At 69.9% G+C, this 55443-nt stretch carries 52 protein-coding genes (2 of these 52 running past the window's edge); 29 read left to right on the top strand and 23 right to left on the bottom strand.

The genetic code is table 11. The features are described from left to right. Positions 1-1600, bottom strand: the 5' portion of a protein-coding gene (locus DJ019_RS07570) for an alkaline phosphatase D family protein (RefSeq protein ID WP_111275521.1). The gene continues 50 nt to the left of window position 1, outside the view; 1600 of the gene's 1650 nt are visible here — the first part of the coding sequence; it begins with the start codon at positions 1598-1600; its stop codon lies off the left edge, out of view. 64 nt (positions 1601-1664) lie between these two features. Here DJ019_RS07570 and DJ019_RS07565 point away from each other — a divergent pair, with 64 nt between their 5' ends. Further along, positions 1665-1982, top strand: a complete 318-nt coding sequence (locus DJ019_RS07565; protein ID WP_111275360.1) for a ferritin family protein — start codon at positions 1665-1667, stop codon at positions 1980-1982. Further along, positions 1972-2934, top strand: a complete 963-nt coding sequence (locus DJ019_RS07560; protein ID WP_111275359.1) for an RluA family pseudouridine synthase — start codon at positions 1972-1974, stop codon at positions 2932-2934. Before DJ019_RS07565 ends, DJ019_RS07560 begins: the two co-directional genes overlap by 11 nt. A gap of 3 nt (positions 2935-2937) precedes the next feature. On the opposite strand, the gene DJ019_RS07555 is transcribed toward DJ019_RS07560, so the two are convergent. Further along, positions 2938-3432, bottom strand: a complete 495-nt coding sequence (locus DJ019_RS07555; RefSeq protein ID WP_111275358.1) for a VOC family protein — start codon at positions 3430-3432, stop codon at positions 2938-2940. Positions 3433-3778: 346 nt separating this feature from the next. Here DJ019_RS07555 and rpoH point away from each other — a divergent pair, with 346 nt between their 5' ends. The 3 genes from rpoH to DJ019_RS07540 all read left to right on the top strand — a co-directional run bounded on the left by rpoH (position 3779) and on the right by DJ019_RS07540 (position 6859). Next, positions 3779-4666, top strand: coding sequence for an RNA polymerase sigma factor RpoH (rpoH, locus tag DJ019_RS07550; protein WP_111275357.1), 888 nt, complete (start codon positions 3779-3781; stop codon positions 4664-4666). A gap of 262 nt (positions 4667-4928) precedes the next feature. Then, positions 4929-5315 (top strand): toxin-antitoxin system TumE family protein, encoded by a 387-nt coding sequence (locus tag DJ019_RS07545; RefSeq protein WP_111275356.1) that lies wholly within the window; start codon positions 4929-4931, stop codon positions 5313-5315. After that, positions 5312-6859 (top strand): HVO_A0114 family putative DNA-binding protein, encoded by a 1548-nt coding sequence (locus tag DJ019_RS07540; RefSeq protein WP_165843924.1) that lies wholly within the window; start codon positions 5312-5314, stop codon positions 6857-6859. The genes DJ019_RS07545 and DJ019_RS07540 overlap by 4 nt, the downstream gene beginning before the upstream one ends. 61 nt (positions 6860-6920) lie before the next feature. On the opposite strand, the gene DJ019_RS07535 is transcribed toward DJ019_RS07540, so the two are convergent. From DJ019_RS07535 to DJ019_RS20910, 3 genes are all read right to left on the bottom strand, one after another. Beyond that, entirely contained in the window at positions 6921-7862 is a 942-nt protein-coding gene (locus DJ019_RS07535) for a restriction endonuclease (protein WP_240606394.1), read from the bottom strand. 200 nt (positions 7863-8062) lie between these two features. After that, entirely contained in the window at positions 8063-8218 is a 156-nt protein-coding gene (locus tag DJ019_RS20915; RefSeq protein WP_165843923.1) for a hypothetical protein, read from the bottom strand. Positions 8219-8362: 144 nt separating this feature from the next. Further along, the gene (locus tag DJ019_RS20910; RefSeq protein WP_276309985.1) at positions 8363-8845 is read right to left on the bottom strand and encodes an SOS response-associated peptidase family protein; all 483 of its coding nucleotides are present in this window, start codon (positions 8843-8845) and stop codon (positions 8363-8365) included. 73 nt (positions 8846-8918) lie between these two features. Here DJ019_RS20910 and DJ019_RS07525 point away from each other — a divergent pair, with 73 nt between their 5' ends. After that, positions 8919-9614 (top strand): BLUF domain-containing protein, encoded by a 696-nt coding sequence (locus DJ019_RS07525; RefSeq protein ID WP_111275353.1) that lies wholly within the window; start codon positions 8919-8921, stop codon positions 9612-9614. A 41-nt stretch (positions 9615-9655) separates the two neighbouring features. Here the strand turns inward: DJ019_RS07525 and DJ019_RS07520 are convergent, their stop codons facing one another. Next, positions 9656-10189 (bottom strand): carboxymuconolactone decarboxylase family protein, encoded by a 534-nt coding sequence (locus DJ019_RS07520; protein WP_165843921.1) that lies wholly within the window; start codon positions 10187-10189, stop codon positions 9656-9658. 146 nt (positions 10190-10335) lie between these two features. Here DJ019_RS07520 and DJ019_RS07515 point away from each other — a divergent pair, with 146 nt between their 5' ends. Continuing rightward, complete coding sequence (locus tag DJ019_RS07515; RefSeq protein ID WP_111275351.1) at positions 10336-11100, top strand: EthD domain-containing protein; 765 nt, start codon at positions 10336-10338, stop codon at positions 11098-11100. Positions 11101-11109: 9 nt separating this feature from the next. Here the strand turns inward: DJ019_RS07515 and DJ019_RS07510 are convergent, their stop codons facing one another. From DJ019_RS07510 to DJ019_RS07500, 3 genes are all read right to left on the bottom strand, one after another. Beyond that, the gene (locus DJ019_RS07510; RefSeq protein ID WP_133255260.1) at positions 11110-11325 is read right to left on the bottom strand and encodes a hypothetical protein; all 216 of its coding nucleotides are present in this window, start codon (positions 11323-11325) and stop codon (positions 11110-11112) included. A gap of 63 nt (positions 11326-11388) precedes the next feature. Next, positions 11389-11580 (bottom strand): hypothetical protein, encoded by a 192-nt coding sequence (locus DJ019_RS07505; RefSeq protein WP_111275349.1) that lies wholly within the window; start codon positions 11578-11580, stop codon positions 11389-11391. Positions 11581-11639: 59 nt separating this feature from the next. Continuing rightward, on the bottom strand, positions 11640-12524 hold the full coding sequence (locus DJ019_RS07500; RefSeq protein ID WP_165843920.1) for a LysR family transcriptional regulator: 885 nt from the start codon (positions 12522-12524) through the stop codon (positions 11640-11642). 92 nt (positions 12525-12616) lie between these two features. Here DJ019_RS07500 and DJ019_RS07495 point away from each other — a divergent pair, with 92 nt between their 5' ends. After that, positions 12617-13279, top strand: a complete 663-nt coding sequence (locus DJ019_RS07495; protein ID WP_111275347.1) for a glutathione S-transferase family protein — start codon at positions 12617-12619, stop codon at positions 13277-13279. 98 nt (positions 13280-13377) lie between these two features. After that, on the top strand, positions 13378-14097 hold the full coding sequence (locus DJ019_RS07490) for a PEPxxWA-CTERM sorting domain-containing protein (protein ID WP_111275346.1): 720 nt from the start codon (positions 13378-13380) through the stop codon (positions 14095-14097). Here DJ019_RS07490 and DJ019_RS07485 read toward each other — a convergent pair. Both DJ019_RS07485 and DJ019_RS07480 read right to left on the bottom strand, forming a co-directional pair. Further along, positions 14094-14750 carry a PEPxxWA-CTERM sorting domain-containing protein gene (locus tag DJ019_RS07485; RefSeq protein ID WP_111275345.1) on the bottom strand — a complete coding sequence of 219 codons (657 nt, stop codon included), beginning with the start codon at positions 14748-14750 and terminating at the stop codon, positions 14094-14096. The genes DJ019_RS07490 and DJ019_RS07485 overlap by 4 nt on opposite strands. Before the next feature lie 14 nt (positions 14751-14764). Then, the gene (locus DJ019_RS07480; protein WP_111275344.1) at positions 14765-15844 is read right to left on the bottom strand and encodes a S41 family peptidase; all 1080 of its coding nucleotides are present in this window, start codon (positions 15842-15844) and stop codon (positions 14765-14767) included. Positions 15845-16038: 194 nt separating this feature from the next. Here DJ019_RS07480 and DJ019_RS07475 point away from each other — a divergent pair, with 194 nt between their 5' ends. Continuing rightward, entirely contained in the window at positions 16039-17163 is a 1125-nt protein-coding gene (locus DJ019_RS07475) for a sensor histidine kinase (RefSeq protein WP_165843919.1), read from the top strand. Beyond that, positions 17160-17912 (top strand): LytR/AlgR family response regulator transcription factor, encoded by a 753-nt coding sequence (locus DJ019_RS07470; protein ID WP_111275342.1) that lies wholly within the window; start codon positions 17160-17162, stop codon positions 17910-17912. Before DJ019_RS07475 ends, DJ019_RS07470 begins: the two co-directional genes overlap by 4 nt. 22 nt (positions 17913-17934) lie before the next feature. On the opposite strand, the gene DJ019_RS07465 is transcribed toward DJ019_RS07470, so the two are convergent. Then, a complete protein-coding gene (locus tag DJ019_RS07465) occupies positions 17935-18126 on the bottom strand; it encodes a hypothetical protein (protein WP_111275341.1) in 192 nt (63 codons plus the stop codon). An 80-nt stretch (positions 18127-18206) separates the two neighbouring features. After that, positions 18207-20018, bottom strand: coding sequence for a hypothetical protein (locus tag DJ019_RS07460; protein ID WP_111275340.1), 1812 nt, complete (start codon positions 20016-20018; stop codon positions 18207-18209). Positions 20019-20191: 173 nt separating this feature from the next. On the opposite strand from DJ019_RS07460, the gene DJ019_RS07455 reads away from it, so the two are divergent. From DJ019_RS07455 to DJ019_RS07440, 4 genes are all read left to right on the top strand, one after another. Next, the gene (locus DJ019_RS07455) at positions 20192-20599 is read left to right on the top strand and encodes a DUF3597 domain-containing protein (protein ID WP_111275339.1); all 408 of its coding nucleotides are present in this window, start codon (positions 20192-20194) and stop codon (positions 20597-20599) included. Between the two features lie 498 nt (positions 20600-21097). Then, positions 21098-22702 carry a winged helix-turn-helix domain-containing tetratricopeptide repeat protein gene (locus tag DJ019_RS07450; protein ID WP_111275338.1) on the top strand — a complete coding sequence of 535 codons (1605 nt, stop codon included), beginning with the start codon at positions 21098-21100 and terminating at the stop codon, positions 22700-22702. A gap of 47 nt (positions 22703-22749) precedes the next feature. Next, complete coding sequence (locus DJ019_RS07445) at positions 22750-24954, top strand: NAD(P)-binding protein (RefSeq protein ID WP_165843918.1); 2205 nt, start codon at positions 22750-22752, stop codon at positions 24952-24954. An 81-nt stretch (positions 24955-25035) separates the two neighbouring features. Continuing rightward, positions 25036-25266, top strand: coding sequence for a hypothetical protein (locus DJ019_RS07440; protein ID WP_133255259.1), 231 nt, complete (start codon positions 25036-25038; stop codon positions 25264-25266). A gap of 222 nt (positions 25267-25488) precedes the next feature. Here DJ019_RS07440 and DJ019_RS07435 read toward each other — a convergent pair whose 3' ends face one another. After that, positions 25489-27297: a patatin-like phospholipase family protein gene (locus tag DJ019_RS07435; protein WP_111275335.1), complete on the bottom strand. Its 1809-nt coding sequence runs from the start codon at positions 27295-27297 to the stop codon at positions 25489-25491. A 68-nt stretch (positions 27298-27365) separates the two neighbouring features. Between DJ019_RS07435 and DJ019_RS07430 the strand changes: the two genes are divergently transcribed. Further along, the gene (locus DJ019_RS07430) at positions 27366-28211 is read left to right on the top strand and encodes an enoyl-CoA hydratase-related protein (protein WP_111275334.1); all 846 of its coding nucleotides are present in this window, start codon (positions 27366-27368) and stop codon (positions 28209-28211) included. 14 nt (positions 28212-28225) lie between these two features. Continuing rightward, positions 28226-28636 carry a DUF1489 family protein gene (locus tag DJ019_RS07425; protein WP_111275333.1) on the top strand — a complete coding sequence of 137 codons (411 nt, stop codon included), beginning with the start codon at positions 28226-28228 and terminating at the stop codon, positions 28634-28636. A gap of 1 nt (position 28637) precedes the next feature. Here DJ019_RS07425 and panC read toward each other — a convergent pair whose 3' ends face one another. After that, positions 28638-29492, bottom strand: coding sequence for a pantoate--beta-alanine ligase (gene panC, locus DJ019_RS07420; RefSeq protein ID WP_111275332.1), 855 nt, complete (start codon positions 29490-29492; stop codon positions 28638-28640). Positions 29493-29632: 140 nt separating this feature from the next. On the opposite strand from panC, the gene DJ019_RS07415 reads away from it, so the two are divergent. Beyond that, entirely contained in the window at positions 29633-30466 is an 834-nt protein-coding gene (locus tag DJ019_RS07415) for a division plane positioning ATPase MipZ (RefSeq protein ID WP_111275331.1), read from the top strand. Between the two features lie 4 nt (positions 30467-30470). Continuing rightward, positions 30471-30896 carry a J domain-containing protein gene (locus tag DJ019_RS07410; RefSeq protein WP_111275330.1) on the top strand — a complete coding sequence of 142 codons (426 nt, stop codon included), beginning with the start codon at positions 30471-30473 and terminating at the stop codon, positions 30894-30896. Between the two features lie 3 nt (positions 30897-30899). On the opposite strand, the gene DJ019_RS07405 is transcribed toward DJ019_RS07410, so the two are convergent. Beyond that, positions 30900-32207, bottom strand: coding sequence for a D-alanyl-D-alanine carboxypeptidase (locus tag DJ019_RS07405; RefSeq protein WP_111275329.1), 1308 nt, complete (start codon positions 32205-32207; stop codon positions 30900-30902). A 273-nt stretch (positions 32208-32480) separates the two neighbouring features. Here DJ019_RS07405 and DJ019_RS07400 point away from each other — a divergent pair, with 273 nt between their 5' ends. The 6 genes from DJ019_RS07400 to DJ019_RS07375 all read left to right on the top strand — a co-directional run bounded on the left by DJ019_RS07400 (position 32481) and on the right by DJ019_RS07375 (position 39010). Then, complete coding sequence (locus DJ019_RS07400; protein WP_111275328.1) at positions 32481-32915, top strand: phasin family protein; 435 nt, start codon at positions 32481-32483, stop codon at positions 32913-32915. A 195-nt stretch (positions 32916-33110) separates the two neighbouring features. Next, positions 33111-33572: a RidA family protein gene (locus tag DJ019_RS07395; RefSeq protein WP_111275327.1), complete on the top strand. Its 462-nt coding sequence runs from the start codon at positions 33111-33113 to the stop codon at positions 33570-33572. Further along, positions 33569-34333: a glycerophosphodiester phosphodiesterase gene (locus DJ019_RS07390; protein WP_111275326.1), complete on the top strand. Its 765-nt coding sequence runs from the start codon at positions 33569-33571 to the stop codon at positions 34331-34333. Before DJ019_RS07395 ends, DJ019_RS07390 begins: the two co-directional genes overlap by 4 nt. After that, the gene (locus DJ019_RS07385) at positions 34330-35490 is read left to right on the top strand and encodes a GNAT family N-acetyltransferase (RefSeq protein ID WP_111275325.1); all 1161 of its coding nucleotides are present in this window, start codon (positions 34330-34332) and stop codon (positions 35488-35490) included. The genes DJ019_RS07390 and DJ019_RS07385 overlap by 4 nt, the downstream gene beginning before the upstream one ends. Before the next feature lie 128 nt (positions 35491-35618). Beyond that, the gene (locus DJ019_RS07380; RefSeq protein ID WP_111275324.1) at positions 35619-37940 is read left to right on the top strand and encodes a TonB-dependent receptor; all 2322 of its coding nucleotides are present in this window, start codon (positions 35619-35621) and stop codon (positions 37938-37940) included. A gap of 2 nt (positions 37941-37942) precedes the next feature. Next, positions 37943-39010 carry an alkaline phosphatase family protein gene (locus DJ019_RS07375; protein WP_111275323.1) on the top strand — a complete coding sequence of 356 codons (1068 nt, stop codon included), beginning with the start codon at positions 37943-37945 and terminating at the stop codon, positions 39008-39010. 8 nt (positions 39011-39018) lie between these two features. On the opposite strand, the gene DJ019_RS07370 is transcribed toward DJ019_RS07375, so the two are convergent. Next, positions 39019-39837, bottom strand: coding sequence for a response regulator (locus DJ019_RS07370; RefSeq protein ID WP_240606393.1), 819 nt, complete (start codon positions 39835-39837; stop codon positions 39019-39021). A gap of 138 nt (positions 39838-39975) precedes the next feature. Further along, positions 39976-41262, bottom strand: a complete 1287-nt coding sequence (locus tag DJ019_RS07365; protein WP_111275322.1) for an adenylosuccinate synthase — start codon at positions 41260-41262, stop codon at positions 39976-39978. Between the two features lie 100 nt (positions 41263-41362). On the opposite strand from DJ019_RS07365, the gene DJ019_RS07360 reads away from it, so the two are divergent. Both DJ019_RS07360 and DJ019_RS07355 read left to right on the top strand, forming a co-directional pair. Beyond that, positions 41363-41824, top strand: coding sequence for a VOC family protein (locus tag DJ019_RS07360; protein WP_240606392.1), 462 nt, complete (start codon positions 41363-41365; stop codon positions 41822-41824). Next, positions 41821-42810: a threonine ammonia-lyase gene (locus tag DJ019_RS07355; protein WP_111275321.1), complete on the top strand. Its 990-nt coding sequence runs from the start codon at positions 41821-41823 to the stop codon at positions 42808-42810. Before DJ019_RS07360 ends, DJ019_RS07355 begins: the two co-directional genes overlap by 4 nt. Position 42811: 1 nt before the next feature. Here the strand turns inward: DJ019_RS07355 and DJ019_RS07350 are convergent, their stop codons facing one another. The 5 genes from DJ019_RS07350 to DJ019_RS07330 all read right to left on the bottom strand — a co-directional run bounded on the left by DJ019_RS07350 (position 42812) and on the right by DJ019_RS07330 (position 52799). After that, the gene (locus DJ019_RS07350; protein ID WP_111275320.1) at positions 42812-44344 is read right to left on the bottom strand and encodes a tetratricopeptide repeat protein; all 1533 of its coding nucleotides are present in this window, start codon (positions 44342-44344) and stop codon (positions 42812-42814) included. 70 nt (positions 44345-44414) lie between these two features. After that, positions 44415-47078, bottom strand: coding sequence for a response regulator (locus tag DJ019_RS07345; RefSeq protein WP_111275319.1), 2664 nt, complete (start codon positions 47076-47078; stop codon positions 44415-44417). An 86-nt stretch (positions 47079-47164) separates the two neighbouring features. Beyond that, positions 47165-50287 (bottom strand): efflux RND transporter permease subunit, encoded by a 3123-nt coding sequence (locus DJ019_RS07340; RefSeq protein ID WP_111275318.1) that lies wholly within the window; start codon positions 50285-50287, stop codon positions 47165-47167. Continuing rightward, positions 50284-51372, bottom strand: a complete 1089-nt coding sequence (locus DJ019_RS07335; protein ID WP_240606391.1) for an efflux RND transporter periplasmic adaptor subunit — start codon at positions 51370-51372, stop codon at positions 50284-50286. Before DJ019_RS07335 ends, DJ019_RS07340 begins: the two co-directional genes overlap by 4 nt. 8 nt (positions 51373-51380) lie before the next feature. Beyond that, positions 51381-52799 (bottom strand): efflux transporter outer membrane subunit, encoded by a 1419-nt coding sequence (locus DJ019_RS07330; RefSeq protein WP_111275316.1) that lies wholly within the window; start codon positions 52797-52799, stop codon positions 51381-51383. Positions 52800-52981: 182 nt separating this feature from the next. On the opposite strand from DJ019_RS07330, the gene DJ019_RS07325 reads away from it, so the two are divergent. Both DJ019_RS07325 and DJ019_RS07320 read left to right on the top strand, forming a co-directional pair. After that, positions 52982-53755 carry a TetR/AcrR family transcriptional regulator gene (locus tag DJ019_RS07325; protein WP_111275315.1) on the top strand — a complete coding sequence of 258 codons (774 nt, stop codon included), beginning with the start codon at positions 52982-52984 and terminating at the stop codon, positions 53753-53755. Positions 53756-53812: 57 nt separating this feature from the next. Next, positions 53813-55443 carry the 5' portion of a M28 family metallopeptidase gene (locus tag DJ019_RS07320; RefSeq protein ID WP_111275314.1) on the top strand. The gene runs 22 nt beyond the window's last position, so 1631 of the gene's 1653 nt are visible here — the first part of the coding sequence; it begins with the start codon at positions 53813-53815; its stop codon lies off the right edge, out of view.

Genomic DNA, 55443 nt, shown 5'->3' with positions numbered 1-55443 from the left:
AGCTCTTCACCACCTTCGTCGTGAAGGCCTTCGAGGTGATGGTCGACACCGTCACCATGTCGGCCTTCGCCACATCGCGGGTCAGTGTCAGCAGGACGTAGCCCTTCGAGACCTGGTCGTTGAACACGACTTCCTTGTTCGCCTTGGCGATCAGGTCGCCCGCGTTGATGCCGGGCGCGATCTCTCCGGCGCCGGGGCTGGTGATGCCCGTCGTGCCGAACTCGCACGCGACCCGGCGCCCGTCGGCGTCGTGCAGTTCGTTGGCCCAGAACGAGTGGCTGTCGCCGCTGACCACCACCGGCCGCGCACCGGCCTGCTTCACCATCGCATAGAGCCGCTCACGGTCGGCCGGATAGCCGTCCCACATGTCGAGCCCGACCGGCAGGCCGAGGGCCACACCGGCCTCGTAGCGCTGGATGCGCCGGCGACTGGAGGCCGGGATCGTCGCGTACTGCTCGGGCGTCAGCTCCTTGCGCGGATCGGGCGGCATCACGCGCGCCATGACCACCTGGTTGCCCAGCACCTGCCAGGCGTGCCCCGCCTTCACCGACCGCGAAAGCTCCTCGCCGATCCAGGCTTCCTGCCGGGGCCCCATCATGCGGCGGGCCGGGTCGGCCAGCTTGGCCTTGAGCGCGGTCAGGTCCCGCTTGCCGTCCACCTCGGGGGCGTCCTCGGCCAGGGAGACCTGTTTGTCGCGGGCGCCCAGCCGGGTCTCGATCATGATCAGCGAGGCGAGGTCGCCGAAGTGGAAGCTGCGGGCCGCGGCCTCGGCCAGGCCCACGCCGGCCGCCGGTTCGCGGATCGGCATCCACTCGTAATAGGCCTTCAGCGCCCGGGCCTTGCGCGCGTCCCAGTCGCCTTCCGTGGCGGGCTGGTGGTTCTCGGCCCCGTGCAGGAAGCTGTCGTTGGCCGTCTCGTGGTCGTCCCAGGCCACGATCCACGGCGCCTTGGCGTGCGCGGCCTGGAGCTGGGGGTCGGACTTGTACTGGGCGTGACGCCGCCGATAGTCCTCGAGGCTCACGATCTCGCGGTTCGGATCGTGCGGTCGCTCCGCCGCGACCGGAGAGTCCATGCCGTACGAGCCGGGGCCACCATACTCATAGATGTAGTCGCCCAGGTGCAGCACCACGTCCACGCGGGGCAGGTCGGCGATGGCCTGGTAGGCGTTGAAGTAGCCGTTCGGATAGAGGCTGCACGAGGCCACCGCCATCACCACGTCCTTGACCGAGCCGGATGGCAGGGTCCGGGTCCGCCCCATCGGCGACTTCACGCCGCCGGCCTCGAACTCGAAGGTATAGGCGCGGCCGGCGTCCAGGCCGTCCACGTCCACCTTCACCGTGTAGTCCCGGTCGGGCCCGGTCACGCCGGCTCCGCGCTTCGCGCCCCCCGCCCGGCGGTCGACCGGATTGAGCGTCCAGGTGAAGGGAATGTCGGCGCCCGGCCGCTCCGGTGTGATGCGCGTCCACAGCACCACCCGCTCCTGGGTCGGGTCGCCCGAGGCGACGCCGTGCTGGAAGCTCACCTTCGGCGACTGAGCCACGGCCGGCGTCGCCGCGCCCATGCCCAGCAGCGCCAGCGCCCTGCGGCGATCGATCTTCATGGCCATTCCCCCTGCCTCGCCCCAGTGTATTAGTCGCATGCGTATCACAGGAGCATGACGGTCGATGTCGAAGGAAGGGCTACACGTCCCGAGAGAAAAATTGTCAAATGCAACTTTATTGAGGCATTATGCCATCACCTCCCTGATCGAGGAGATGGAGGCGGTCGACTGGTATCGGCAGCGGGCGGACGACTGCGACGATCCGGAGCTGAAGGCGATCCTGCTGCACAACGCGCGCGAGGAGCTGGAGCACGCGGCGATGGTGCTGGAGTGGCTACGGCGGAACGACCCCGAGACCGACGAGCAGCTCCGCGAGTACCTGTTCAAGGACGGCTCGATCACCGGGCACGAGGAAGGCGCCAGCGAGAAGCATGGGCTCTGAGGCGGTCGTCGAGATCGCGGGGGACGAGGCCGGCGGCCGGGTCGACAAGACCCTGGCCGAGCGGCTGCCCGACCTCAGCCGGGCGCGGATCCAGGCGCTGATCGCCGAGGGCCGGGTCAGCCGCGACGGCGTCCCGGTCAGCGACGGCTCGGCCAAGGCCGCCCCGGGCGCCTACCGCATCGACGTGCCCCCCGCCGCGGCAGCCGAACCCCAGCCCGAGGACATTCCCCTCACGGTGCTGTTCGAGGACGCGCACCTGATCGTCCTCGACAAGCCGCCCGGCATGGCCATGCACCCGGCGCCCGGCAGCGAGGCCGGCACCCTGGTCAACGCCCTGCTGCATCACTGCGGAGACAGCCTCTCGGGCATCGGCGGGGTGGCGCGGCCGGGCATCGTCCACCGCATCGACAAGGACACCTCGGGCGTCGTGGTGGTCGCCAAGACCGACGCCGCCCACCAGGGCCTGGCCGCCCTGTTCGAGGCGCACGACATCGACCGCGAATACGTGGCCTTCACACGCGGCGCCCCGCGCCCGGACAAGGGGACCATCGAGGGCGCCATCGCCCGCTCGACCCACGACCGCAAGAAGATGGCGATGGTGAAGAGCGGCGGCCGCCACGCGGTGACCCACTACCGCGTCCAGCGCACCTTCGGCCCGCAGGAGAAACCGCTGGCCGCCCGCGTCGCCTGCCGCCTGGAGACCGGCCGCACGCACCAGATCCGCGTCCACCTGGCCAGCAAGGGCACGCCCTGCCTGGGCGATCCGACCTACGGCTCCGGCCCGCCCGCCCCCGCGGTTCGCGAGGCCATCGAAACGGCTCAGCTTCGCCGCCAGGCCCTGCACGCCGCCGTGCTGGGCTTCCGCCACCCGATCACCGGCGAGCAGGTCCGTTGCGAGAGCGCGCTTCCCCCCGACATGGCCGCGCTGGAGGCCCTGCTGGCGCGGCTCTAGCGCTCACCCCGCCGCCGCCGCGGCCGCCTCCAGGGCCGCGATGTCCAGCTTGACCATCTGCATCATCGCCGCCGCCACGCGGCCGGCCTTGGCCTTGTCCTCGCTGGTCATCAGTTCGCCCAGCTGCTTCGGCACGACCTGCCAGGAGAGGCCGAAGCGGTCCTTGAGCCAGCCGCACTGGCTCTCCACGCCCCCGTCCGCCAGCAGGGCGTCCCAGTAGCGGTCGAGCTCGCCTTGCGTCTCCACCTCGATCTCGAACGATATGGCCTCGCTGAAGGTGAACTGCGGCCCGCCGTTCAGGCCGCGGAACCGCTGGCCGTCCAACTCGAAGACGACGGTCAGCACCTCGCCCGCCCGGTCGCCGGGCAGGTTCTCGGGGTAGCGGGAGACGTCGGTGACGCGCGAGTTCGGGAAGATCGCGCAGTAGAATTCCGCCGCCGCCAGGGCCTCGCGGTCGAACCAGAGGCACGGGGTGATCTTGGAGTTGAGCTTGGGCATCGAAGGGCTCCTTCGCCAGGGGCTGTCCCCCAAGGACGCAGGCGCGCCGGCCGTTCCGACACGGCCCCGCCACACCCCCGGCCCATACAGTTTCGCTAACAGCCCGCGTGAGAAAGCATGCCTTGTTCTCGCCATTCCGGGGGCATAGAAATCCCCACTAAGGAAGTCGGACATTTTCATCAGGCCGCCTCTCCCTGCGACCTAGCGTCACCGCAACCCGATACCTATCTGAGGGTTTGGAGGGGACGAACGTCGAAGCGCGCCCGGTCGGAAGACCAGTCGGTCGGAAGACCACGGCATGAAGCGCGGCGGCCCGATGAACGTCCAGTTTGAGAGGGGATAGTCCATGGCCGCGAATTCGCTTGCCGTCATGTCGCCGGAAGGCGGCCTCAGCCGGTACCTGTCGGAGATCCGCAAGTTCCCGATGCTGGCGAAGGACCAGGAGTTCATGCTCGCCAAGCGCTGGCAGGAGCATGAGGACCCGGAAGCCGCCCACCAGCTCGTCACCAGCCACCTGCGGCTCGTGGCCAAGATCGCCATGGGCTATCGCGGCTACGGCCTGCCGATCGGCGAGGTGATCTCCGAGGGCAACGTCGGCCTGATGCAGGCCGTGAAGAAGTTCGACCCGGACAAGGGCTTCCGCCTGGCGACCTACGCCATGTGGTGGATTCGCGCCTCGATCCAGGAATACATCCTGCGCAGCTGGTCGCTCGTGAAGATGGGCACCACCGCGGCGCAGAAGAAGCTGTTCTTCAACCTGCGGAAGGCCAAGAGCGAGATCGAGGCCCTGCAGGAGGGCGACCTGCGCCCCGACCAGGTGAGCCAGATCGCCACCAAGCTGGGCGTGCTGGACGAGGAAGTGGTCAGCATGAACCGCCGGCTCGCCGGCGGCGACGCCAGCCTGAACTCGCCGATGCGCGCCGACTCGGAAAGCGAGTGGCAGGACTGGCTGGTCGACACGGACACGCCCTCCCAGGAGAGCGTGGTCGCCGAGACCCAGGAGAAGAACCTGCGCATGAGCCTGCTGGAAGCGGCCATGACGGAACTGACCGACCGCGAGCGCCACATCCTCACCGAGCGGCGCCTGAAGGACGAGCCCACCACCCTGGAGGACCTCGCCAGCGAATACGGCGTCAGCCGCGAACGCGTGCGCCAGATCGAGGTCCGCGCTTTCGAAAAGCTGCAGAAGTCCATGAAGGCGGCGGCGGCGGAGCGGAACCTCGTCGACGCCTAGCGGGTCGGCTGAGATCGGAGACTAACGGAACGGCCGGGGCGGGAGCTCCGGCCGTTTGGGTTTGGGGGTGTGGGTGCGGGGTGGGAGAAACCGTACGCAAGTGGCCTGCCCGCCCATCAGCCACTTCTGCGGCGCAGAAGCACATCTTCTGTCTTATACCGGCACCTGCGTTCAGCCGCGCCACACGCTATCAGCAACGGAAGGTTGACCGCACATCGATTTTGGCGTTTTCACCACTCATCCATATCATTGGGTGATATGTGTGGACTTAACGGACCACGATCTTCAGACGCTGCTCGACTTCGCGGAGCAGTCGCCCTGGCGACTGCCGAACGGCGATCGCGTTGTGGTTCAGGTGAGGATTTTGGACAAGACCGACCGGCGCCCCCACGGGCTCAAGTACCGTCTCGTCGTTCAAGACGCTGACGGTGAGCGACTATTCGGTTTCGACAACTCGCATGAATATGACGGCTCACCAGACGATGCGCCCTTCGACCACGAGCATGAGTTCGGACGCATACACAAGCGCATTGCATACAATTTCACTTCGGCCAGCGGCTTGGTCGCAGACTTCTTCGACCGCTGTAAGGCCTATTGCGACATGAAACGGATCGAGTTCGCCCTCGACCCATGGAGGTCAGAAGGATGACTAAGATCTCCGGTGATAATCTTCGTGCAAGCTTGCTCAACAGGCTCGCCGGACCACGCGCCATGAACCGGGAGGCGGAGCGCATCGAGGTGTTGGCCGGCGCGCGGACCCGTGAACTCCTTGTCGCGATTGCTCAGTTTCGGCCGCGCTCGATCAGCGAGCTCTCCGCGATCGTCGAGCGTCATCAGCCGAACGTCAGCCGCGGCTTGAACGCACTCGTCCGGACTGGGCTCGTGACGCTCGAAGCAGACGGTCGCGCGAGTGTTCCAACGCCCACGGAGGACGGCTTGCGCAAGGCCGCCGAGCTGGCGGAGTCGGTCGATCTCTCCGACTTTGCGCCGCCGGAAGAAAACGAGGACGATAAGGTGACTCGCCTTCTCAAGATCGAGACATCGACGCGGCCAGGGGACTTACAGACCGATGCTGTGTTGGGTCGATTGGTGCTGTTCGGTCAACATCGAAGCGATGAGGGGGTCGATCTCAACGAGCTCTCAGTACGCCTACTCAAGAACTGGTGGCGGATATTCTGCCGATACGATGATCCGTTCCGCCTTTGCACCTTAACCATCCGGGCGAACGAAGAGACTAGGGCGGGCCCGCTACTTTTAAAGGCGCTGGGCTCGCATATGCAGCTCTATGTCCGTCGCTCGGAATCCATCGACCCGGCCGACAATCTATTTTCGACGGATCTCTCCGAGCGCTCAGCAGAAGAAATCCTGTTGGATCGCGTGGTTCGGCCGGTTGCCGCGTATCTGGAGCGGGGGCGTCGGTTCGATCGTCCAATTCATTCGCTTCTGTCGCGGTTGGAAGACGTCATGAGTTCGAAGCGCGAGCGGGCTTTTGCGCGGACGGCCGGCGGGCTCGGCCTATCGCTCCACGACATGTCCGATGCGTGTGCCGACGCCATCACGCGATTGATCGATGCGCTGCCCGACGAAAGTGCACGACTTGAGTTTGCATCTTCGACCCTACCCGAGGCGTTCGAGGAAAACCTTGCTTGGGCCCATGGAGAACTTAAGGCGCGGCAAGAGACGAATCGCTTTGACGGCCTTCGGGGATGGAAGACCCGGTTGAAGGTGCGGCGGGAGTGGGGGTGGCCAGCCGGCAAGGCCCGAGCCGAAGAATTGCGCCGGCTCCTCAAGCTCGGGGACGACCAAGCTATCGGCGGTGTCGAAGGTCTCTGCCGGCGCTTCGGCGCAGAAGACTTCACGGCTAGCGCAATGAGCGATGATCCCCTACGCGGCTACCGCGGGCGCAAGAACGAAGCCCCCGTTATGGTGGTTCGAGAGAGTGGGCACGCGGGCACCGCCTTCCTGCTGGCGCGCGCGATTGGGGATTACCTCGCTTACGACGACCGCGAAGCGCCGATCTCTGAACTCTTCACTGATCGCCAAGCGATGGGGAGGGCGTTCGCCGCTGAACTACTCGCTCCGGCCGAGGGCGTCATAAACATGATCCAGGAAGGGCAGACTCAAATGGCGGTAGCTCGCCACTATGGCGTCGATCTTCCGGTGGTACGTCACCAATACTCCAACCACGTATGACGGTCGACGGGGCCGGCATCCAACTGAGGATTGAGGCAAGGCATTCTGAAGGACGCCGCCCTTAGAGTTCCGCCAATTCCACATCGCGGATTGTGACCTCTTCGACCGTGCGCACTTCGACGCCGATCCGGAGATCTTTGAGGATCTCGCAAAGACCTACTCCGTCGATGAGATCGATCGCCGGCGCACCATCCCTAACCGCTTCACGCCGGGCCTCCGCGGTGAATGTGCCGGTGGTGATGATGAGCCCCTTGTCTGCACGCCCAACCATCGCGCCTCGGAAATCGCGGACTACACTGGGCCCGACCGATCCCGAGTATCGCTTACACTGGAACAGAACCTGGAAAGATAGAAGATTCATCCTCAATACTCCGGTGCCGTCAATGCCACCATCTCCGGATCGCCCCGTGACTTCGACCTTGGAGAACCCTTTTTCGCGAAGCATTCGCTGGCTAAGGCGCTCAAAGGCCGCGGGAGGTAGGTTCTTGAGTTTCGCCAGTAGTTCCTCGATCCAAGTCAGTGACTCGTCGAGAGCCTGGGCAAGTTCAGCTGCTTCGTGGCGTGCAAAATCTGCGACAGAGCTATTGTTCTTGCCTGCTTTCCGCGCTGCGTGGCCTGCTTGGTGAACCTGTTTGGGAATATCCAAGACCTCAGGCTTTGAGACCGCGGCACCTCTCGGTGTCAGGCGCCACACACCTCGCTCACTGTTCTCTAAGACGCCGCCCTTCTTGAGATAGGTCCTCGCCCACGCCATTCTATAGTCGACCTCGGACCGGCCAGTCTCGCCGTGCTCAGTGTTCCGCTGTTCTTCCGAGAGATGCATCGCCGTCGCGACATCGTCGACCATTTCCTCGATTGTCATAGAGCCGCCGTGAATTCTCAGCCGCTCGACAATGGGCCACAGGTAAGCATTGTAAGTCGGTACTTCAGGATTTCTGGCCACCTGCGCCCCCACAAAGTCCACCGCTCCCGATAGCGTGCGGCGGCTGCGCGCGGTGATCAACTCCTCCGCTCAAAATGGACTCTGCCACATGACCGCCGCGCCGCTAGGCCGACACCATACCGGGGCCTATCTGGCCCTCTCCGCACTCGCCCGTGTGCCAGGGGAGGTAGAGGGTCTGACGGGCCTGGATCAGGTTCGGGTTGGGGCGAGGGCGCGGGAAACGCGATCTCGAGCGCCCGTGGAGGATCAATGTCCGAGAGCTAGATCATGGCTTCCACGGCCCATCCGTCGGCTTCGTCGCCGGACGGTTGCGAGGGCCTGTTCGCCTGGTACCGGATCCAGGCGGCGGCGATGTCGTCGTTGGGGACGCGCGACCAGTCGTCCATCCAGTCGGCATCGTGGTCGGGCGGAGGCATGGCCGCAGGGTGAGCCCGTGCGGGTTAAGCGGCGGTAGTCGACGGGAGCCGCTGGAAGAGCGCAGTGCGGGCCACCGCCCCCTCCACCGCTTCGCGGTCCCCCTCCCCCGTGAACGGGGGAGGTTTCTTCGAGGCCCCAGCAGCCTACCCCACCGCCACCGCCTCCGGCGGATCGGCCACCAGCGTCCCCGCCGGCGGCGCCTTCAGCACCTCGCGATAGTCCGCGCGCGGGTCGAGCCAGGTGTGGGCGGCGGGGCGGTCGAGGATGACCGGCTGGCGGTTGTGGAAGGGGTGGAGGTCGTCGCCGGGGGCGGTGTCGATCATCACCATGGTGTAGCTCTGGGTGTGCTCGCCCTCGTGCGCGTGGTCGGCCCAGAGGCCGGCGATGAAGAGCGGGGCGCCGTCGGCGCGGGCGATGGTGTGGCGGGTCTTCTTTCCCGTGGGGCCGGTCCATTCGCAGATGGCGCTGGCCGGCACGAGGCAGCGGCGGGACGTCGCGGAACGACAGCTTGGCGTGCATCTCCTCGGAGCCGCAGGTGTTGGTGGGGAGCGTCCACGCCTTGGCCTGGCCCTTGTGGAAGAAGGGCGCCACGCCCCAGCGGCCGACGTCGATGGCCTCTGAAACATACGAAGCCGAAATTCGGCGGCCATATTGCGCGTACACGATGAGGGCGGAGGCGCGGTGGGGGCGGGCGTCGGCATGGGAAACGACAGGGCCAGGATTGTCAGCGGCGAGATCGTGCGGGCCGGCCGCGCCCTGGTGCGCATGAGCCGCGAGGAGGTCGCGGCCGCGGCGGGCGTGAGCCTCGAGACGATCAAGCGCCTGGAGAAGGCCAGGGGTCCCGTCCGGGCGCACCCCGACACGATCGCGCAGATCATCGCCGCGTTCGCCGAAAGGGGCGTGTCGCTGCGCTATGACGACGACTGCTCGGAGCTGATCGCCTTTCACGGCGACACGGCCATCGGCGGAAGGCCGGCCGATGGTGGCGAGCCCGACGCCGCCGATCTGCACCGCCTGGTCTATATCAGCGAGGCCGACACGCCGGCCGGCGAGATCGACGATCTGCTGGAAACCGTCCGCCAGCAGGCGGCGCGGCGGAACCCTCGGCTGGGGGTGACGGGGGCGCTCTGGTTCCAGGACGGGTGCTTCCTGCAGGCGCTGGAAGGGCCGAGGTCCAGCCTGGAGGCGCTGTACGGGATCATCGCGCTCGATGCGCGGCACCGCCGGCCGCTCCTCTTGGAGCACGCGACGGTGGCGCAGCGGACGTTTCCGCAGTGGATGCTGTGCCGGCGTCACCAGGCGGACGGCCTGATCGGCGTCCCGACGCTGTCGCCCGCCATCGCCCCTGGCGCGGCGCTGGCCCTGCTGCACAGCCTGGTGGACCAGCGGCCCTAGACGGAGGCGCTGTGGTTGAGATGAGACGGGGCGTAAGGCCCCTAGATCGGACAGCTCGCCACCTCGAGCTGGAGCATCGCCAGCACGCGGCCGAAGCCGATGTACTGGCCGGCCATCATGGCGAGCTCCAGGAACTCGGCGTCGGTGAAGTGGCGGCGCATGGCGGCTACGTCGTCGTCGCCGATGTTGTGGTGGTCGACGGCCATCTTCTCCGCGAAGTGGATGGCGGCGCGCTCGCGCGGGGTGAAGCCGGCGTTGTCGGCGTCGTCGACGCCCGAGGCGGCCTCGTCCTCACCCACCACGGCCGGGGCCATGCGCACGGTCTTGCAGAGCACGCAGCCGTTGAGGGTGGCGATGCGCAGGCGGACCAGCTCCTTCAGGCGCGCGTCGAGCACGCCGGCCTCGCCCGTGTGCCAGGGGTAGTAGAAGGCCTGGTAGGCCTGGACCAGGTCCGGGTTGGGGGCGAAGGCGCGGGCGAAGTGGCGGCCCAGCCAGTTCTCCTCGGGCGTCGCGTCGTGGATGGCCTTCAGGTAGGGCGGCAGGGCCTCGGGCTCGACGAGGGGCATGCGGGACATGGCGGCTTCCTCCGGTGATCGTGCTTGGGTCTTCCGGGCCATCCTGCACCCGAAACGGCGTGCCCCTGCGTCAGCGAAGTGTCGGTTTTCCTTGACCTACCCGGCGTGCGGTCGCCGCATTGGCGGGGCTGCACGGAGGGTTTGCGATGATCAAGCTGGTGTACGTCATTGTCCGGCGCGAGGGCCTGTCGGCGGGGGAGTTCCGCGACTACTGGCTGACCCGGCACGGCCCGCTGGTGGCGGCGCAGGCGGGGGCGCTGCGCCTCAGGAAGTACGTCCAGAGCCATCCGTTCGACGATCCCGCGAGCGAGGCGATGCGCGCGGTGCGGGGCATGCGCGGCCCGGCGGACGGGGTGACCGAGGTCTGGTGGGACTCGCTGGAGGATTTCCAGGCCGCCTATGCGACGCCGCAGGGCCAGGCGGCCGGGCGGGTGCTGGCCGAGGACGAGGCCAAGTTCATCGACTTCGAAAGGTCGGCCGTCTTCCTCACCGAGGAGCACCTGATCTTCGACCACACGGGCGGCAAGGGGCCGGGGCCGGAGGCGGTGAAGGCGACCTACCTGCTCACCCGGCGCGACGGCCTGACCCAGGCCGAGTGCCACGAGACCTGGCTGCACGACCACGGCCCGCTGGTGGCGAGCTTCGCCGCGCCGCTGAAGATGGCCAAGTACGTCCAGAGCCACGCCATCGCGCCCGAGGTGAACGCCGGGATGCAGGCGGGCCGGGGATATGAGCCGCCGCTGGACGGGATCACCGAGGTCTGGGTGAACACGCTGGAGGATCTGGCCGGCGGCGAGGGCGCAGCCGAGGCGGCCGCCGCACTGGTCGAGGACGAGCGGCGCTTCGTGCAGATGGACCGCTCGCGCCTGTTCCTCACCCGCGAGCACGTGATCTTCGACCACACGCGTTGAGCGGCGGCCTCAGCCGATCGAGTCGTCCTCGGCGGATTCGCCGGGCGAGGCCCCGGCCGGCGCCTGGCGGGCCGTCTGACGCTCGTCCGCCTCGGGGCTCAGGGCCTGGCGTTCGGGAGAGCCGGGCTCGGGGGCGTGCGGATTCGGATGTGCCGGCCGCGGCGCATGGGGTGCGGCGCTCGCCGGCGGCTCGACCTCCACGGCCCTGCGGTTCTGTTCGCCCATGGCGAGGTCCTCCTGCATTCGCTGGAGGAAGGCGGGAGGGGCGCTGGGGGTTCCGGCGGGCGCCTAGACGGGGTCGAGGCGGTGGGGCCCGCTGAGCCGGCGCTCGGTCGCGGACCAGAGGTCCAGGCTCGGCGTCTGGCCGGGGCGCAGGGCGAGGGCCTGGCTGTGGGCGTCCTCGCGGTGCTCGGCTTCGATCCACGCGGCCCAGGTGACCGTGCCGGAAGCGTCCTGGAGATAGGCTCGGAAAGTTTGCATCGCCTGATGTAGGGCCTGCGGCCGCCGGGCGCCAGCGCGACGGATGGCCTCGCCGGTGCTCAGGCGCGGCGGCGGGCGGCCTCGAAGGCGGCGGCGAAGTCGAGGAAGGCGCGGACTCGCGGGACGTGACGCATCCGCTCGTGCACCACCAGCCAGTCCTCCACCTCGATCCCCGGCAGCTCGACGCAGGCGCTCAGCCCGGGCTCGCGCCGGAAGTAGGCGGCGGGCAGCACGGCCAGCCCCAGGCCGTGGCGGGCGTTGGCGATCATGTTGAGCGGCGAAGAGGTGCGGTAGTCGATCCGCGCGCCCGGCACGATCCCCAGGATGATCCGCTCCAACACGGCGAAGGGGCCGCTGTCGCCGCCGATGAAGACGTGGCCGTTCAGGTCCTCGACCGAGGCCGGCCGGCCGTGGCGGGCGTAGTAGTCCTCGCTGCCATAGACCCCGAGGGGCGAAGGACCCAGGCGACGGGCGAAGACCCCCGCCTCGGTGGGCCGGGCGCCGCCGCGGATGGCCACGTCGGCCTCGCCGGCGGCCAGGTCCAGCCGGTCGTCGGTGACGATCACCTCCACCTGCACCTGGGGATACTGGGCGCGGAACTCGCGCAGCGCCGGCGCCAGACCGTAGTTGGCGATGATCTCGTTCGTGGTCACGCGCAGCACGCCCGAGACGCGGCGGCCCTCGGCCCGGGCGGCCACTTCCAGCGCCGCGGCGGCGGCCTCCACGGCCTCGAGCCGCGGCAGCAGCAGGAGGCCCTGGTCGGTGATGCGCAGGCCGGTCTGGCTGCGCTCGAACAGCGTGACGCCGAGGGCGGTCTCCAGGGCGGCGATGCGCCGGCCGACGGTGGGTTGGCTCACCTTCAGCGCCTGCGCGGCCGTCAGCGCGCTGCCGGTGCGGGCGGCGGCGAGGGCGAAGCGGACGTCGTTCCAGTCGAGCGGGGACATGTTCAACATTTCTGTAGAACGCAAGGTCACGCTTGTCGATTGAGCGCGCTGCAACCGGGGCGTATCCCAGCGTCGGCTGAAGGACGACCGACGTGAAGCTCTACTACGACCCTCTCTCCACCACCTCCCGCCCCGTGATGCTGTTCCTGGCCGAGCATGACCTGGCGGTCGAGATGGAGGCCCTGGACATCATGTCGGGCGAGACGCGGTCGCCGGCGTTTGCGGCGCTGAACCCGAACCTCACCGTGCCGGTGCTGGACGACGACGGCTTCGTGCTGACCGAGAGCTCGGCCATCCTGAAGTACCTGGCCGACCTCGCCGGCTCGCCGGCCTACCCGACCGACCTGCGCGCCAGGGCCCGCGTGAACTCGGCCATGGACTGGTTCAACACCAACTTCTCCAAGGATCTCAACGGCGACTACGTCTATCCGCGCCTGCTGCCCGAGTTCATGCCGCCACACCTGCTCGCCCCGGAGGTGACGGAGCGCGCGCTGGAGCGCGCCGGCCACTGGTTGGGCGTGCTGGACGGCCACATGCTGCGGGACCGCTACGTCTGCGGACCGGAGATCACCATCGCCGACTACTTCGGCGCCGCGCAGACGGGTCTGTCCCAGGCCGTCGACTTCGACCTCTCGCCCTGGCCCAGGGTGAAGGCCTGGCTGGAGCGGATGCAGGCCCGCCCCGCCTGGGGCGAGGTGCACGCCGCCTTCTACGGCCTCGTCGCCTCGCGCCGGCAGCTCAGCAAGGCCGGCTGACCCCACCCAGACCCACAAGCCCGCCCTCCCCCGCGCCGTCACCGGCGCGGCTCGACGGCGCGCGCCCTCGATTTCCCAACCGCAAAGGACTCCCCGCCATGCGAAACCTGATGCTTTCCTTCGCCACGCTCGCAGTGTTGGCCGCCACCCCGGCAGCCGCCACGGTGCTGACGTTCGACATCGACAACACCAAGCCGAACAACAGCCTGGCCATGAGCCAGGCCTACGGCGACCGGGTGACCGCCACGGTCCAGAACGGCGCGACCTACGGCGTCGGCGCCGAGGGTTTCACCCCCAACGTCCTGGCCAGCTATTCCGGCGGCACGGCCGGCTCGCTGATCCGCTGGACGACCAACTACGGCGACCTTGTCAACGTGCTGGAGAACGAGGTCGACGGGGCCAGCGTGCTCGAGGTGACCCTCACCGCCGACGCCGGCTACCAGGTGAACCTGTTCGGCTTCGACCTCGGCGGCTGGCCGCAGTCCGACTACACCCTGCCGGGCCTGCAGGTGATCGACGGGGCCTCCAACGTGCTGTTCTCCCAGACCAACGTCCTGGTCCAGGGCAACGGCGTCGGGCCCCGCCACACCACGATCGATTTCGGCGCCGGCCTCAGCGGCCAGTCGCTGACGCTGCGGCTGAACCTCGCGGGGCTCAACAACAACAGCGACAACATCGGCCTCGACAACGTCCGCTTCGGCCAGTCCGGCAGCCCGGTGGGCGGCGTGCCCGAACCCTCGGCGTGGGCGCTGATGATCGCGGGCTTCGTCGGCGCCGGCGTGGCGTTGCGGCGCCGGCGGCTGGCGTCCGCCCTCTAGATTGCGACCGCTCGGCGGCGGCGGAGCATCATGCCTGCGCTCATGAATCCCGTGATCATGATCGCCCAGGTAGAGGGCTCCGGCGCCGCCGAGACCGTCTTGGCCGTGCCGGTGGCCACGAGGTTGTCGAAGGTCGTGCCGGTGCGGGTGATGCTGTGGTCGCTCGCGAAGCGCAGGCGCAGGTTGACGACCTTGCCCGCGAAGGGCGTCAGGTCGTAGGTCGCCCGGCCCGCGGCCATGCCGGTCACACCGGGCGACAGCAGCTTCTCAACGAAGCGGTTGTGGACATTGGGCGAGGCGATGAGCGGCGACGTGAAGTTGAACGCCTGGCCCTCAATCGCGCCCAGGAGGTTCCAGCCGTCCCAGCCGTACTCGGTGTTGGTGTTGTAGTCGAAGGCGATCAGGGCGTCCGTCACGCCGGTGAGGTCCAGCTTCAGGTCGTAGTGCGACTGCTCGTTGTTCCCGTGATAGCCGTTGACGTGGCCCATGCGCCCGCCACCCACGGCGAAATTGCCGAAGAGCTGCTCATCGGCGCCCAGGCCGGCGCTGAACTCCTGCTGGAACAGCGTCACGACCGCGGCCTGGGCGGGCGCGGCGGCCACGGCCACGGCGGCGATAGCGCCGAGGGCCAGGGTCTTGGCGTTGAGAGTCATGGGGAGTGCTCCTTTCAGGGACTGACGGCCGGCGGGGAGGCCGGGCCGGCGTTGGATTGGGCAAGCCGCTCCAGGGCGACGGCCAGCGCGTCGTCGGCAGGGACGGCGATGTCGGGCGCCACGCCACGGCCCTCCCAGCCGAGGCCGGTGTCGGGGTCGTAGGTGCGTCCGATGGGAACGAAGGCCGAGAAGCCGTGCGGCAGGTCGACCATGCCGCCGAACCGGCCGGCGCCGGTGGTGGTCTCGCCGACGATCACGGCCCGGCGCGTCCGCTTCAGTCCGAGGACCAGGTGCTCCGCCGCCGAGGCGGTCCGCCGTGAGGTGAGCACGTAGACCGCCGCGTCGCGCAGCCGCGCCTCGGCGGCGTCGGGCTGCACGATGTGGTCGCGGCGGACGATCCCTTCCGGCGCAGACTGGCGCACCATGGTTGGGGCGACCGAGATCGGGACGTCGCCCTCGGCGTCGGCGCGCGTGTCCATCCGCAGCAGCGTTGCCGGTTTGGCGTAGAAGAGCGGCAGGATGGCGTCCATCGTGTCCTGCCCCCCGCCGCGATGCGGCCGCAGGTCGAGGACTACGGCCCGCGCGTCGGCGTGGGCCAGCAGGAAGGCGCGCGCGGCGGCGCCCGTCTCGGGTCCTTGCGGGAACTCGTTGAACCGGAGGTAGGCGACATCGCCGATCATCCGCGCCTCCTCCAGGCCCGGTGGGCCGCTGGCGCGGGTGCTGGCCGGCAGGTCGGCCGCCGCCGCGCGGCTGGAGCGAACCCCCGCGGGCGTCAGCCGCAGGTGGCCGTCGGGCGCCACCGCTTGGAGGTCGGCGGTGACGGCGCGGCCGAACTCGGCCCTGTCGGTGATCGCTGCATAGGCGTTGCGAGCGGCCTGCTCGCGCAGCCTGGCGGCGTAGCGGCGTCCGGCGTCGGCATCTGCGAAGCGGCGCGCCAGGATGCCTGCCAGGCGCTCCAGCACTTCGCGCTGTTCGGTGGGCGAGAGGGCCGTCCGGGCGGCGGACGGCGCCGCCTCCGGCGCGGCGGGAACGCCCGCGACGGGCGTTGCCGCCGCGGCGAGCGCAAGGACGAGGGGCGGAAGGAGGAGGGGCATCGCAACTACCGGGGATGAGGGGCCGCCCTGATCCCCCCTCGGCGGCGTCACGTCGCGGCGTTTGCGACCGAACGACGGTGAGTCGACCGATCGACGGCCCTGCGACGAAGCGGCGACGAAGCCAGGCGTCAGCCCGCCGCGGCCACGCTATGCTGCAGGTCGCTCCCCGCCCCGGAAGCCGCCCGGATATCCTGTTGCCTCACACGTTCTCGACGCCCGACAGGGCCGCATGGCCTCCGCCGCCGGCTGTACTGCGGCTGACGGCGGGCCTCTGGGCGCTGGGCGCCGTCGCCATGGTCGCGAGCGGCGTCGCCACCCGCTTCGAACCCTTGCCGGTGAATGGGCTGCGCGCCGTCCTCATGGCGTTCGCCGGCGTGGCCCTCAGCTTCGGCCTCTGGCGCATCGCGACCCTGCCGGTGCGTCCACGCTGGGCCATTCTCGCCCTCGTCCTGGGCCTGGTGGCGGCGACGGCGGCGCATACGTGGCTGGACCTGCGGACCGACGCTCTGCTGCTCGACTGGCTCGCCCCCGGCCCGAGCGTGCGCCGGATCGTTTCGGACAGCGCCCTGCGCATCGCGGTGATGGCGCTGATCGCCGAGAGTCACATCGTGATCTTCGCGAGCCTCTATGCGGTCTTCGGGATGGGGGCGACGATCCTGCGGTCGGCCGCCGAGACCCGCGAACGCGAGGCCCAGCTCGCGGCCGCCCGAACCCTGGCCGTGAGCGCCCAGCTCGCCATGCTGCGACACCAGCTCAATCCCCACTTCATCTTCAACACGCTGAACGCCATCGGCTCGCTCGTCGCCATGCGCCGCAACGACGACGCCGAGACGATGATCGACCGGCTGTCGGACTTCCTGCGCGCCTCGCTCGGCGCGGACGCACATCCCCTGGCGACGCTCGACGGCGAACTCAACACCCTCCAGAACTACCTCGACATCGAGGCCGTCCGCTTCGGGACGCGCCTGCGGGTGGTCTATGATCTGGAGCCCGGGCTGGGGGCGGCGCTGATCCCCAGCTTCCTCCTGCAGCCGCTCGTGGAGAACGCCATCAAGCACGCCGTATCCCCGGCCCTGGTGCCCGTGGACGTCCGCCTGTCCGCCCGGCGAGACGGCGACGATCTCGTGGTGGGTGTCGCCGACAGCGGCGCGGGCCATGTCGCCGCCCCCGCGCCCGGGACGGGCACCGGCCTGCGAAACGTGCGCGAACGGCTGGCCCTGCTCTATGGTGACAGGGCGCGCCTGGAGGCTGGCCCCTGCGGCGACGGCTTCCTGGCCGAGGTCCGCATGCCGCTCCAGTGGTCCGAGGGGCGCCCATGAGCCCCGTGCCGCTCCGGGTCGTCATCGCCGACGACGAGCCGCTGGCGCTCGAGCGTCTGGCGCTGGCGTTCCGCGACATCGACGACGCCGAGGTCGTCGGGGCCGCGACCAACGGCCTCGAAGCGCTGGAGATGATCACCGCCCTGCGGCCGGACCTGGCGGTGCTCGACATCCAGATGCCGGGGCGTACGGGTCTCGGCGTGGCAGGCGCCCTCTCGCCCCATGACCGGCCCGAGATCGTCTTCCTCACCGCCTTCGACGGCCACGCCGTGGACGCCTTCGACGTCGAGGCCGCCGACTATGTGTTGAAGCCCCTGCGCCTCGAGCGACTGCGCCAGGCAGTCGAACGCGCCCGGCGGCGACGGCACGGCGGCGCGGCGCGCGAGACCGCGCCCGAGACCCATTCCGACGGGTCCGGCGAGGGTTTCTGGGTGCAGGGCCGCAGCGGGCTGGTGCGGGTGGACCTGAGCCAGATCTCCTGGATCGAGGCGGCGAAGGACTATGCGATCCTGCACACGGCCAGCCGTTCGCACATCCTGCGGGCCACCATGGCGTCCATCGCTGAACAGTTTCCGCCGCCGGCGCTGCTTCGCGTGCATCGTTCGGCCATGGTCCGCCCGGCAGTCGTCCAGGCCCTGCGGACCTCCGGAGCCGGTGGTCAGGTGCTGATCCTTGTGGACGGCACGGCCGTGCCTGTCGGTCCGAGCTACCAGCGGCGGGCCCGCGCCTGGCTCGCCCGCGCGCCGTGAGACCGGGGCCGACGGGTCAGGCTCAGACCGGGTCGAGGTGGTAGGCGCCGCTGAGCCTGCGCTCGGTCGCGGACCAAAGGTCCAGCGTCGGGGTCTGGCCCTGGCACATGGCCTGGGCGATGCCCTGGGCGTCGTCGCGGTGGGCCGCTTCGATCCACGCCGCCCACGTGATCGTGCCGGACGCGTCCTGGATATAGGCTCGGAAAGTTTGCATCGCCTGATGTAGGCCCCGCGGCGGCCAATAGCCAGCACGGGCGATGCGCCGGGCCGCGGCGGATCCGCCCGCTCCGCCAATCAAATCGGATTGCGATGTCTGCGGCTGAGCAGGAACGCGCCGATGAGGCCCGCCACGAGGGCGCCTGCCCCCGCGCCCAGCCAGGTCGCGAGCGCGCGGGCCTCCAGCAGCCAGGCCACGGCCGCGAACAGCGCCAGCCAGGGGACCAGCAGGACGAGCACGAAGTAGGGTGTGCGCGATCCCGTGGGCTCACCAGGGTGCAGATAGGCGCTGGCGTAGTCGTAAGGCCCCTTGCCCGCGGCCTCCTCCAGCGCCTTGAACGAGGCCTTCCGGTGGAAGATCACCTGGAACAGGTCCCCGATCACCCGGGCGTTGTCGAAGTAGCCGGCGTGCGAGGCGCCGGGCGCGGGGAAGCGGAAGCTGGCCACGTGCACATTGTCGATCCGCTGGCGCTTGGGCGCGGCGGCGGTGGGCGACTGCAGGGCGCCGCTGATGATGTCGCCCTCGTCCCAGTAGTTGATCCAGTGGATGTGGGGGTGGCGATTGTCGCTGAACGGCGCGTCGCCGATGTCGCCGCGCAAGGTTTCGACCACCCGCTTGTAGCGGTGGAAGGCCGAGGCGTAGCTCTCGAAGAAGTACTCGATCTTGTCGATCGGGCTGCCCAGGGTGATGAAGTGCTCGATCTTGCCCAGGGGCACGGGGCCGCCCATGACGTCGGTCGGGTTGAAGGCGCGGTTGCGGCGGGTGAGCGCCAGCAGGGCGTCGTGCGCGATGCTGGTTCCCAGACTGTGGGCCACGATGACAACGCGCTCGCAATCAGGGTCGCACAGCACGTGGGTCAGGGTCTCGAGGGCGTTGTCGATGACCTTCTGACGCGCCACGTGCTTGAGGTCGGTCTCCTCGTAGGTGGCCCAGGCCTCGACGTCGCCCAGGTAGTCGGTGACCAACTTGCCCAGGCCCAGCAGGCTGGCGAGCGAGACCGCCAGGGTCGCGGCGGTCCTCCAGTCGACCTTCAGCGGCACGTCCGCCGTCTGGAGCAGACTGGTGAGCAGGGGGATGCGGGCCAGGCCCTGCAGCGCCCAGACCAGGCCCAGGACGACGCCGGCCGCCGAGAGGACCAGGGCCAGCGCCATGGTGGTGAGGACGAACGCGTTGCGGAGTTCCTCGCGCACGTAGAGAGCCCGCCAGGCGCGGGCCAGCGTCTCGCGTCGCCTGGCCGTCTCGGGATGGCCCTCGGACTCGCGGGCGACGAAGGCCAGGAAGTCCTTGAAGGTCCCGCCGGGATAGTCGCGCAGGGCCTCGGGCCCCTCGAAGTCGTTGTAGAGTCCGATCAGCCCGTCGAAGTCCCGGGCCTCGACGCCCGGCGGCGGCGGGCGGCCGCCATCGAACAGGGCCGCCAGCGCGGCGCGGCGCAGGCGCTGACGCTCGCGCCAGGGCGCCGGCAGCGTATGCCACGGCCTCAGCGGCTGGCGGAACACCCACTGGATGACCCGGCGCACGGAGTCGGTCTGGGCCATGATCGGCGCCCAGTAGATCTCGTAGAAGCGGACGGAACGGGCGTTCTCGAACTTCGGGCCGGTCGAGAACACGGTGCGGATGTAGGCGATGATCCCGCTGGCGGGGTTCGGCCGCAGCGGCTCGACCCGAGGCCTGATCTTGCTCAGCATGCCGATCGAATTGCCCTTGGCGTGCTGGCGCTGGAGATACTGGTCCAGGCGGTCGACCAGGCGGCTCGTCTCCTCGTAGCGGCGCTGGCTGCCGATCCCGTGGACGTAGATCACGCTGGTGAAGGGCGCTCGCGCCTCCGGACCGGCGTCGGCCTTGGGCCTGCCGGCCTCGGGTTCGATGGCTTGGTCCTGGACTTCAGGCATGTGGCGCCCCTGAGGCTGCGGACACGCTACCCGACTTCCGCGAGAATTGAACCCAAGTTCTACTCAGGCGACTCCTCCCGCAACCTGCGGGCCGAGGCGGCGATCATGGGCGTCTGGTCTGGGGAACCTTGCGAGGACGGCGCGGTTCCGGGCTGTGGATCAAGGAGCTTCCCATGGGACTGTTCACAGCCATTCGAGACAAGATCTTCGGTCACGCCCGGACGAGCGCGCCCCCCTCCGCCGCGCAGGCGACCCCGGCTCCTGCGCCCGCTCTCCCGACCGCTACTCCGGCGCCGGCTAGCCCGGCCGCGCCGGCGGAGCCGGTGGATGTCGAGGCCGTCCTGGTGGCCATGGCCGAGCTGCAGGGCGGCGACGGCGGGAACTGGCGGACCTCCATCGTCGACCTCCTCAAGCTGCTGCACATGGACTCGAGCCTGGCGGCGCGGACGGAACTGGCCGACGAGTTGGGCGTCCACGCGGGGCCCGCCGGCTCCGCCGAGCAGAACATCGCGCTGCACAAGGCGGTGATGCGCAAGCTGGCCGAGAACGGCGGCCGCGTCCCGGACAGCTTCTACGCCTGAAGCGCTGGCGACCCGCCGGACGACCGGACAAAAAAAGCCCCCGATCCGGCCAGATCGGGGGCTTGAGAGTAGGCCGCGGCTCAAGGGCTTCCGCAGGCCTGGGCGCCGGGTGGGCGGGCCGACCCGCGCTCCCCCCCAGGAGCCTGGATCGGCCGGACCGGACGGGCGAACCCATCCGGCGACACCCGGCGGAGGTTTCGGCGCCTTGCCCATCGAGGCGAGGCGACACCCGAAAGGACGCCGCCCCCAGCGCCGCGCACCAGCGGGAACGGGGCGGCGAGATCGGGGCCTGACCGTGGGCCAACTGTCGGGTCCGCCCACGGCCGGGAAACGGTCGAAACCCAGGCGCACAAGACCAGCCACGCCGTCGAATCGACAGGCCCTCGATCCGATCTTTCCCCGAGCAATCTCCGATCTTTGCGACGCTAACGATTGTGCTAAGTCGATAGAGGGGGGTGGCACGGCGACAACGGCGCGCGCGCCTACGGGAACGGGACCTTGAGTTCGATTCAGCTGGCCCACGAGGCCGCTTTCGCCTTGGGCGCGCTCGATGTGCGACCGCCGACGCTGGAAGTGGTCTCGCCGCATGGACGGGAAGTGCTGCAGCCGCGCGTGATGCAGGTGCTGGTGGCGCTGGCCCACGCGGACGGCGCCGTCGTGAGCCGCGACGACCTCATCGCTCGCTGCTGGGGCGGCCGGGTGGTGGGCGAAGACGCGATCACGCTGGTGATGATGAAGCTGCGCAAGCTGGCGGCGCGGCACGACGACCCATTTGCGGTGGAGACGGTGCCGCGCGTCGGCTATCGTCTTGCAACCTCGACGATGAACGCCATTCCTGACAAGCCTGCGTTGAAGACGCCTTCGCCGGGAGCGCGGCCCCGGCTCGTGGTGCTGGAATTCACTCATCCGCCGGGCGACGACGACCAGGCCTGGTTCGCCGAGGCGCTGGCCGACGAGCTGACCGCGGGCCTGTCCAAGTCGCCGCTGCTGTCGGTGATGCCCCGCCAGTCGCTGCTCACCTCAGACGTGGTGGGCCATGGCCCGGCCGCCATCTGCGAGCGGCTCGGCGCGGACTATGTGCTGGACGGCAAGGTGCGCAGCCTGGGCGGCAAGGTGCGGGTGTCGGTGGACCTGATCCACGGCGCCGATGAGACCAGCGCCTGGTCGGCCCGGTACGACCGCCCCGTGGACGACCTGTTCTCCATCCTCGGCGAAATCACCACCGCGATCATCGGGACGGTGGAGCCGGCGGTGCTGGAGCGCGAGGAGACGCGGGCGCTGCAGACGCCAGAGCACAGCCTGGAATTCTGGCGCCTGTTCGTGCGCGGCCGGCGGCACTTCTGGCGATCCACTCCCGATGACGTCCGCCAGGCCGAAGCCCTTCTGGAACAGGCTTTGAAACTGGAACCGGACGATGTCTCGGCCCTGGCGATCCTGGCGCACTGCAAGCTGTTCGACGTGTGGGTGGGATCGGCCCAGAATCCCGGCGGGGCGATCGCCGAGGCGCACCGTATCGCCATGCGCGCCGTCTCGGCGGGCGGGTCGGACGCCTTCGCGCACTACACCCTGGGCGTCGTGCTCTCGCTGATGGGCCGGCCGGCGGAGGCCAAGGCCGAGCAGAGACGCGCACTCGAGCTGAACCCCTATCTCGCGGCCGCCCTGGGGGAGCTTGGCCGGCTGCTGGCGTTCGACGGACAGGCCGAGGAGGCCATCGCCTATTCCGACCGCGCCATTTCGGCGAGCCCCAACGATCCCCACGCCTGGCTCTGGTTCCGCAGCAAGGCGTTGGCCCGGTTCATCGCCGGCGACTACGAAGGCGCGGCGCGGGACGCCGCCGACGCCTGCGCCCGGGGACCGAACCGCTTTCCGCTGCACTTCCTGCTCGCCGCATGCCACGCGGCGGGCGACCGGATGGACGAGGCGCGGCGGGCCCTGGAGGACGGCGAGCGGCTGGCGCGATCGCGCGGGGGCGTCGGATCGGCCCCGCCGGGTGGAAGCGCCTATACGCTGGACGCCTTCGCCACCGGGCACCCCTTCACGCGCAAGGCCAACCTGGACCTTATCGTTAAGGCTCTGCAAAAGTCTGGCTGGCACCCTTCCTAGGATGACAACCTAGGCGAGACCGGGGCGAACACCCCGGTATGGGGAAAATGTCCGACGCGACGGCGCCGAAGAAAGTCACCATCCTTGGCGGCGGGATGGGGGGTCTGGTCACCGCGTACTATCTGTCGAACCAGCCCGACTGGCAGAAGCACTACGACATCACCCTCTACCAGCTCGGCTGGCGACTGGGCGGCAAGTGCGCCTCCTCGCGCGGCCCGAACGCGCGCATCGAGGAGCACGGCATCCACGGCTTCATGGGCAGCTACTTCAACGCCCTGCCGATGATGTCGGAGCTCTACGCCGAGCTGGGCCGCCGACCGGACCAGCCCATGGCGACGTTCGAGGAGGCGTTCCTGCCCTCGAACCTGACGATGCTTTGGGAGTGGGACAACGGAGCGCTGAAGCCCTGGCCGGTGCGCACGCCGAGCAATGCCATCCCGCCCACCGACGGGTCCTACTACAAGGGCGTCGGCACGGCGATCGAAGCGATCCTCGAGGAGATCGCCAAGATGCTGACCACGGCCCAGGGTGTCCCGGGCCTGGTGGGTGATGGCCTCAAGCTGTTCATCGACAACGCCCGCAAGAGCCTGGCGACACCCCTCACCGAAGGTCCGGAACATCCGCTGGTGGCCGAGATCCAGGGGGCCCGCAAGCTGATCGCCGGCGCGGTCAAGGCGTTCGCGGCCGCCGCGCCCGGCATGGCCAGCAAGGCCGACGACCTGCGCCGGGCGCTGCTGACCCTCGATTTCTACGCCACGCTCATCATTGGGACGCTGGTCGACAATGTGGCCGCCAACGGCTTCGACGGCCTGGACCAGGAGAACTGGAGCGACTGGCTCACCCGTCACGGCATCCACCCGGCCACCCTGGCCTCGCCCATCGTCATGGTGACGGTCAACATCTGCTACCAGAGCCCCAATGGCGACACGAGCCGGGCCGCGCGGATGGGCGCCGGCTGCTACCTCGACTGGACCCTGCGCTCCTGCGCCTACATGGGCTCGCTGATCTGGAGCTTCGGTTCGGGCACGGGCGAGACGGTGGTCGCGCCGATGTACGAGGTGCTGAAGCGCCGCGGCGTGAAGTTCGAGTTCTTCCACAAGGTCGACGCGCTGCGCCCGACCCACGGCGACCGGCGGCGCATCGGGTCGGTCGAGATGACCGTGCAGGCGACGCTGAAGGACCCGGAGGCCGGCTACCGGCCGCTGATCGACGTGAAGGGCCTGCCCTCCTGGCCGAAGACGCCGCTGTACGATCAGCTCCGCGAAGGCGAGTACCTGCGGGCGACCGGCATCGACCTGGAATCGTATTGGAACGGCTGGCCTGACGCGAGCCATCCCCATCTGAAGACGCCGAAGGTGCTGCACGCCGGGGTCGACTACGACGAGCTGGTGTTCGCGATCTCACTGGGCGCGATCCCCTACCTCTGCAAGGACCTGATCGCGGAGGACGCGGCCTGGCGCGGGATGGTCGACCACCTGCCGGCCCTGACCACCCAGGCGATGCAGGTGTGGCTGTCGCGCGACCTCTACGAGCTGGGCTGGGCCGAACCGTTGAACCCGGCCAAGAACGAGCTGGCGCTCAGCGGCACCTACTTCTGCCCGCCGAACGGCAACGCCAACTTCCCCGACCTGCTGAAATGGGAGGACTGGCCGGCCGACAACATGCCCAAGGCGCTCTGGTACTTCTGTGGCCTGATGCCGGACTACGAGCCGCCGCCGCCGTTCACCGACACCGACTACCCGCGCCGGCAGAGCGAGCGGGTGAAGGCCCAGTGCATCCAGTATCTGCAGTCGTCGATCGGCACGATGCTGCCGAAGGCGACGGTGCGGGCCAACAACGGGCTCGGCGATCCCATGGGCCTGGACTTCGACCTCCTGGTGGACACCCGGGACGGCGGCGCTCAGGGGGTGCTGCGGTTCGACAGCCAGTTCTGGCGGGCTAACATCGATCCCACCGAGCGCTATGTCTCCTCCCCGCCAGGCAGCGTGGACTACCGGCTCGAGGCCTGGGGCTCGGGATATGAGAACCTGACCCTGGCTGGCGACTGGATCTACACGGGGATCAACGTCGGCAGCTTCGAGGGCGCGACGATGGGCGGGAAGCTGGCCTCCTACGCGATCAGCGCCTATCCCGCCCTGGACACTGTCATCGGCTATCCGACGGTCCCGCGGCCGCCCGGCGTCTCGGGGCGCGACCACGTTCCGCCGCCGCACCTGGACGGGGAGGTCCCGCCACTGCGCCTGGTGGGGTAGCCCTCCCTGCTTGAGCGGAGTCAAGGCGCCCGCCGCAGCCGAAGCGCAGAGATGGGGCGTTTAATGCAGGAGCCGAACGAGATGAGCGACCCTGTCCCGCCCCGCTCGCTGCTGCCGGGCCTGATCCTGACGCTCATCGGGGCCGGACTGTCGGCGCTGGTCCTGGCGGCGAACACCGGCGGCCCGCCAGAACTGGAGAAGCTGGCCTGGAGCCTGGGCCTGGCCGCGGGCCCGCTGGTGCTGGGCGTCGGCCAGGTGCTGCTGCTGACGGGCCTGTGGCTGCTGTGGCGCGCACGCAAGGGATCGAAATAGCGAAAGGCCGCCCCATTGCTGGAGCGGCCTTTCCATAGTCGGACCGCTGCGCGGTTCGCGACCTGCCTTAAGGCTTAGGCGCGGACCCCGTTCACGGAGGTCCAGGTCACGGTCACCGCTGGGCGGTTGAAACTATGAGACACTGGGTCACCTCCTTTCAGTTGTTGAAGACAGACCGAATATGGGACGGGTCGCGCGCTCGCGCAAACGCCGCGCGCAGCTTCATTCCGCCGCAGCGTGCGCCGAGCCCATGAATGGCGTCAGCGAGGCGCCCTCCGCCTCCCGCTCGCGCAGCGACATCCGCCGGCGCAGCGCAGGTATCGGCCGACTGAGCTTGTCCACCACCGCCAGGGTGGCGCGGTATCCGGCCTCGACGGCCTGGTCGTAGGCCTCCCAGTCGCGAATTTCGATCCGGGAGACATCGGGCTGAACCAGCACGTCGGTCGCTTCCCGCGCCGCCGCCAGGTCGCGCCCCGTGGACACCGTCGCCGTGCGCATCAGCAGCGAGACGATCGGCGGGCCGAGCCGCCACTGGCCCGAGCGGATCCACCGCCAGACCGACGACGGGCGGGCGACGTCGCTGGCCGTGATGCTCCGCGCGGTCGTCACGTCGACGCCGATGATCGGGCCGCTGTGGCCCGCGCGCATGATGTCGGCCGGGAAGTTCTTCATCACGGCCCCGTCGACCAGCACGTTCTGGCCGTCGGTGGCGGGCGGCATGACGCCGGGCAGCGAGATCGACGCCCGGAGCGCCTGGCGCAGCAGGCCGCGGCGATGAAGCTGGTAGGCGCCCGTGGTCAGGTTCGACGACAGGCAGAAGAACGGCAGCCAGAGGTCGGCGATCTGGGTCTCGCCGAAGTGGGTCGCCAGGCGCTCGCCAACCTTGACCCCGTGGGTCATGGCCAGCAGCGGCAGCGCGATGTCGTCCAGGGGGCTGGAGGTGACGAAGGCCTGGCGCAGACGCATGTCCATCTCGGCCTCGTCCCAGCCCATGGCCACGCCGGCGGCGACGATGGCGCCCATGGACGATCCGCCCACGTAGTCGATCGGCACGCCGCGCTCGCGCAGGGCCTTGATGGCGCCGACGTGCGCGTAGGCCCGGGCGCCGCCGCCCGACAGCACCAGGCCGACCGCCTGTCCCGTCAGGACCCGCGCCAGCCGGGCGAAATCGGCGTCCTCGCCGCGCCGGACATGGAAGACGCGGGCCGCGCGCGTACCGTCGAGCCAAGCCTCCGACCCCTGCGGCTGGGCCAGGCCGGACGGCTGAACCAGGATCAGGTCGACCAGCCCCTGCTCCTGCAGCGTGGCCGACCCCGGCGGCGGGCCCTCCATATGGGCCGGCCGGTCGCCGCGCCCGACCTGGAACAGCCGGTCCACCTGCCGCGGCACGAAAGGGGCCCAGGCGGTCTCGTCGCGCTCGGCCACATAGAGGACGTAGTCGTGGACTCGCTCCACCTCCGAGAACCACTCGGTGGGCGCCGAGGCCGCCTCGGACCCGACGGTGGTGACCGCGTAGCCCAGCGATGCGATCTGGCGCTCCAGGCGTTCCACGAGCGGCCGGATCGGTCCTGGGCGCCCGGCAGGCACGAAGCCGAACACCGACGGATCGCCCACCGGGCCGCGGCGGGCCACCTGCCGGCTGCGCAGGATCATCAGCCGCGCGAGCTCGGTCATCACCTGGGCGTCGGCGTCGCAGGCGGCGAAGAAGGCGTCCTTCGGGATCGAGAAGATCTCGGAATCGCGCAGGGCGTAGACGTCGGCCGAGTGCTCCACGCCGGCGATCAGCGCCATTTCGCCCGCCGGCTCGCCCGGCCGGATGATCCCGAGGAAGTGCGGCTCCTGACCATCTTCCCGCCGGAACGCGCCGAGCCGGCCGGTGCGGACGACGAAGAGCTGGTCGGAGCTGTCGCCCTGGCCGAACAGCTTGTGGCCGCCGGGCAGCGAGAACCACACGGTCGCCTCTCGCGCACGCGGCTGGCGGAACAGCCGGGCGAGGACCGAATCGGCGGGGATGTCGGGCAGCGGACCCACGGTTCGGGAGGGTAGCGCCGCCGTGCGCCGACCGCTATGCCTGCCGCCGAGCCAAGGAGTTCCATCCAGTGACCAACGAGATCGCCCACCCGCTCGTCGAATTCCCGGACGTGAGCGCCACGACCGACCTGGTGCACATCCAGGCCACCCAGGCGGGCGCGGTGACGGTGACCATGAACCGGCCGGCGAAGAAGAACGCCTTCAACGACGACCTGATCTCGGCGCTGGAGGAGGCCTTCCAGACGCTGAAAGGCGCCGAGGGGGTGCGGGTGGTGTTCATCCGCGGGGCCGGCGGCACGTTCTCGGCCGGGGCCGACCTCGACTGGATGCGGGCGGCGATCGAGCGGACCGAGAGCGACAACCGGGCCGACGCCTTCGCCCTGGCCCGGATGCTGAAGGAGCTGCACGACCTGCCGGCGCTGACCGTGGCGCTGGTGGACGGCGGGGCGTTCGGGGGCGGCGTGGGCCTGGCGGCCGCCTGCGACCTGGCGATCGCGACGCGGGATGCGAAGTTCAGCTTCTCAGAAGCGCGGCTGGGCCTGATCCCCGCCGCCATCAGCCCATATGTGATCGAGGCCATCGGTCCGCGCACGGCGCGCGGCCTGTTCGCCACCGCGCGCGTCTTCGACGCCGCCCACGCCGAGAAGATCGGCCTGGTCTCCGAACTCGTGGACGACGCCGCGGGCCTGACCGCCGCGGCGCACCGGATCGCCGGAGATATCCTGGCCTGTGGTCCCGATGCGGTGGCCGAGTGCAAGCGGCTGGTGGAGGACGTCTCCGGACGGGTGATCGACCACGCGCTGATGGAGCTGACGGCGCACCGGATAGCCGCCGCGCGCGTGAGCGCCGAAGGCCAGGAGGGCGTCCGCGCCTTCCTCGAGCGCCGCAAGCCGCACTGGGCGCAGGGCGAGTAAGGATCTGCGCCGCCATGCCGGTGCACATGATCAAGCTGGTCGTCGGCGCGGCCACGATCGATGACCTGCTGGACTGGCGCGCGGCCCATGCGCGGGCGGGCGAGCCGTGGGTGTTACGCACCCGCATGACGCCCAAGCGCGCCGACGAGATGGTGGACGGCGGCTCGGTCTATCGGGTCTTCAAGGGCGTGATCCTGTGCCGTCAGCGGATCCTGGACGTGAACACCGTCGGCGAGGGCGTGACGGCGCGCTGCGAGATCACCCTGGACGAGCAGATCGTGCGCGTGGCGCCGACGCCGCGCCGGGCGTTCCAGGGCTGGCGCTACCTGGAGGCCAAGGACGCCCCGCCCGACCTGGACGAGGCCGCCTTCGGCGAGATCCCCGAGGAGCTTGCCCGCCAGCTCCGCGAGGCGGGGGCCTGGTAGGCTAGTCTCCGAGATTGTCGATCAGGCGCGCCTTGCCGAGGTGCGCGGCGGCCAGGACGCGGATCGGACCGGACGCCGGGCCGGGGCCCAGGCGCTCCAGGGTCTCCGGGACGCGGGCCTCGACATAGTCGACCTTCGCGAAACCGGCCGCCAGCAGCTCAGCAACCGCCTCGGCCTCGACGGCCGCGACCGGCTCGGCGGCGCGCAGGCGGTCGTGGACGCGGCGCAGGACCTGGTTCAGGCGCCCGGCCACCGGACGCTGCTCGGCGGTGAGGTAGGCGTTGCGCGACGAGAGGGCGAGACCGTCCTCGGCCCGGGCCGTCGGCGCCCCGATGATCTCGACGGGAATGTCCAGGTCGCGGGCCAGGCGGCGGATGACCTGGAGCTGTTGCCAGTCCTTCTCGCCGAATACGGCCACATCGGGGGCGCACTGGTTGAGGAGCTTGGTCACGACGGTGGCCACGCCGGCGAAATGTCCGGGACGCGCGATGCCGTCCAGCGGCTCGGAGACGCCGGCGACGGTGACCGTGGTGGAGGCGCCGGGCGGATACATCTCGGCGACGCCGGGCGCGTAGAGCAGATCGCACCCCGCGCTGGCGAGCAGGGCCGCGTCGCCCGCCTCGTCGCGGGGATAGGCCTCGAAGTCCTCGTTCGGGCCGAACTGCGTCGGGTTGACGAATACGCTGGCCAACACTCGGTCGGCCCGGGTGCGGGCGAGACGCACGAGCGACAGGTGGCCCTCGTGCAGGGCGCCCATGGTGGGCGTGAAGCCCACGCGCAGCCCCTCGGCGCGCCACGCCCGGACGCGGGCGCGCAGGTCGGCGATGGTGCGGACGATGGGAAGCGACGTCGACATGGGGCGGCTTATGGGCCAGCGCCGCCCCCCTCGTCCATCCACAGACGGCGACGAACGATCGCGTTGACGCCGGGGGTCGGCGCGCGCTCATTACTCATTAAGGATTGAGTCGGCTGCGGCCGTCCGGGGAGCTGCGAATCATGAGCCAGGCCAGCGTCATCGTGGTCGGCAACGAGAAGGGCGGGGCCGGCAAGTCCACCCTCGCCATCCACATCGTCACCGCCCTCCTGCATGCGGGCGCCAAGGTGGCCGTTCTCGACCTGGATCTGCGCCAGCAGACCATGGGTCACTTCTTCTCCAACCGGGCCAAGTGGCTCGCGGCCAACAACGCCGAGGCGCCGATGCCGATCGAGCATCCGATCAGCTCGGCCGGCGACGCCCTGGCCAAGGCGCCCGACGCCGAGCAGCTCGCGCGGTTCGAGGAGGCGTTCGCCGAGGTCTCGCGTTCTGCCGAGTTCGTGCTGATCGACACGCCCGGGGCCGACACCGCCATCAGCCGGGCCGCCCACGCCAAGGCGGACCTGATCGTCACGCCCATGAACGACAGCTTCGTCGACTTCGACATGCTGGGCGTCGTCGACCCGGTCACCCTCGACCTCACCCGGCACAGCCTCTACGCCGAGACGGTGTGGGCCTGCCGCAAGCAGCGCGCGACGGTCGACCGCAAGCAGATCGACTGGGTCGTCCTGCGCAATCGCCTGGCGCCCACCGAGGCCCGCAACCGCAAGCGCCTGGACGAGCGTGTGCAGGCGCTGAGCCGCAAGGTGGGCTTCCGCGTGGGCCCGGGGCTGCGCGACCGGGTGATCTATCGCGAACTGTTCCCCTTCGGCCTGACCGTGGCCGACCTGTCGCCCAGCATCCGACCCGTGGCCATGAGCCTGCAGCACGTCGCCGCGCGCCAGGAGCTGCGGGCGGTGATGGTGGCCCTGGGCTTCAACGGCCTGGACGACGCCGAGAAGATCGCGGCCGAGTAGCCGGATGCTTTACCTCGCGCTGGGCGCGGCCGCCCTGGCGCTCTACTTCTGGATCCTGAGGCGCGGCCCCCTGCTCAAGGGGCAGGGCTGGCGCGTGGCGGCAGGCGCCGCGGCGCTGGCCGCGTTCACCGGCGCAGCCTGGGCGGGGGTCAGGGGAAGCTGGGCCGCGGTCGTCGCGCTGGTCGTGCTCGGCCTCTGGTTCGCCGCATCGGCCAGGAAGGTCCCGGCGCAGTCCCGGCCGGCCTCCCCGGCCTCGAGCAGCATGAGCGCGGACGAAGCCCGGCGCATCCTTGGCGTCGCCGCGAACGCATCCCGGGAGGACATCCAGGCCGCCTACGCTCGCCTGATGCGGGCCGTGCATCCCGACAAGGGCGGCACGGCGGGGCTCGCGGCGCAGCTCAACGCCGCGCGGGACACCCTGCTGAAGTAGCGGTCAGCCCCGCCCCGGGGCCATGACCATGCACGGCTGCTTCTTGGCCTTCAGCGCGCGGCAGGCGTCCTTCGCCTCCTGCTCGCTCAGGCCCGAGAAGCGCGAGCGGTACTTGCCGCCGTCCTTCTCCGCGACCGCCTTGGCGTCGTCGAAGTGCTTGCCGAAACGCTTCTCGACGATCGCGAGCTGTTCGCGGGCGTCGGCGCGGCTGTTGAAGCTGCCGACCTGGACGGTCCAGCGACCGCCCGCGGAGGCCTTGCCCTTGCCGTTCAGCTTGGCCACGGACTTGGGCTCGACGATCTGGATGCTGGAAGCCCGCGAGGGGGGCGGCGAGGACGCCAGGCGGATCGACAGGCCCGCCTCGGTGTCGCCCTGCTGCATGGACGCCTGAGGCGCCTCGGCCAGTTGCGGCGGCTCGAAGAAATTCTGAGCCACGGTGATCTGTTCGCCACGGGCCCGGCGGTCCAGAACCTCGAACCCGGTCAGCAGCAGGCCTTCGGCGACCTTGTCGCGGGTGGCCACATTCGGCCCGCCCATCACCACGGCGATCAGCCGGCGACCGTCGCGCACGGCCGAGACGGCCAGGTTGAAGCCCGAGGCGTTGGTGAAGCCGGTCTTGAGGCCGTCCACGCCGTCCATGCGGTACAGCAGGCCATTGTGGTTGCGGATGTTCTGACCGCGGAAGGCGAAGTTCTTGGTCGAGAACAGGCGATAATACTGCGGGTAGTCGCGCATCACCGCGCGCGACAGGATCGCCAGGTCCCGGGCCGTGGAGATGTTGCGGCTGTCGGGCAGGCCGTGCGGATTGGCGAAGTTGGTGTTGGTCATGCCCAGTTCCTGGGCGCGCAGGGTCATCAGCGCGGCGAACCGCTGCTCGGTGCCGGCCAGCTTCTCGGCCATGGCGACGGACGCGTCGTTGGCCGAGCGGGTGACCATGGCCTCCATGGCCTGCTGCACCGTGATCGAATCGCCGGCCCGGACGCCGATCTTGGTCGGGGGCTGGGCCGCCGCGCGGGGCGAGAACACCACCGGATCGTCGAGATCGATCTTGCCGGCCGCCAGCGCCTCGAACGCCAGATAGAGCGTCATGACCTTGGTGACGGAGGCGGGATAGCGGGGCGCGTCGGCGCGCTTGGCGTAGAGAACCTCGCCCGTCTTCGCGTCCACCACGATCGCCGCGTACTTCGACGAGTTCTGCGGAATGAGCTGGAAGTACGGGACCTGAGCCATCGCCGGAGTCGCGACGCCGCCCAGGGCGGTCGCCACGGCCAGGCCGAGGACAGTGAACAGGCGGCGGGCGTGCTGGATCATGCTTCCGTCCGTCGAATCAACGCGTTGCGCGGCAACTGCGCCGCCTGGAAAGGGGTACCATGCCCCGATTACCCTTGCAGGAGGGTAAACAAGGGTTGAACGGGCGCAATTGACGCAGCGCAGCCGTGGAGGCGCCCTGCATCACGAATGTGCATTGTGCAGTGCACAAAAACTTCGTTGACTGCTGCACTGCAACATGAGACAAGGGCTCCAGTAGCCGCGGGGCCATGCGCCCCTCGCGTTTGATCCGCCCCGCCGACCCAGGAGCCCACCATGGCCGCCACCGAAGCCGCGAAGTCCACCGTCGAGCAGTTCACCACCGCCACGAACGTCGCCTTCAAGGAAGGCGTCGAGAAGAGCCTGGCCGCGATGAACGAGATGAATGTCCATTCCAAGAAGAACCTGGAAGCCATGGTCGCCTCGGCGACGGCCTCCGCCAAGGGCGCTGAAGCCCTGGGCGCCCAGGCCATGGCCTTCTCCAAGGCCCTCTTCGACACCCAGGTGAGCGCCGCCAAGTCGCTCGCCGGCGCCAAGAGCGTGCAGGAAGTGGTCGAGCTGCAGACCACCTTCGCCAAGTCCGCTCTGGAAACCTACATGGCCGAATTCGCCAAGATGTCCGAGACCGTCTCGGCGTCGGTGAAGGAATCGATGAAGCCGATCAACGAGCGCGTCACCGCGACCGTCGAGAAGTTCCAGGCCGTCCGCTAAATCCTTCTGCGTATCTGAAGGTCGGAGCCCGGGCCGCAAGGCCCGGGTTCTTTCGTTCCGTCCCCCCGGAACGAAGCGGCGCTCCAGTCTCCCCCACGGGAGCGCCAAGCGTAATGAGTAGCGTATGCGTTCAGGGGCCGCTCCGACAGGGGCGGCCCCTTTTGCTTTGGCCCCGGCGGCGCTAGACCTGCCGCCATGTCGACGATCGAAGACCGCCTCAAGTCGCTCGGGATCGAGCTCCCGCAACCGAACGCCCCCGTGGCGAACTACGTCCCCTTCGTCCGCGCGGGCGAGCTGGTCCACATCTCGGGCCAGGTCTCGGTGGACGCCTCGGGCGGGGTCCGGGGCGTGGTGGGCGAGGACGTGGATTTCGACACCGCCGTCCGCGCCGCGCGCATCTGCGGGATCAACCTCATCGCCCAGATGAAGGCCGCCTGCGAGGGCGACCTCGGCCGCGTGGTCCGCGTGGTGAAGCTGGGCGGCTTCGTCCAGGCCGGGCCGGAGTTCTTCGACATTCCCAAGGTCGTGAACGGCTGCTCGGACCTGATGGTCGAGGCGTTCGGCGACGCGGGACGGCACGCCCGCTCGGCCGTGGGCGTCTATCGGCTGCCGCTGAATTTCGCGGTGGAGGTCGACGCGGTGGTGCAGGTCCGGTGAGGAACCGCTTCGGCGAGGCCTGGGACCTTCTCTTCGATCCCCCGATCGCGCATCGGGGGCTGTGGAGTCCCGATGGCGCGCCGGAGAATTCGCTCGGCGCCTTCCAGGCCGCCTGCGCCGCCGGCTACGGCATCGAACTGGACGTCCACCTTTCGGCCGACGGCGAGGCGGTCGTCTTTCACGACGACAAGCTGACACGGATGACCGGCGCCACCGGCAAGGTGCGGGATCGCACGGCCGCCGAGTTGGCCGAGCTGCGCCTCGCCGGCACGGACGAGAAGATCCCGACCCTGCTGGAAGCCCTGGCGGTGATCGGCCACCGCGCTATGGTCCACGTAGAACTGAAGACCCCCTTCGGCGACGTCGGCCCCTTGGAACAGCGGGTGCACGAGGTGATCGCCGACCACAACGGCCCGCTCTGCGTCATCGGCTTCAATCCGTATTCGCACGCCTGGTTCGCCGACCGCTATCCGGGCGTGCTGCGCGGCCTGGACAGCTGGGCTTGGGACCGGCCGACTGACATGGCGCCCGAGCAGCGCGAGGCCTATCGCAGGCTGGAACAGGTGGAGATCGCCCGCCCGCACTTCCTGGCGCTGGGTCTCGACGTCCTGCCGCACGCCCGGGCCGCCGAACTCCGGGCCCAGGGCATGCCTGTGGTGGCCTGGACGGTGCGCAAGCCGGAGCAGTGGGACGCCGTGAAGGCCGGCTGCGACAACCTCATCTTCGAGGGGTTCGTCCCCGACCGGGGCCAGCGGGCGTGACGCTGAAGCCGGCGGTTCGCGTGGCCCGCCGCATCGCCGAGATCGGCCGGGAGGCCTGGGACGCCTGCGCCGACAACCCGGCCTACGCAGGCAATCCCTTCATCCGCTACGACTTCCTGCACGCGCTGGAGGAGGCGGGCTGCGCGGTGGAGCGCACCGGCTGGGGACCGCAGCACCTGGCGGTGGAGGACGAGGCCGGCCGCGTGGGTGCGGTGATGCCGCTCTATCTGAAGAGCCACAGCCAGGGGGAATACATCTTCGACCACGCCTGGGCCGACGCCTACGAGCGCGCGGGCGGGCGGTACTATCCGAAGCTGCTGTCGGCCGCCCCATTCGTGCCCGCGACGGGCCCGAGGATGCTGGCGCGGCCCGATGTGGACACCGGTGAGGCGCGGCGACTCCTGACCGGGGGCGGTCTGTCGCTCTGCGAGCGCTACGACGCCTCTGGCCTCAACCTGAACTTCGTCACCGGAGACGAGTGGCGCTGGCTGGGCGAGCAGGGCCTGGGGCTGCGCGAAGGGCAGCAGTACCATTGGGAGAACCGCGGCTATGCGGACTTCGAGGCCTTCCTGGCCGCCCTGTCATCGGGCCGCCGAAAGACGATCCGCCGGGAGCGGCGCGACGCCCAGGCCGGGGTCGAGATCCATCGGCTGACCGGCGCTGACCTCACAGAGGACCACTGGGACGCCTTCTTCCACTTCTACATGGACACCGGCTCGCGCAAGTGGGGCCGGCCCTATCTGACGCGACCGTTCTTCTCGATGCTGGGCGAGCGGATGGCCGACCGGGTGCTGCTGGTGATGGCCCGGCGCGAGGGGCGCTGGATCGCCGGAGCGCTGAACCTGATCGGCGGCGACTGCCTCTATGGCCGCCACTGGGGCTGCGTGGAGGACGTCCCGTTCCTGCACTTCGAGCTCTGCTACTACCAGGCCATCGAGTGGGCCATCGAGCAGGGTCTGCCGCGCGTGGAGGCGGGCGCCCAGGGCCAGCACAAGATCGCCCGCGGCTACCTGCCCCGCCCCGTCTATTCCGCCCACTGGATCGCCGACCCCATGCTGCGCGGGCCGGTCGAGCGCTTCCTGGAGCAGGAGCGGGAGGGCGTTGAGCAGGAGATGGAGTGGCTGGAGGAGGCCTACACGCCGTTCCGGCAGGAGTAGCCAGTCCCCGCGCGTGTGACGACTGCCACAAAAGTTGAGCCAAGCTGCGCCTTGGCCGTCAAAAACCCCTGCTACGCGGGCCCCCGATCCGACGCCGCCAACGCGCGGCGCGAACGAGGGGAATAGACATGAAGATCCGCCTGCTGACGGGTGCGGCCCTGGCCGCGCTCACCTTCACCACGCCGGGCCTGGCGCTCGCCGCCGAGGCCGCCGTCGAAGCCGCCGCTGACAGCTCGGTCGCCGAGGTGGTTATCCTGGGTCGCGGCGAAACGCGGCAGGTCCAGAGCGTTTCGGGCGAGGAGCTTTCGCTGGAAATGCCGGGCGCCAGCCCGCTGAAGCTGGTGGAGAAGCTGCCGAACGTGAATTTCCAGGCCGCCGACCCTTTCGGCGCCTATGAATGGTCGGCGCGGATCTCGATCCGCAGCTTCAACCAGGGCCAGCTCGGCTTCACCCTGGATGACGTGCCGCTGGGCGACATGACCTACGGCAACCACAACGGCCTGCACATCAGCCGCGCCATCGCCGGCGAGAACGTCGGCGGCGTCGAGCTGGCCCAGGGCGCGGGCGCGCTGGACATCGCCTCGTCGAACAACCTCGGCGGCGCGCTGAAGTACGTCTCCCGCGATCCCGCCGAGCGGTTCGGCGCCTTTGTGGCCGGCACGGTCGGCAGCGACCAGACCTGGCGCGGCTTCGTGCGCGTGGAGAGCGGCGAACTGCCGACGGGCGCGCGCGGCTACCTCAGCTATTCGCGCAACAGCGCCGACAAGTGGAAGGGCGACGGCAAGCAGAAGCACCAGCAGGTGAACTTCAAGGTCGTCCAGCCGATCGGTGAGGGCTCGGTGACCGGCTGGCTGAACTGGTCCCAGCGCCGCGAGCAGGACTACCAGGACCTGTCGCTCGGGATGATCGACCGACTGGGCTCGAACTGGGACAACCTGACCGGCAACTGGGCGCTGGCCGTACAGATCGCCGAGATCGCCAACAACCGCGGCGAGACCGGCGTGACGCCGCGCTTCCCGTCGGCGGGCACGACCTACCCCGCCCCGTTCGCCTCGGTGGACGACGCCTACTATGACGCCGCCGGCCTGCGGGACGACCTGCTGGGGGCCATCACCCTGCGCATGCCGATGGGCGAGATCGTCGACTTCAAGGCCACGCTGTACGGCCATGAGGACGAGGGCCAGGGCCTGTGGTTCACGCCCTATGTGCCGTCGCCGAACTACGGCGTCGCCGGCGCGACCAGCAACGACGCGCCGATCTCGATCCGCACCACCGAGTACGAGCTCAGCCGCTACGGCGTGATCGCCGGCGCGACGCTGAACCTCGGCGCGCACGCGGTGAACGCCGGCGTCTGGTACGAGGACAACGACTTCAACCAGGCCCGCCGCTACTACGGCCTGAACCGCGCCGCGCCGCAGCGCTCGGCCCTGCAGATGCAGGACGGGGCCTTCCGCACGGACTGGGAGTACGACTTCCAGACGACGACCCTGAAGGCCTGGGTGCAGGACACCTGGACCGTGACGGACCAGCTGTCGGTCAACTTCGGCTTTGCCGCCCTGTCGGTGGAGAATGAGGGCCGGACGGTCTTCGCCCGCACGGCGTCGCTGGAGAAGAACGGGACGATCGAAGCCAAGGAAGGTTTCCTGCCCCAGGCTGGCGCCCGCTACGCCCTCAGCGACGACAGCGAACTGTTCGTGGGCTACGCGCGCAACATGCGCGCCTTCCCGAGCTCGGGCACCTCGGGCCCGTTCTCGTCCAACAAGGCCGGGTTCGACGCGATCCGCAACACGCTGGAGCCCGAAATCTCCGACACCTTCGAGGCCGGCTGGCGCTTCCGCACGGCCGACTTCCAGGGCGTGCTCGCGGCCTACCACGTGAAGTTCAAGGACCGCCTGTTCTCGGTGCCGGTGGGCTCGGGGATCGTCGGCAACCCGTCGGCGCTGTCCAACGTGGGCGGCGTGACGGCCAAGGGCTTCGAGGCCGTGGGGACCTGGAACTTCGCCGAGAACTGGTCGGCCTTCGGCTCCTACGCCTTCAACGACAGCGAGTACGATGAGGACACCTTCGACGGGAACGGCGCCGTCGTGGCCCGCACCGCCGGCAAGACCACGGTGGACACGCCGCGCCACATCCTGAAGGCTGAGCTGTCGTACGACAGCGACGGATTCTTCGGGCGGGTCTCGGTCTCGCACATGACCAAGCGCTACTTCACCTACGAGAACGATCGCAGCGTGCCCTCGCAGACCATCGCGGACCTGACCGTCGGCTACCGGTTCTCGGGCTCGCCGTGGCTGGAGGGCCTGGAGGTGCAGGCCAACGTGAGCAACCTGTTCGACAAGGACTACATCTCGACGATCAACTCCAACGGCTTCCCGCTGCGCGGCGATAGCCAGACGCTGCTGCCCGGCGCGCCGCGGCAGGCGTTCGTCACCGTCCGCAAGCAGTTCTGACCATGCGGGGCGCGATCATCCTCATCGCCTGGCTGCTCGCGCTCCTGGCCCCGGCTTCGGCCGGGGCCGCCGAGCGGCGGCTGGTGCTGGTCACCCTGGACGGCCTCGACTGGACCGAGGTCTTCCGAGGCGCCGATCCGCAGCGGGCCGCCGACAAGGCCTTCGTCCACGAGGCCGCGCTGGTGAAGCCGTTCGTGGAGGCGGCCGACCGGCGGCGCGCCCTGATGCCGTTCCTGGCCGACGTGGTCGGCCGCCAGGGCGTGCTGATCGGCGACCGCGATCACGGCTCATGCATGGCCGTGGCGAACGACAAGTGGTTCTCGTACCCCGGCTACAACGAGATCCTGACGGGGCGGCCCGACCCGGCGATCACCTCGAACGAACACGGGCCCAACCGCAACGTCACCGTCCTGGAATGGCTGAACCGCCGGCCGGAGTTCGCCGGTCGCGTCCAGGCCGTCGGCTCATGGCGAACGTTCCGCGACATCATCAACCCCGAGCGCAGCGGCGTGCCCGTGAACGCGGGCTGGGAGGATGCGCCCACAGCCAGCCCGGCCGAGGCGGCGATCGCCAGGATGCAGCAGGGCGCCCCCCGCATCTGGGCGACGGTCCGGCTCGACATGCTGACCCACGCCTATGCGCTCGAGGCGCTGAAGCGCACCCGGCCGAAGGTGCTCTATATCGCCTATGGCGAGACCGACGACTTCGCCCACGAGGGCCGCTACGACCTGACGCTGGGCGCCGCCCAGCGGACCGACGCCTTCATCGCCGAGCTGTGGCGGACCCTGCAGAGCGATCCGGACTACGCCGGACGGACGACGCTGATCGTCACCACCGACCACGGCCGCGGCAAGGGCAAGGCCGACGCCTGGAAGCACCATGGCAGGCCGATCTTTGCCGAGTCCGACGCGACCTGGACGGCGATCATCGGTCCGGACATCGCGCCCGGCGCGCAGGTCGCCGGTTGCGCCGGCAGCAATCAGATCGCAGCCACGGCGTTGAAGGCTCTAGGCGTGGACTGGCGGGCCTACGACCCCGCCGCCGGCGCGCCCCTGGAGATCTTCCGGTAGGGCGGCCGTCAGGCGGCGGCGCTGGACTTGCGGTCGCCGTCGGCGTCCTTCGGCAGGAAGGCCAGCAGCGGCGCGGCCCACTTCTCGGCCTCGGCCCGCGTCAGCGGGGCGCCCGACTGGGTGTGCCGGGTGAGGTGCCGATAGAACTCGGACGCGGCCAGGGTCATCTTGAAGTCGGTGGCCATGGACTGCAGCGTCGTCGCCTGGGTCAGCATGGCGCGCATCGCCTGGCTGGGGTCGGTCTCGGCGGCGGCCACGGCGGCCCGGATGATCTTCAGCGCCTGGTTGATCTTCTGCTGGAAGGGCGTCTCGTTCCCGTCCGTCTTGCGCTTGAGCGGGCCGGCGTATTCGCCCGAGTTGAACCGCCGACGGTCGGGACCGATGTAGCTGACGCCCTCGACCCAGTCCCGCTCCTTCAGCGTCACCGCCTCGAGGCGGCGAAGCAGGTCCTTCATGCTGTAGGGCTTGCGCAGGAATTCGTGCACGCCGGCGTCCCGGGCGGCCAGGATCATGGCCGCGGTGGCCGCGCCCGTGATCGTGATGATCGGCGCCTGCCGGCAGGTCCAGGACGAGCGGCGGATCTTCCTGGCGATGGCCAGGCCGTCGACGCGGTCGTCGCCGAGTTCCAGGACGATGAGCTGCGGATCGACGGTCTCGGCCAGCTTCAACGCCCGCTCGGTGGTCTGGGCGGTCCAGACGTGGGACTGAGAGATGTCGCGCATCAGCTCGGCGAACAGCCGCGCGCTCGCCGGCTGTGGGTCGGCGATCAGCACCCGCCTCAGCTTGGGCGCCATCTTCAGGATTTGCCGTTTGTCGGCGTCGAACAAGAGCTTAGCTCTCCCCCAGAACCACCGACGTCATAGTCGCCAACCCGTAAAGGATGGCTTGATGACACTCGCCGACCTTCAGGCGGCGACCAGCGGCCGACCGAGCCGCCAACTCATTTTGAGCAGGCCCCGTCGACCTCAGTCGACGAACGGGTCGCGCATGAGGATCGTGTCGTCGCGCTCCGGGCTGGTGGAGAGCAGCGCCACCGGCGCGCCGATCAGCTCCTCCACGCGCCGGACGTACTTCACCGCATTGGCGGGCAGGTCCTTCCAGGACCGGGCGCCCTGGGTCGTCTCACTCCAGCCGTCCATTTCCTCATAGACCGGCTCAAGCTGGCTCTGGGCCTTGAGGCCGGAGGGCAGGTAGCCGATGTCCTTGCCGTTCAGCCGATAGCCGGTGCAGATCTTGAGCTTCGGCAGGCCGTCCAGCACGTCCAGCTTGGTCAGGGCGATGCCCGCGATGCCGTTCAGCGCCACGGACTGGCGCACCAGCGCCGCGTCGAACCAGCCGCAGCGGCGCGAGCGGCCGGTGACGGTGCCGAACTCGCGGCCCACCGTGCCCAGGTGCTGACCCACCTCGTCGAACAGCTCGGTCGGGAACGGGCCCTCGCCGACGCGGGTGGTGTAGGCCTTCACGATCCCCAGCACGTAGCCCGGCCCCCTCGGCCCCAGGCCCGAGCCCGCTGCGGCCTGGCCGGCCACGGTGTTGGAGGAGGTCACATAGGGATAGGTGCCGTGGTCGACGTCCAGCAGGGCGCCCTGTGCGCCTTCGAAGAGCACCCGCTTGCCCGACTTCACGATGCCGTCCAGCTTCAGCCAGGCCGGCTGGGCGTAGGCCAGGATCTTCGGCGCCAGGGCCTCGAGTTCGGCCAGCAGGCCGGCCGCGTCGAATTCGGGCAGGCCGAGCCCGCGCCGCAGCGGCGTGTGGTGCGCCAGCAGCCGGTCGATCTTGATCTCCAGGGCCGTGCGATCGGCCAGGTCAGCGACGCGGATCGCGCGGCGGCCGACCTTGTCCTCATAGGCGGGGCCGATCCCGCGGCCGGTCGTGCCGATCTTGGCCGTCGCCGCCGCTTCCCGCGCCTGGTCGAGATCGCGGTGGATCGGCAGGATCAGGCAGGCGTTGTCGGCCAGCACCAGCAGGTCGGGGCCGATCTCGACGCCCTGGGCGCGAATGCCCTCGATCTCCTTCAGGAGGTGCCAGGGATCGACCACCACGCCGTTGCCGATGATCGACAGCTTGCCCTGGACGACACCGGACGGCAGCAGGCTGAGCTTGTAGACCTGGTCGCCGACCACCAGCGTGTGGCCCGCGTTGTGGCCGCCCTGGAAGCGCACGACCACGTCGGCGCGGTTGGACAGCCAATCGACGAGCTTGCCCTTGCCCTCGTCGCCCCACTGGGCGCCGATCACGGTCACATTGGCCATCTGGATACGATCTCCCGACCTGCCCGGATACGCCTCCCGGCCCTTCGACAGGTGCTCGGCGGGGAAGCGGAGATCAAATTCGCGCGCCGCTTTAGACCATGTGGCTCTCGCCCTCAAGGCCGCTGCGAGCTATCAGCCGGCCATGGACATCCCGCGCTTCCACCTCGCCTTCCCGGTTCGCGATCTCGCCGAGGCCCGCGCCTTCTACGGCGGCCTGCTGGGCTGCCCCGAGGGACGGTCGAGCGAGCACTGGATCGACTTCGACTTCCGCGGCCATCAGATCGTCGCCCACCTGGCGCCCGACGAGGTGGGCCACAAGTCCACCAGCGCCGTCGACGGCGAGCAGGTGCCGGTGCGCCACTTCGGCGTGATCCTCAGCCTGCCCGAGTGGGAGACCCTGGCCGAGCGCCTCAAGGCCGCCGGGGTGAAGTTCGTGATCGAGCCGCAGATCCGCTTCAAGGGCCTGCCCGGCGAGCAGGCGACCATGTTCTTCCTCGACCCCAGCGGCAACGCCCTGGAGTTCAAGGCCTTCGCGCGCGACGAGATGGTGTTCGAGAAATGAGCGGCGCGGACCTCGCCATTTCGCTGGCCGACATCGAGACCGCCGCCGGCCGTCTGAAAGGCTGGGCGGTCGAGACGCCGCTGATCGAGAGCCCGGCGTTGAACGAGCACCTGGGCCGGCGCGTACTGATCAAGCCCGAGACGCTGCAACGCGTCGGGGCGTTCAAGTTCCGCGGGGCCTTCAACCGGCTGGTTCAGCTCACGGCCGAGGAAAAGGCCCGTGGGGTCGTGGCGTTCTCCTCCGGGAACCACGCCCAGGGCGTGGCGCTGGCGGCGAAGCTGCTGGGCGTCCCCGCCGTGATCGTCATGCCGGCCGACGCGCCGAAGGTGAAGGCCGAGGCCACCGCCGGCTATGGCGCGGAGGTGAAGTTCTACGACCGGCTGACCGAGAGCCGCGAGAAGATCGCCGCGGCGATCGCCGAGGAGCGCGGATCGGTGATCGTGCCGGCCTTCGACGACCCGCACATCATCGCCGGCCAGGGCACGGCGGGCCTTGAGCTGGTCCGCCAGGCGCAGACGCTGGACGCCACGCTCGACGTGGTGATGACGCCGTGCAGCGGCGGCGGCCTGCTGGCCGGCGTGGCCACGGCGGTGAAGGCGCTGTCGCCGGCGACCACCCTGATCGGCGTGGAGCCGGCGGGCTACGACGACACCCTGCAGTCGCTGCGGGCCGGCGAGCGGCGCCCGATGACGCCGACGCATCGCACCCTGTGCGACGCGCTGGAGACGCCCTGCCCGGGCGAACTGACCTTCCCGATCGTCCAGCGGCACGTCTCGGACATCGCAGTCGTCACCGACGCCGAGGTGGCCGAGGCGGTGCGCTACGCCTTCCGGGTGCTGAAGCTGGTGGTGGAGCCGGGCGGCTCGGCGGGCCTCGCCGCCCTGCTGGCCGGCAAGATCCCGGGCGCGGGGACCGTCGGGCTCGTCCTGTCAGGGGGCAACGTCGACCCGGACCAGTACGGCCGGATCCTGCGCGGCGAGCTGTAGATCACCTGCCGCGGGTCAGCGACGCCGCCAAGGCCGCGGCCAGCGCCATGGGCTCGGCCCAGTCGCCCGGAACGGACGGCGCCAGCACGCGGACCTGCGGGTACCAGGGATAGCCCCCCGTCCCGAGCCCGGCCCAGGACGCGGGCGCGCGCAGCAGGGCCACCGGCGCGCCGGTCGCACCGGCGAGCGCGCTGGTGGCGTTGCCCGCCGCCACGATGAGGTCGAGCGCGCCACAGAGCGCGGTCAGGTCGTCGAGATGTTCACGGATGTCGAGGCCCGGCGGCTCAAGGATCTCGGCGCCCGTGGCGCTGCGGAACGCGGCCAGCTCGTCCGCGCACTCGCCATATTGGAGGTTCACGAACCGTACGCCGGGCGTCCGCAGCAGCGGCGCCCAGTCCTCCATCGGCGGATAGAGGCGCCGTCGGTCCCCCAGGAGCTTGCCGCTGCGCCAGGTGACGCCCACGGTCGGAGCGCCGGCGCCGATCCAGGTCCGCCAGTGCGCGACCCGCCGCGGGTCGGACTTCAGGTAGCCGACGGTTCGCGGATAGTCCGCCGCCGTGCGGCGGAAGCGCCGGCAGAGCGAGCCCATCGGCGTCCAGAGCTGCACCGAACGCGGCGCGCCGGGAGCCCGGCGGCGGCGGCGGGCTCCGACGCTGTCGGTGGCGTGCGCGCTTACCGTCGCCTCCGGGAAACTGCGCGCGAACAGGTCGACGAGGCGCGGCTCGACGGCCAGATGGAGCCGCCCCTGCGGGCCCAGCGCCTCGACCAGATCGGGCAGGACATTGGCGAACATCGCCTCGTCGCCCACCCCCTGCTCCGCGACCACCAGGACGTGCTGGCCTTCCAGCTTGTCCGAAGGTCGCCAGCGCCGACCGGGCATGTCGAACACCGGCGCTCCGGGCAGGTCTCGGGAGAACCGGGCTTCATAGGCGTCCCAGCCCGCGCCCACCTCCCCCATGGCGAGGAGGAGGGTCGCATAGGCGAAGTCGATGGTGGCGACGTCAGCGGGCTTGCGCGCCAGCTTGCGGGCGAGGTCGAAATCCGCCCGGGCCGCCGGGAGGTCGGCAAGATCGAAACGGGCGTTGCCGCGGTTGTAGACCGCCGTCGCGGACTTCGGATCCAGCCGCGCCGCCTCGTCGAAGAAGGGCAGCGCGGTCTCAGGCTGGCCTTGCCGAAGCAGGGTGACGCCCAGGGTGTTCCAGAGGCGCCCCTCCTCGGGATGCGCCATCAGGGCCGCGCGAAGGCGTTCGATCGCCTCGTCGAACCGGCCCAGTTCGCGTAGCGCTGCGGCCTGGCCGTCCACCGCGTCCAGGCGCGTGGGATCGATGCCGGCCACGCGGTCCCAGAGCTTGGCCGCCGCCTCGGGCATGTCCAGGCGCGCGGCGAGGCCGGCGACGTTCGCCAGGAGGTCGGGATCATCGGGCGTCCGCGCCAGCGCCGCCTGGTAGGCTTCGAGGGCGCCCTCCAGGTCGCCAGCCCGCTCGAGCTTCGCCGCGCGGACGCGAGGGTCGTTCGGGGCGGTGGGCGGCGGCATCCTGCGATCTCTGGCGTTTTGTACAGCCTAGTCGAGTCGGCGCTCGATGGCCCGCCGCCTCGCCGCTCCGTCAGCCGGTCGCGCGTTCGTCGTCGGCCGCGAACACCCGCTCGAGCGCGGCGACGAACGCGGCGGGCTTGAAGGGCTTGGAGATGAAGTCGTCCATGCCCGCCTCCAGGCAGGCGTCGCGGTCGCTCTTCATGGCGTTGGCGGTCATCGCCACGATCGGCACGCGGCCGCGCGGCCCGACCATCGCGCGGATCCGGCGGGCGGCCTCCAGACCGTCCATCTCCGGCATGTGCACATCCATGAGGATCAGGTCGAAGTCCTCCGCAGCCGCGGCGTCGACGGCCTCACGCCCGTTCCTGGCGCATTCGAAGGCGAGGCCCACCTGCCGCAGGATTTCACCGGCCAGCAGGATGTTGATTTCGTTGTCCTCGGCGAGGAGGACGCGGCCGCCGGTGGCCTCCCCCGTCATCCTGAGCGCCTCGGCCTCCGCCGCTGGCGCGGGCGACGCGGCCGAGCGCCCCATCACCGCGCCGAGGCAGGCGAGCAAGGCGGCGTGCCGCACCGGCTTTGCGAGGTAGGCGTCGTAGTCGACACCGCGCGCGGCCTCGCCGATCGACGAGGCCATGACGATGCGGGGCTGGGTCCATTCGGCGCCGCTGCGGATCCGCGCCACCACTTCGTCCCCCGCCATGCCGGGCATCTGGTGGTCCATGAGCACGAGGTCGAACGGCAGGTTCGCCCGCGCCGCCTCCACGAGACGCCGCAGGCACTCGGCGCCGCTGTCGGCTTCCGTCACCGTCGCGCCCTCGTGCTCGAGGTGGTCGCGGAAGATCGATCTGTTGATCGCCAGGTCGTCGACGACCAGGACCCGCAGCCCGTTGAGGCTGTGCGGCCCAGCCAGGGCAGGCTGTGGCGCCTCCCCGGGGGCCAGCTCCACCTCGAACCAGAAGACGCTGCCGCCGCCGGGCCGGTCGGCGACGCCGATCTGGCCGCCCATCAGCTCCACGAGCTGGCGCGATATGGCAAGTCCGAGGCCGGTTCCGCCGTACTTGCGCGTCGTCGAACCGTCGGCCTGCTGGAAGTTGCGGAACAGCCGGCCCTTCTGCTCGTCGGTCAGTCCTATGCCGGTGTCCTGCACCTCCACCCGCAGCCGTACGCGTCCTTCCGACCCGGTCGGGGATGGACGCACCTCGATCACCACGTGCCCGGCCTCGGTGAACTTCACGGCGTTGGAGGCCAGGTTCAGCAGCACCTGCCGGAGCCGGGTCGGGTCGCCGACGAACGCGGCGCGCGCGGTGGCGTCGACGTAGCAGGCGATCTCCAGCCCCTTCTCCGCGGCCTTGGGCGCCAGCAGCTCGGCGACGTCCTCGACGAGACCCGACAGCGAGAAGTCGATCTCTTCCAGCTCGACCTTGCCCGCTTCCAGCTTCGACAGGTCGAGGATGTCGTTGATCAGGTCCAGCAAGGCGTCGGCCGAGGAGCGCACCGCTTCGGCGAACTTGCGCTGGTCGGCAGTCAGGGGCGTGCGCAGCAGCAGCTCGTTCATGCCGATCACGCCGTTCATCGGCGTGCGGATCTCGTGGCTCATGTTGGCCAGGAACTGGCTCTTGGTGCGGTTGGCGGCCTCGGCCTCCTCCTTGGCCTGCCGAAGCTGCTGCTCGACCTGCTTGCGGCCGGTGATGTTCTGGAGCACGCCCACCAGCCGCATCGGGCTGCCGTCAGGGTGGGTCATGAGCTCCATGGCGAGGCGCGCCCAGACCTCGCGGTCGTCCGCCCGGGCGATGCGGTACTCAGGCTGGAAGGGCGCGCTGGACTTGAAATGGTCGCGCCAGGCCGCCTTCACCGCCTCCCGGTCGCGCTCGTCGACCGCGCCATAGATGTCGCCCGCCAGTTCCTCGAAGGTCTTGGGCTCGCTGAAGAAGGTGTCCTCCGCGCCGACCTTGATGAGCTCACGCCGGTCGTAGTCCAGTTCCCAGACGTGCATGTCGGCGATGGTCATGGCGAGGCGCAAGCGTTCCTCCGAACGCGCCGTCGCACGCTCGGCCGCTTCGGATCGGTCGAGGGCGTCCTGGAGCTGCTGCATCACCGACTGGGTGCGGGCGTTCGCGGCCACCGCCTCGTTCACCAGGCGCTGGGTCGCCAGACGGATCAGGAGCGCCGTGACGAGGAACGCGGCCACCGCGAGGCCGAGACCGAGACCTGTCCGCGGGTCCATGGTGGACGCGGCCAGAAGCAGCGCGGCGAGGATCGGCGGGGCCGCCATCCCGAACCACACGCCCCGGGAGCTCCAGCCGGTCGAGGCGGCGGTGCAGGCGAGGGAGCCGACGGTGATGGCGAAGAAGGCGTAGCCGGCCGGCGTGGGATCATAGAGCGCGACCAACGTCGGCGCGGCGATCCATCCGGCGGACCGCAGCGTGCTGGTGAGCGTCAGCCGACGCAGACCGACCGCATCGGGCGTCCGGTCCACGGTGGCGATCCAGCGCCGGAACAGCCACAGGCAGACCAGATCGTAGGCCAGCGAGACGACGAGCCAGGCCGCCGCGATCTGCAGCGTGCCGATCAGCGCCGTGGCGCCGGCGGTCACCAGATTGAAGAACAGAACCACCGGCCAGGGCGTGGCGAGGCCCGTGAGGGTCAGCCGATAGGCGCGCTGGGCGCTCTCCACGAAGGCGAGCGTCGGCTCGCCTTCGGAAGGGCCTGCGTCGGAGGGCGGGGCGCCAGACATCCAGCCATTGTGCAGTGGCGCCCGTTAATTACGCACTTCCAAGCACAACCTTGCGTCAACCGCCCCCGCGGCGCGGGGAAGACCGCCTACAGGCGATCCTCCGGCGCGGCCGGATGCGGCTCTTCCCGAGGCGTGATCAGCCGGGCGAGCTTCGGCCGGAGCCAGCTCTCGAAGTCGTCGACGAAGCGATAGACGACGGGCACCAGCACCAGCGACAGGACCGTGGAGGTGATCAGGCCGCCGATCACCGCCACGGCCATGGGCTGCCGGAACTCGGCCCCCTTCTCCAGGGCGAACGCGGTCGGCAGCATCCCGGCGGCCATGGCGAAGGTGGTCATCACGATCGGGCGAGCCCGCTCGCGGCAGGCCTCGATCAGGGCGTCGTGCTGGCTCATGCCCTCGCGCTCGCGCTCGATGGCGTACTCGACCAGCAGGATCGAGTTCTTCGCCGCCAGGCCCAGCAGCATCAGGAAGCCAATAAGGGACGGGATCGACAGGGACAGGTTGAAGGTCAAGAGCCCGAGGAAGGCCCCGCCCACGGCCAGCGGCAGGGCCGACAGGATCACCACCGGCTTGAAGAAGCTGCGGAACAGCAGGACCAGCACGCCGTAGATCATCGCGACGCCGGCGAAGATCGCCATGGCGAAGCCGCCGAACAGCTCGGCCATGGCCTCGGAGGTGCCGATGGCCGCCGGCCGCACGCCCTCGGGCAGGTTCTTCATGATCGGCAGGCCGTTCACCGCCTTCTGGGCCTCGCCGAGCTGGTAGCCGCCGTTGAGCTCCGCCTCGACGCTCATGCGCCGCTCGCGGTTCAGGCGATCGATGCGGGCCGGGCCGGCCTGGAACGAGATGTCGGCGACGCTGCCCAGGGTGGTCGTGCCGCCAGAGGCCGTCGGGACCTGAAGGTCCCGGAGGCGCTGGAGGTCGGTGCGGGCGCTGGCCGGCAGGCGGACGCGGATGGGAACCCGCCGCTCGCCTTCGTTGAACTTGGCCACGTTGGCGTCGATGTCGCCGACGGTGGCGATGCGGACGACGCTGGCGATCGCATCGGAGGACACACCCAGGCGGGCGGCCTCGTCGGCGCGCGGACGGATCACGATCTCCGGCCCCACGGGCGGGTTCGCCTGCTTGGGGTCGGCGACCTCCGGCAGGGTCCGCATCTGGCGCTCGAGCTCCAGCGCGGCCTTCTCGAGGTTGGCCGGGTTGTCGCCGGTGAGGATCTGCTGGAAGCCGGCGCCGCCCTCGAAGCTGAGGAAACCGAGGCGCGCATCGGGGATCTTGCGCAGCTCCTCGCGCAGGCGATTTCGGATATCGTCGCCGCTGGCCGAGCGGTCGGCCCGCAGGAGGATTGTCGCCGTGCCCTTGCGCAGGTCGCCGCCGCCGCTGGACATGCCCGGCCCGAAGTTGGCGACGGTCGAGCCGATCTGGACGAAGACGTTGGTGACCTCGGGCTGCTTGCGGAACAGGGCGTCGATGCGCTGGGCGGTCAAATCCATGTCCGCGGGCGTCGCGCCGGGCGGGCCCTGGATCTCCACGTACATGTAGTCGGGGTCGCCCGCGGGCTGGAAGCCCTGCGGCAGCATCGGCACCAGGGCCAGCGAGGCCACGAAGATAATCGCCCCGACGATGGAGGCCACGATCCGGTGGGCCAGCGCCCACTCGAGGACGTTGCGGTAGAACCCCTCGAAGGGCTTGCGCGGCTTGGCGTGGGGCTTGGCCTTCAGGAAGTAGGCGGCCATCAGCGGCGTCACGAGACGCGCGACGACCAGCGAGAACAGCACGGCCACGGACACGGTCAGGCCGAACTCCCGGAAGAACTGGCCCGGGATGCCGGGCATGAAGCTGACCGGGGTGAAGACGACGACGATGGCCATGGTCGTGGCGACGACCGCCAGGCCGATGGCGTCGGCCCCTTCCAACGCCGCCTGGAATGGCCGCGCCCCGCGCTCGACCCGTTTCTCGATGTTCTCGATCTCGACGATGGCGTCGTCGACCAGGATCCCGATCACGAGCGTCAGGGCCAGCAGCGTGACCATGTTGAGCGAGAAATCGCCCAGCTTCATCACGAAGAAGGTCGGGATCAGCGAGATGGGCATGGCGAGGGCGGTGATCGCCGTGGCCCGCCAGTCGCGCAGGAAGAAGAAGACCACCACCGCCGCGAGGACCATGCCCTCGGCCAGCACGTGCTGGGTCGCGCGGAAGCTGGCCCGGGTCTCTTCCACCGACGAGAAGATCTTGGAGAACTTCACCCCCGGATTGGCCTTCTCGATTTCGGCCAGCTTGGCGATGACCGCGTCCTCGGCGTCGACGTCGCTGGCCTCCTTGGTCTTGGAGACCTGGAAGCCCACCACGGGCCGGCCGTTCAGGCGGGCGAAGCCGCGGACCTCGGAGGCGCCGTCGCCCACGTCGGCCACGTCGGCGAGTCGGACGAAGCTGCCCGTTCCCGTCGGGATGGTGAGATCCCGAAGCTGTTCCACGGTCTTGACGGTGCCCAGCACCCGCAGCGTCTGCTCCCGCCCGCCGACGATCAGGCGTCCCCCCGGCGCGTCGAGCTGGAAGCCGCGCAGGGCGTTGTTCACCTGGGTCGCCGTCAGGCCGCGCGCGGCCAGGCGGTCGGGATCGACGACGACGTTGATTTCACGCGCGACGCCGCCCACGCGGCTGACCTGGGCGACACCCTTGGCCGTCTGGAGCACCCGGCCGACGGTATCGTCGACGAACCACGAGAGCTCCTCGTCCGACATGGTGGGAGCCGCGACCGCATAGGTCAGGATTGGCGCGGCCGAATCCACCTCCACCTGGGTCACCTGCGGCTCGTCGATGTCACGAGGAAGCTGCGCCCGGGACTGGTCGATCTTCGACCGGATCTCGTCGGTCTTCTTCTGCAGGTTCTCGCCGATCTCGAACTCGACCGACGTCGTGGAGACGCCCTGCGTCACCACCGAGGAGATGTTGTTCACCCCGGTGACGCCGGCGATGGCGTCCTCCACCGGACGGGTGATCTGGGTTTCCATTTCCCCCGGCGCGGCGCCGCTCTGGGTGATGGTCACCGCAACGACCGGGAACTGGATGTTGGGGTACTGTTTGACCGCCAGACCCGAGTAGGCGATCAGGCCCGACATCAGCAGGCCGATGAACAGCACCGCCACGGGGATCGGATTGCGGATCGCCCAGGCGGAGATCGCGAAACTGCCGTGAGGCTGGCTCATTTCGCGGCCGCCGTCTTCGCGGGAGCCTTGGCCGGCGCCTGGGCCTGGGCCGCGCCCCCTTCAACGGGACGGACCAGGTCGCCGTCCAGGAACAGCGAGGCGGCGCTGGCGACGATCCGGGTGCCGGCCGGGGGACCCTTGACGATCTGGACCAGGCCGCCGCCGCGGGCGCCGGTCTGAATGGGCGCGCGCTTCACGCGATTGTCGGCGCCCACGACCATGACGCTGGCCCCGTCGGCGTCGTAGCGTACGGAGGTCTCGGGCACCGCCAGAACGTTGGCGGAGGCGTCGGAGAAGACCGCGCGGCCGAAGCCACCCGAGCGGATGTCCGAGCGGACCGGCAGCAGGATGCGCACCTCGCCGAGCTTGGTCTGGGTGTTGATCTGCGGGCTGATGAGGCGCACGCGCCCCTGGGCGACGGCGCCGCCGGGTAGGGTCACTGTCGCCGTCTGACCGACGCGGACACGGGTGAGATCGTCGCTGGACAGATCGGCCGACAGTTCGACCTGGCCATCGCGGGCCATGCGGAACCAGGGCGTGGTGGTCATGGCCGACAGGTCGCCGGGGCGCACGTTGCGCTCCAGGATCAGGCCCGAGACCGGCGCGGTCACCGCCATCTTGCGGCGTTGGGTCTGGAGCTGACGCAGGTTGGCGCGGGCGATGTCGGCCTGGTAGCGCCGCTGGGCGATCTGCTCCTGGCTGAGCACGCCCGTGCCGTCGAGCCCGGACACGCGCTTGGCCTGGTCGTCGGCCTGCGCCGCCTGGGCCTGGGCCTGGGCGATCTGGGCTTCCAGCAGGGTCGGATCGAGCTGCACCAGCGTCTGTCCGGCCCGGACGTAGTCGCCGACGTCGGCGAGCACCTTGGCCACCCGGTAGCCGGAGACTTCCGGCGCGACGGCGGCTTCCTCCCGCGGGACCAGGTCGCCGGACGCGGTGAGCGATCCCACGATCGGACGGGGCTCGATCCGCGCCACGGTGACCGCGCGGGCGCGCTGCGCCTCGGTCTGGGTCTCAGGCGGTTTCTTGCACCCGGCGAGCGCGAGGGTGGCGCAGCAGGCGACGAGGAGGGGCGTGGCGAGCTTCATGCTTCGTCTCATTTCGCGGCGTAGGCCTGGGCGGGCCAGCCGCCGCCGATGGCCTTCATGGCCTGGACGGAGCGGCGGAGCGCCTGGACCTGGGCCGAGGTGAGCTGGGCGCGCACGGCGCGCCAGGCCTGCTCGGCCGAGAGGGTGGAGGACAGATCGGTGAGCCCGCGGGCATAGCCTTCGCGGGCGGCGTCGTAGGCGCGCCGGGCACGGGCCTCGCCGTCGGTGAGCAGGGCCACGCGACGACGGTCGGCGTCGAGGTTGACCAGCGCGCCTTCAGCTTCCTGGAAGGCGACCTGGACCGTCTTCTCGTAGGCGGTGACGGCCTGTTCGGCACGGGCGTTCTGGACCTTCAGGTCCTGCATCCGGCGAGGGATCGAGAGGATCGGCTGCATGATCGAGCCGCCGATCGACCAGTTCTGGGTCTCGGACGTGAAGCCCGGCTGCTCGATCCGCGACCAGCCGAGGCCGGGCGACAGCGTGAAGGTCGGGAAGAAGGCGAGCTGGGCCAGCCGCTGCTGGCCGGCGGCCGAGCGCACCGCTGCCTGGGCCTGGCGCACGTCGGGGCGGCGCTGGAGCAGCTCGCTGGGCAGCGCCGCCGGAACGGCGGGCGCCGCGCCGACCACCGGCGGGGCCTCGATGTTCGCCGTGGGCTCCACCACCCGGCCGGTGAGGACGAGAATCGCGCGCTTCTGGACCTGGAGCTGGGCTTCCAGCGCGGCCACCTGCGCCTGGGCCTGAGCCAGGTCGCCGGCCACGCGGTCGGGCTCGGACCCGGCCGCCAGCCCGAGGGCGGCCCGGCGGGCGGCGATGTCGTAGAGATCCTTCTGGATCCGGGCGGTCTCGCGCGCGTCGGCGAGCTGGATCGCCAGCCCCCGGGCCTGGAACCAGGCGTCGGCCGTATCGCCCGCGAGCTGGGCGCGTGTGACCTCATAGGCGAAGCGGACCCGGTCGACCTCGGCGTCGGCCGCGCGGTAGGCGATGAAGCCGCGGCCGAACGGATCGATCTCCCAGCTCACATTGAAGGTCGCGCTGTACTGCTCCGACGTCCCGTCGGTGGAGAACCCGGGGATGCTGGCCCGGACGCCCGAGATCTGCTCGGTGGTCGTGCGCTTTCCCGAGGCGGTTGCATCCCCTTGGGGCAGATACTGCAGGATGGCGCTCGTGCGCTGAGCCCTGACCTCGTCGAGGCGTGCGCGGGCGGTACGGATGTCCGGGTTGCGCGCCAGCGCCTGCTCGATGAGCGCCGTCAGCTCGGGATCGCCGTAGGCGGTCCACCAGGTGTCGAGGGCAAGTGCGTCGGCGGGCGCGCCGGCGGGCGCCTCGAACGCGGCGGGCAGACTCACGTCCGCGGCGCGTGGCGTGGCGCATGCGGCCAGCGCGAGGGCGGAGGCCAGGATGGGAAAGAGGCCAGGGCGGCGCAGCATTGTCGTCAGGCTTGAAGGACCGGCGTTGTTGAACAGGACTTGGACCCCCGGCGCAATCGCTGCGCAGGCCCACCACCCGTTTGTCGCCTCCGCCGGCGACTCTTGGCGGTCACCGTGCGTCAAGCGATCTCGCGCAAACTCCGTATGATGTAAAGCGTTTTGTTGGTAATGTCGCCCCGACGATGACGCAGGACACCACCAATGGCGCGGACCCGAGGCGCAGGATCGACCTCCTGTGGGGCGCCGCCGAGCCCGGCCGTCGCGGGCCCAAGCCGCGCTACTCGGTGGACGAGGTGGTGGCGGCCGCCATTTCCGTCGCCGACGCCGAAGGGCTGAGCGCGATCTCCGTGCGCCGGATCGCGGTGGAGCTCGGGGTGTCCCCGATGTCGATCTACACCTATGTGCCGTCCAAAGCCGAACTGGTGGACCTGATGCTGGACCGCGTCCTGGGCGAGGTCCGCGACGTCGAAGCCGAGTGCAGCGGCTGGCGCGAGTGCCTGACCGCCATCGCCTGCGAACGCTGGGCGCTGGCGGAACGCCACCCGTGGACGTTGGACCTGGCCATGCACCGGCCGCCGCTGGGCCCCAATCTGGTGCGACGGCACGAGGCGGCGCTGCGCATCCTGGATGGGACGGGACTGGATGAGCTGACCAAGGACCTGGTGATCGACGTGCTGCACCAGTTCCTGCTGGGCGCCCTCAAGGAGGCGCGGGACGCTCGGGAGGCCGAGCGCGTCAGCGGCCTCACCGACGAGCAGTGGTTCGCCGAGGCCGAACCGGCGATCAAGGCGCGCCTGGACCCCGAAAGATTCCCCTTCGTGCTGCGACTGGGGGAGGCCTGGCGCACCGCCGACAAGGCGGTCTTCGCGGACCCGATGTGGCGGTTCCGGTTTGGCCTGGGTGTCGTGCTGGACGGGATCGAGGCCCTGATCGATGCCCGCCGGGCGGCGGCCTAGCGGACAGCGAAGGAAGACCTTAGGGTCGCGGCCTTTCCGCCCCGTCAGAGCAGGTTCATGAAACGCGTACTCGTCGCCGCCGCGGCCTTTTCCGTCATCGCCACCGTCGCCTTCGCCGCGACGCCCGCCCTCGATCCCGCCCGCGTGGTGCAGGACGTGAAAGTGCTCTCCTCCGACGAGTTCGAGGGACGCGCCCCGGCCACCGCCGGCGAAGAGAAGACCGTCGCCTACCTGATCGAGCAGCTGAAGGCGGCCGGCGTGCAGCCCGGCGGCGACCTTAAGCCAGACGGCGGCCGCGCCTGGACACAGGACGTCCCCCTCGCTCGCTTCCGCACCCAGGGGACTGTGAGCGCCAGCGTGACGGTGAACGGCCAGGTCCAGCCCTGGACCCAGGGCGAGCAGATCGCCATCCGCGCCAGCCAGACCGGCGAGAGCCGCCTGACGGTGAAGGACGCGCCGATCGTCTTCGTCGGCTATGGCGTGAAGGCGCCCGAGCGGAACTGGGACGACTTCAAGGGCGTCGACCTCAAGGGCAAGGTCGCGCTCGTGCTGGTCAATGATCCCGACTTCGAGACGGGCAAAGGCGACTTCGGCGGCAAGGCCATGACCTACTACGGCCGCTGGACCTACAAGTTCGAGGAAGCGGCCCGCCAGGGCGCCGTCGGCTTCCTGGTGATCCACGAGACCGCGCCCGCCTCCTACGGCTGGGCCACCGTGAAGAACTCCAACACCAACGAGATCTTCGACGTCATCCGGAAGAACCCGCTGGAGGCGCACGCCCCGCTGGAAGGCTGGGTGCAGCGGGACGTGACCGTCGAGCTGATGAAGGCCGCCGGGCTCGACTTCGAGGCGCTGAAGAGTCAGGCCCAGACCCGCGACTTCAAGCCGGTCGAGCTGAAGGGCGTCACCTTCTCCACCGACTATGCGATCGACGCCCAGAAGGTCGTCTCGAAGAACGTGGTGGGGATCGTGCCGGGCTCCAAGCGCCCCGGGGAGCACGTGCTCTACACCTCGCACTGGGACCACCTGGGCGTGGGCGAGCCCGACGCAAGCGGCGACCGCATCTATAACGGCGCCGTCGACAACGCGATGGGCACGTCCGTGGTGCTGGAGATCGCCCGCGCCTTCGCCAAGGGCCCGAAGCCCGAGCGGTCGGTCGGCTTCCTGTTCGTCACCGCGGAGGAGAAGGGCCTGCTGGGCTCGGAATACTATGTGGTGAACCCGCTCTATCCGCTGGCCACCACCGTCGGCGTGCTGAATCTCGACGGCGGGGCTCCGGCGCCGGCGAAGAACTTCTCCACGGCGGGCGATGCGCCGCTGACCCTGCAGGACGACCTGATCGCGGTCGGCAAGTCCAGGGGCCGCTACTTCAGCCCCGACCAGCGCCCCGAGGCGGGCAGCTTCTTCCGCTCAGACCACTTCCCCTTCGCCAAGGCCGGCGTGCCCGCCATCTCCTATCGCAGCGGGCAGGACATGGTGGACGGCGGTGTGGAGGCCGGGGAGCGGTTCGCCGAGGAATATACGATCAAGCGCTATCACCAGCCCGCCGACAATTTCGACCCGACCTGGAAGCCCGACGGCGCCCTGGCCGACGGCGAACTGCTGCTGGACCTGGGCCGCAAGCTGGCCAACGGTCGTCAGTGGCCCGACTGGAAGCCCGGCGCCGAGTTCAAGGCCGAGCGGGACAA

The organism is Phenylobacterium kunshanense (assembly GCF_003254525.1).
In the GTDB taxonomy this organism is placed as follows: Bacteria; Pseudomonadota; Alphaproteobacteria; order Caulobacterales; family Caulobacteraceae; genus Phenylobacterium; species Phenylobacterium kunshanense.
The sequence above is the reverse complement of the archived record's forward strand: the minus strand, read 5'-3'. Positions and strand labels throughout refer to the sequence as shown.

Excerpts from the sequence above, each read along its gene's own strand:
- DJ019_RS07560 (WP_111275359.1), top strand. The coding sequence starts at position 1,972 with ATGGGCTCTGAGGCGGTCGTCGAGATCGCGGGGGACGAGGCCGGCGGC.
- DJ019_RS07470 (WP_111275342.1), top strand. The coding sequence starts at position 17,160 with ATGAGCCCCGTGCCGCTCCGGGTCGTCATCGCCGACGACGAGCCGCTG.
- DJ019_RS20915 (WP_165843923.1), bottom strand. The coding sequence starts at position 8,218 with ATGCCTCCGCCCGACCACGATGCCGACTGGATGGACGACTGGTCGCGC.
- DJ019_RS07375 (WP_111275323.1), top strand. The coding sequence starts at position 37,943 with ATGCGGGGCGCGATCATCCTCATCGCCTGGCTGCTCGCGCTCCTGGCC.
- DJ019_RS07505 (WP_111275349.1), bottom strand. The coding sequence starts at position 11,580 with ATGCAAACTTTCCGAGCCTATCTCCAGGACGCTTCCGGCACGGTCACC.
- DJ019_RS07480 (WP_111275344.1), bottom strand. The coding sequence starts at position 15,844 with ATGCCCCTCCTCCTTCCGCCCCTCGTCCTTGCGCTCGCCGCGGCGGCA.
- DJ019_RS07455 (WP_111275339.1), top strand. The coding sequence starts at position 20,192 with ATGGGACTGTTCACAGCCATTCGAGACAAGATCTTCGGTCACGCCCGG.
- DJ019_RS07515 (WP_111275351.1), top strand. The coding sequence starts at position 10,336 with ATGATCAAGCTGGTGTACGTCATTGTCCGGCGCGAGGGCCTGTCGGCG.
- rpoH (WP_111275357.1), top strand. The coding sequence starts at position 3,779 with ATGGCCGCGAATTCGCTTGCCGTCATGTCGCCGGAAGGCGGCCTCAGC.
- DJ019_RS07365 (WP_111275322.1), bottom strand. The coding sequence starts at position 41,262 with ATGGCCAATGTGACCGTGATCGGCGCCCAGTGGGGCGACGAGGGCAAG.
- DJ019_RS07500 (WP_165843920.1), bottom strand. The coding sequence starts at position 12,524 with ATGTCCCCGCTCGACTGGAACGACGTCCGCTTCGCCCTCGCCGCCGCC.
- DJ019_RS07400 (WP_111275328.1), top strand. The coding sequence starts at position 32,481 with ATGGCCGCCACCGAAGCCGCGAAGTCCACCGTCGAGCAGTTCACCACC.
- DJ019_RS07490 (WP_111275346.1), top strand. The coding sequence starts at position 13,378 with ATGCGAAACCTGATGCTTTCCTTCGCCACGCTCGCAGTGTTGGCCGCC.
- DJ019_RS07405 (WP_111275329.1), bottom strand. The coding sequence starts at position 32,207 with ATGATCCAGCACGCCCGCCGCCTGTTCACTGTCCTCGGCCTGGCCGTG.
- DJ019_RS07525 (WP_111275353.1), top strand. The coding sequence starts at position 8,919 with ATGGGAAACGACAGGGCCAGGATTGTCAGCGGCGAGATCGTGCGGGCC.
- DJ019_RS07325 (WP_111275315.1), top strand. The coding sequence starts at position 52,982 with ATGACGCAGGACACCACCAATGGCGCGGACCCGAGGCGCAGGATCGAC.
- DJ019_RS07555 (WP_111275358.1), bottom strand. The coding sequence starts at position 3,432 with ATGCCCAAGCTCAACTCCAAGATCACCCCGTGCCTCTGGTTCGACCGC.
- DJ019_RS07340 (WP_111275318.1), bottom strand. The coding sequence starts at position 50,287 with ATGAGCCAGCCTCACGGCAGTTTCGCGATCTCCGCCTGGGCGATCCGC.
- DJ019_RS07540 (WP_165843924.1), top strand. The coding sequence starts at position 5,312 with ATGACTAAGATCTCCGGTGATAATCTTCGTGCAAGCTTGCTCAACAGG.
- DJ019_RS07355 (WP_111275321.1), top strand. The coding sequence starts at position 41,821 with ATGAGCGGCGCGGACCTCGCCATTTCGCTGGCCGACATCGAGACCGCC.
- DJ019_RS07380 (WP_111275324.1), top strand. The coding sequence starts at position 35,619 with ATGAAGATCCGCCTGCTGACGGGTGCGGCCCTGGCCGCGCTCACCTTC.
- DJ019_RS07445 (WP_165843918.1), top strand. The coding sequence starts at position 22,750 with ATGTCCGACGCGACGGCGCCGAAGAAAGTCACCATCCTTGGCGGCGGG.
- DJ019_RS07565 (WP_111275360.1), top strand. The coding sequence starts at position 1,665 with ATGTCGAAGGAAGGGCTACACGTCCCGAGAGAAAAATTGTCAAATGCA.
- DJ019_RS07415 (WP_111275331.1), top strand. The coding sequence starts at position 29,633 with ATGAGCCAGGCCAGCGTCATCGTGGTCGGCAACGAGAAGGGCGGGGCC.
- DJ019_RS07335 (WP_240606391.1), bottom strand. The coding sequence starts at position 51,372 with ATGAAGCTCGCCACGCCCCTCCTCGTCGCCTGCTGCGCCACCCTCGCG.
- DJ019_RS07410 (WP_111275330.1), top strand. The coding sequence starts at position 30,471 with ATGCTTTACCTCGCGCTGGGCGCGGCCGCCCTGGCGCTCTACTTCTGG.
- DJ019_RS07510 (WP_133255260.1), bottom strand. The coding sequence starts at position 11,325 with ATGGGCGAACAGAACCGCAGGGCCGTGGAGGTCGAGCCGCCGGCGAGC.
- DJ019_RS07330 (WP_111275316.1), bottom strand. The coding sequence starts at position 52,799 with ATGCTGCGCCGCCCTGGCCTCTTTCCCATCCTGGCCTCCGCCCTCGCG.
- DJ019_RS07520 (WP_165843921.1), bottom strand. The coding sequence starts at position 10,189 with ATGTCCCGCATGCCCCTCGTCGAGCCCGAGGCCCTGCCGCCCTACCTG.
- DJ019_RS07350 (WP_111275320.1), bottom strand. The coding sequence starts at position 44,344 with ATGCCGCCGCCCACCGCCCCGAACGACCCTCGCGTCCGCGCGGCGAAG.
- DJ019_RS20910 (WP_276309985.1), bottom strand. The coding sequence starts at position 8,845 with ATGTTTCAGAGGCCATCGACGTCGGCCGCTGGGGCGTGGCGCCCTTCT.
- panC (WP_111275332.1), bottom strand. The coding sequence starts at position 29,492 with ATGTCGACGTCGCTTCCCATCGTCCGCACCATCGCCGACCTGCGCGCC.
- DJ019_RS07425 (WP_111275333.1), top strand. The coding sequence starts at position 28,226 with ATGCCGGTGCACATGATCAAGCTGGTCGTCGGCGCGGCCACGATCGAT.
- DJ019_RS07395 (WP_111275327.1), top strand. The coding sequence starts at position 33,111 with ATGTCGACGATCGAAGACCGCCTCAAGTCGCTCGGGATCGAGCTCCCG.
- DJ019_RS07485 (WP_111275345.1), bottom strand. The coding sequence starts at position 14,750 with ATGACTCTCAACGCCAAGACCCTGGCCCTCGGCGCTATCGCCGCCGTG.
- DJ019_RS07465 (WP_111275341.1), bottom strand. The coding sequence starts at position 18,126 with ATGCAAACTTTCCGAGCCTATATCCAGGACGCGTCCGGCACGATCACG.
- DJ019_RS07460 (WP_111275340.1), bottom strand. The coding sequence starts at position 20,018 with ATGCCTGAAGTCCAGGACCAAGCCATCGAACCCGAGGCCGGCAGGCCC.
- DJ019_RS07345 (WP_111275319.1), bottom strand. The coding sequence starts at position 47,078 with ATGTCTGGCGCCCCGCCCTCCGACGCAGGCCCTTCCGAAGGCGAGCCG.
- DJ019_RS07440 (WP_133255259.1), top strand. The coding sequence starts at position 25,036 with ATGAGCGACCCTGTCCCGCCCCGCTCGCTGCTGCCGGGCCTGATCCTG.